Consider the following 57,671-nt stretch of genomic DNA (forward strand, 5'->3'; position numbering starts at 1 on the left):
TCTTATCGGATTTCAGTAACAGGTATCCACTTTCTTTCGAGGGATCGATCTCTTTAAGCCGGGGTAAAAATTCGTCAATTTGCTTCACATTAACCGAATAATTATAAATAGGTTCTGCACCTGGATGGTACAGGAACGGATCTCCCGAACCATTTGCTTTAAATTCAGATAAGGCGCTTCGCAGTGCTGCTATACCAAATTTAAGCACGACTCTCATATGTGCCTCACCAAACTCCGCTGAGTTCTCAGGATAGGACAATATCTCCATGAAATAATCCTCATTAGCATCGGAGTAGTATTGCCAAAAAGTATCTTTTGCGGGAAGCTCTTTGGGGAGCGCATTCAAGCTGGAGTTGCTTTTGATGACGATTTGGGTCTTCGGATAAACAACAGCGATCACGGCTTTCCAATCCCCATAACCGGCAAGCCGATTAATTTCTTCAGATACAGTTCGATTAATTCTATATTTACCTAAGACATCGTCCAGCAAATCAGGATAAGCCAAATTTCGTACATCCGTACTTTCGTACAGCATTTTCTTATAGGTATCCAGCCGAAAAAACAACTGATCCAATTGATTGGCGAACGTTTCAATCTGATATCGCTTTACCTTAATAATTTCGTCCGTTAATACATCCGTACTTGTGCGATTCGACACAGCAAATAGAAGTAGGATTGGGATAAGTAAAATTAACAAAGTAGCTATCAATTTGGTGAATATATTGAATCTGCTCATGATGGATTATCCTCTCCACTTCGGGCCTGGAGCTTAAATTCAGAGAATTGCTTTTTCAATTCAGCAAAAACAATGTCAAAGCCCGCTTTCTTAAGGGCTGCGAGGGCATCTTCATAATATTGATCGTAACTGGCCAGTCCAAAATTGATCGGCTCGAATTTCTCTTTATAGACCGCCATGACTTGCGCGATTTCATTCTTAACGGGGGCCTCGTTGAAATGAAAACCAAAAAGTTTCGATATGCGAGAGTTCTTGTCATTTTTCAGCATATCATCGATAATGTCGTCCTCTACACTAGCGGGCGCGATAAAATAGTCCTTGTTCCGCCACATCCATTCGTACATCAGCTGATCATTGGTCAATTGCTTAATTTTACCGTTTTCCAGTTCATAATCCTTGCCTTCTACCCCATAAATAATAAAATTGTAATTTTCTTTGCTATGCAAAATCCAATTCATAAACATCATCGCGCGTTCAGGATTTTTTGATGCGGAGGTAATCATAAAGGCTTCATTGCTTGGGGTCGTAATATACTTGGGTTTCGCCGTTGCAAGATAATACTCACGGAGTCTTGCATTTGGATCGGCATTCCGTGCTGTTTGCAGATTTTCCATAGCTCTAGAGACCGCACCTACACGGAAAAGAAGCTTACCGGCATTCTCCTGGTCGATCTTCGCTGCTGGATTACCTACTAGATTCTTATCAATAATCCCCTTATTCACCCATGACTCACGTAATTGAGCTACTTTTTTGAATAAATCAGATTCCACGTAGCTTAACATCTCTCCAGAATCTTCATCCACCATAAATAACATTCGCTCATCCAACGAAGAATAGTTGCGATCTGTTAATTCACGCCACAACATTTCATGCCCACGATCGGTTTCCAAATAACCGTAATAACTTGGATCTATCGCATGCATGCTTTGGTAAAATTGTTCTAAATCTGAGATCGTCTTAATATCTGTCATGCCAACCTTCTCCAGCAAATCCTGGCGGACCATGACAGAAGAGAATTTCCCGGCGGACGTAAAGGCTTGAGATGGTATCGCCCAAAGCTTCCCGTCAATCCGGTTCTGCTTGAAGTTTTCATCGGGGATATGTTGAATCAGATCCTGACCATATTGGTCAAGAAGCTCATCTAACGGTTGAATATAACCTTTCGTGGAGTAGACAGAGACAAATGGTGCACCGTACCAGAACAAATCGTAATCTTCTCCCGTTGATAAGGCGAGCTCCAGCTTTTGCTGGTAATTCGACCATGGGATATACGTCAATTCAAGATTCATATTCAAATCTTTCTTCAATCGCTCGTTTAATTCATTCTGGGCGAAGTCACCCATACGCGCCGACTGGTCGCCAGGCATAATCACTTTTAGCGTCACAAATGATTCTGGCGCGTCCTCCACTTCGTTATTCGCTAGATCAGTATTATGGGATCCTTGCGAAAGTGATTGGCCTGGGCTATTAGAATGGTTGAATAAGATGTACATAAGAAATAAGAAAAGTATCGCAACACTACCAATTACAGCAGCAGGCTTCATCTTATAATGCTTCCCCTTCAACATAGAGTCTCAATGCTAGTCTACACTAATTCTATTAAGGTGAATACGCTTACCATCATAGAACAGGAGCACATGATTACTAACGTCATGTGCTCCTTATTCACTTCAAAAATTAGTTTATAAATTGTACGAACTGCAAGAACCGTTTGATCATAACAGCGGCTTCCGCTCGGCTTGCAAACGCAGCAGGATCGATTGTCGTGTCTGATTTCCCTTTCATAATTTGAGAAGTGAGTAATTCAGCAATTGCAGGTTTAGCCCATGCACTAATGGAACCTTTATCCGTATATTTCTCAAGAGCATTTTCATTTACTTCGACGGTTTTGTTCACATAGCTCAGCGCTCTAACTAGCATAACAGCCATTTGTTCACGGGTGACTTGTTCATTTGGTTTGAATGAACCATCCGTATAGCCGTTAACGATTCCCGCATCAACCGCTGTTGCAATCACATCTGCGAACCAGTCACCTTTGGCTACGTCACTAAAAGTGGCTGCCTTATTCGAAACACTGAGTCCAAGGGAACGAACAAGTATAGCCGTGAACTCTGCACGAGTAATTGATTTGTCCGGTGAGAAGCGATTAGGTGCTTCACCGTTTATAATCCGCTTGGCAGCCAACAGTTCGATATCTGATTGAGCCCAATGGCCATCAAGGTCAGCGAACGTTTTGCCATCCGAGCTAGACACCACCGCATAAATGCTATTCCCATTTCGTTTGATGACAACTTCGGTATGTCCCCCATTATCTTGAAGGACCGATGGAACAAACGTAAATGTCCCTGTAGCCGGGTTGAATAGAAGTGCAGTCGTGTTCGCTTGATCATTGCTTCCCGGCACAATAACTATTCTCTCGAGGTAGGTGCTGCCAAAGCTAGTTATCTCGATTGACTGTCCTTTTGCTTGAGCAAAGATTTTGTAATCCAGAGCAGGCGTAAGCAAGTTCAGCCCTTCTTTACCAGCCTGTTCAGTCAATAGATCCGCCGTCTTGCCTGCAACTTTGTCGATGACAATACTTATCGTCATATCTCCAGTGCTCACGCCTAGCTTTTGTGCTAAAGCTGTGAGGCCTAACGATTGGACAGGAACCTTGTAGCTGCCAAAATCCGTCTGTACTAGGATTGATGCGTCTAACCCTGCATCTACAAGCGCTGATGACGGAATGTTGACCTTCACGCTTCCACCATTGTTTTTCAATTCGATAATCACCGAATTTGATTTAACACTAGTTGGTTTGTTATGAAGAGCTTGGAACGCATCCAGAAGCTTCTTCGAATCAATAGTTGCTTCAATTACGCCATTTGTTGATGGAATAATGGTTACCGCATTTTGTCCCAGCTTGATTCCGTTCTCCGTAAACACTGGAGCTGGCTCAGAAGATGTGCCGCCAGTGGATGGGTTCGAAGTTGAACCAGACGCAACCGTCACCTGGAATTGCTGTTCCAGATTACCGTCAGAAGACTTAGCCGTAATCACGGTGCTGCCAACGCCAACAGCCTTGACCAAGCCAGTAGCAGATACATAGGCGACCTTCGTGTTTGTCGAAGACCACACTACTCCTTTATTGCTAGCTTCTGCAGGTGCTACTGTCACACTAATTTGGGCACTGGAGTCCGGGGCCAATTGGATCTGGTTCGATGTATTCGCCGTTAAACCCGTAACCCTTATTGGTGCCGCGGCAGCACTATTCGATACGTCTACACGACCCAGATTCAGCCATCCATCACTATTCTGCTCCGCATTAGCGAAACGGAATTTCTTCGCGTCTGCATTGATCTGCTCTAATGGATTCACGTAACGCATCAATATTTGATAACTTCCATTACTTAATTCCGGATTGCTAGTGGATTCAAACAGCTTGTTGTTATCGAATCCATTCGTATTAGGAAGAACATCCTTCAGATCCCAGCCTGGTTCCCACACTTTCACAATTCCATCTTCTGATTGGGCAGCAAGCTCTACCTTCCAGTTGTAGTAGAACGGCGCTACTCCTTTGTTCTCAAGTTCTACTCCGACCTTCAAGCTTCCATCCGATGCGTCCAGATAAGTTGCGGGCACATAATATTCATAGCCCATGCTGCGTGATCCTTCTGTAGCTCTTGCTAGTGCCGCAGACTCCAGCGGAGTTTGGAATATTCCTTGCGCAATTAACCAGGATGCATGGGTCAAGTTTAGACTTGTGTAGTAGTCTTCACCTTGGGCACCTTCGATAGGCGTCGATGGTTCGTTGTACACTGGCGGATCATTGTCCCACATCTTCACTTGGATTTCCGGTCTCATCTCTCCGCCCATGCTGTTTGTTTTCCAGAAATCCGTTACCCCTGCGTCGTTAACTCTTCCCCAGAAGTGCCAGCCTTGCCCTCCAAGACTTGGCGGGAGTGTCTGGAACGCAAAGGAATCATCATGGTAGCCAACATCGAAATCTTTGGTTTTGAGTGTACTGTTATCCATCGGATATCTTAATACGAGCTGCGTTTCGTTAAAGGCGTCATCCATATCGGTAAGAACCCGCTTCAGATTGACATCAGTTGGCATTAAGTTTGGTGATTTGATATTCCCATCATAAGGGTACGTATGCCATTCACCCCAGAAGCCGATCAATCCGATCATCAAAGATCCGATACGAGGATCGCCGTCATAACGTGCTCCAAGCGCCCCAATGAAATTGTCCAAAGCTTCCATCAAATGTTCATCATTATAATCAGGCGCTAGACTCGTGGCGTCCTTACCATTGTTGTATTCCGAATAGGCATACGTCTCCAGCCCTTCATCTAACAGGAATTGCGGTATACCCGAAGGCTTATTCGGATAGTCCAGATAGACCCTAAATACGGCATGATTACCTCTGGACGCTACTGCATCAAGCCGTTTGTCCAGCTCCGTCCAATTAAAATCATTCAGGTTGTTCATCAGCTTATTAAGCGGCAAATAGAAGAACTCCATGCTGTAAGGCAGCTGTGTTGGCTGGTCTCTCCAATCATCGCCCTCCGTGAAATAAGATTCCTCCGCTGCATCATAGAAAGGAAGGAAGCCCTTGAGCGGATTGTCTACAGGTGCACTTTGATACGTAAGCGCATCTGTTCCTGCAGATGTTGCCCAAGCTGGCGGAGCCGGATGGTCAACAGGCTCTGTCGTTGAGCCTCCTCCTGATCCGCTGGTTCTGCCGGCTAACGCATAGAGGCTAATCTGGTCAATGCTGAGAACATTGTCAGATTGATTTTTTGGACCAAAGCCGAATTGAATTTGAAGAACCTTGCTCGCGTCAAACGCAGCGTCGCAAGCGTCGCAGCCTTGCCATGACGATTGGACGAATGCGCTCCAAGGAATTCGAACCATTCCTTTGTAACCTGCAGCGATGGATAGGGAGCCTCCACCAAGAGTGGTTGATTTCCATCCTTCGGCAGCTTGATAGAACTGTACGGTTCCTCCTTGTTTTAAGGAAAATTCGCCTTTAGGAGCATCTGTAACCAGCGAGATATTCAGGTCCATAGCTTTGCTGCTTGGCGACGTATTGTTGACCCAGAATGTGAGTCCGTCAAATGCAGACCAATCTGAATCCGTCCCATTAAATGCCACGCGTTTAATGTTTACCCAATCGGATGTCGTTTTGCCCGGAGGAGGAGAAACAGAAAACTTCATCGCTTGACTGCCATTCGAGACATTCACATGGTCAATCGCACGAAGGGTAGACGGCTCTCCGGATTCCCAGTCTATCTTCCAGATATTTTGCAACGCTGCATCATCTGTATAAGATTCGAAATCATCCAATATTTTATCTGCCCGGTAGAGCATGATGTCATCGATGGTGATGACGTTATGACTATAACCCGCTGGCGGGTATCCGAACTGAAGTCCGGTTACTTCGCTTGGATCAAGCGCGGCTGCGCAGTCTGCCTGAACACCGTCGCACTGCCATGCGGATTGAACGAATTGATCCCAAGCAATCTTCACGACACCTTTGAATCCTGCAGGAACATTAAGCGAGCTTCCATTAAATGCTGCTGGGTGCCAGCTTCCATCAGGTGAGATCGTTAAGGCATGCCCGCCTTCCTTCAAGCCAAACTCGCCTTTCGCAACAGGCGTTTGAAGCGCTACATTTAAGCTGAAATCCTTATTATCGTTGGTTGTATTGTCCACCCAGAAGCTTAGCCCGTCATACTTGGACCACTCTCTCTTGTCTGAAGGGATGGAATGAATGATATTCGACCACTCCGAATCAGCGATTGCGGTCGAAAGCTTTAAGCCCTTGCTTCCGCTCGACTCTCCAAGTGCTCTTGTAACAGAGCCCGGTTTGTCGGACCATGCTTCCGTCCATGCTTGCCCAAGAGCAGCGTTATCTGCATAGGATTCGAAATCGTCTATGAGCCCCGGTTTGTCAGAACCAGAACCTGGACCAGGATCGGTGCCTGGATCGGTGCCTGGATCCGTACCTGGATCGGTATCCGATTCGTACTTATCGGTAAAGTAGATTTCATCCACGTAGATTGTCCCTGTAGTATCCCAAGCAGCTTGTGAGATCGCAATGCTCCAGATCGTTTGCGATAGATTCACTCCTTGAGCAGGCAAGTCGATAACAAGGTCCTTATAGCTTGTTGTTATCGTATCGCCGCTGAATTGACCAAGTGTTTTCGTCACGCCGCCAATACTGACATTAACCTGATTCTCTTCGCCTCCAGCGGCCCCTTTCACACGGATGACCAGCTTACTTGTATCTGTAAGATTTCGTCCGATATTGGTCTCCATGCGTGACATATTCTGATATTGCAGCGTTAATGCGCCATTCTCAACAACACCAGCGCCATTCCCATTGGCAAAATGGCTAGATCCGGTCCATTGGTTCAGATCATTTGCAGTCTCTCCAGACCAGGCTGGCGTACCGTCATAATCATCTACGAGTAAGCGCTTTGGCGGCGCCGGCGGTGAAGTTGGAGGCTCCGAACAAGGTGAAGTGCAATCCCCTACTCGTACTGGCCCCAAATTCAGCCAACCTGCACTGTCTTGATTCGTATTCGCAAATCCTACCTTTTTCGCCTTATTGCTAATATCCTCTAATGGATTAACGACCTTCATCACTAAATAGTAGTAACCGTCATTTAAGTCTGGTTCAGCAATTATCGTATCAAAATAATAGGGCTCGCCAAATGAGACATATTTCGGATCGCCAGATACATTCCATTCGGGATACGTTCTGATCTCCGAAGGCATAACCTTTGTCATATCCCATGCTGTATCCCACTGTTTAACAAGCTTACCCGATGCACTCTTAACTCCCAGCTCTACTTTCCAAGGATAAGAGAACGGTGCAACACCATTATTCTGAATGGTTACGCCAACCTTAAGCGGGTCACCTTGAGCAACATCATTATAGTAGGAGCTCTTCACATTCAAGTCATAGCCCATCTTTCTCACGCCCGCGGCAACGGCTGCATTGTTAGTATCATAGTTGCTGATACCACCTTGGTTGATCATCCACGTCGCATGAGTAAGTTCAATATCATCCATAGCATCATCCACATTAGAGCCGCCAGCAAAGAAATTGCTCTGAATTTCTGGCCGCACTTCACCGCCAACCGATTCCGTTATCCATTTGTTCTCCGAACCAAATTCCAGCATCTTGGTTAAGAACGAATAATAGGCTCCGCCCATACTCTCAGGCTGCGTTACGCTTTGCAGCGGATCACCTTCCTTATATCCGAAGGAGTCGTCGTGATAGCCCATATTGTATTCCGATGCGCCAGGCAGGCCAGGATATCGGACCTCTAACTTCGTTTGATCGAAAGCCGTATCATATGCGGTGAAAAGTTCTTCGATTGTATCTGCACTTGGCATGTAGTTCGGCAGCCCGTCTGCATCATCCTCATCATAAGGGTAAGTATGCCACTCCCCCCATAAACCAACGAGGCCCATATGAATAAATCCAATACGCGGGTCACCATCATACTTTGCGCCAAAAGCTTTAATAAAGTTCGTCAAATACGTTACCATTAACGGATCGTCATAATCAGGTTCGTCCTGGTTAAAGGTGTCATTATGACGCATGGCAACACCGCTGTCGTGAATAAACGCCGGTATAGCATCCTCTTTACCCGGATACTCCAAATAGACTCTAATCGCTGCCTGATTCCCTCTTGCCGCAATGGCATTTAGCGCTGGCTCAAGCCCTGCATCAAAGGTATAGGAATCCGGGCCATTCATTACCGCCTTCAGCGGAATATAATACCATTCCAAGCTGTGGGGGAATGAGGTCTCCGTTTCCCACGGATAGAACGGGGCAAAGCCTTTTAACGGATTGTCCAGCGGGCTCGGGGCATAGGTCAGGTCATGCTTGGTTAGAGCACTATCCACCGCAGGGCTCGGATAGGGATTCGTTGGTACACTCGCCAGAGCCGGGGCTGGGTCCGCACTTACTCTGCTTGAACTATTCCCAAAGAACGTGCTCAATAGCAAGCTTACAATGAGCATCACTTTTAATGATGATTTCCTAAGTTCTTGCACGGATAATCGTTTCATCAAAATTCTCCTTTCAAATTTGAAAGCGCTGTCAATGCGCAGCAAGTTAATCCGGACTCACAGAAGTCCGGATACCTATTAACCTTTTGTCGCACTGAAGGCAATCCCTTCAATAAATTGCTTTTGGAATATAAAGAAGAGAATAATCATCGGAACTACCGCCATAAAGGCACCTGCCATTAACACCGGGTAATCTGTTCCAAACATAGACACCAACGTCGCTATGCCTGATGATAAGGTCATCTTCTCTGGAGAGCTGTTAATAATAAGCGGCCATTGCAGTTCATTCCAAGCCCACTGCAGTTGAATAATAACGATAGCTACCAAAGCCGACCTAACTAAAGGAAGCATGATATGCCAATAAATTTGGAACGGATTGCAGCCATCCAGAACGGAGGCTTCTTCCAACTCCTTCGATATGCCCATGAAAAATTGCCTTAGCAGAAAAGTAGCAAAAGGGCTGATCAATGAACAAATCCAAAGAGCAGTAACGGTATTGACGAGTCCTAAGTCACTCATCATCATGTATTGCGGCGTATAGAAAACAGGATTCGGCACCATCATGACCGAGAGAAGCAAAACAAAAAGAAAGGAACTTCCTGGAAACTTTATTCGAGCGAAGGCATACGCCGCCATTGAACTAAAAATAACCGGAAACACGGTCTTCATTACCGCTGAAATAATCGTATTGAGGTAATAATGCGGAAACTCCGATTGCTTGATTGCCTCAATATATCCTCTAAGGCTAGGAGCATCCGGAAAATAACGGATCGGAATTTGCGTAGCCTCCGTCGTTGTCTTCAGCGAAGTCAGTACCATCCATACAAATGGAACAAGCATAGCGATGGCGCTGATAATAAGAATGATATGAACAACCAGATTGATCTTCCTAGGCGATAAGCTGTGCATAGTTAGGTCTCCCCTCCCTTAGTCGTAGTAGACCCATTTTTTCTGGAATGCAAATTGAATGCCTGTCAGCGCAAGGTTAATCATCAGTAATACGTTGATAATGGAAGCGCCATAATTGCGATCATTATAAATGAAGCTGTTTTGGTAATAGGCATATACAAGCGAGCGAACCGACGGAAGCGCAACATTCGTCTTTCCGATAATCAGATAGATAGAGTCGAAGATTTGCGTCGCTCCAATTAATAGAATAATACTTGTGAAAAACAAGGTTGGCGTTAACATGGGAATCGTAATAAAGCGAAACTTGTTAAATCGCTTGGCGCCGTCAATATCTGCCGCTTCATAAAGGGATTTCGGTATTCCTTGCAAGCCTGCGAGAACGAGCAGCATATTCATGCCGATGGCCCCCCACACGCCAACGATAACGAGCACGATCATGGCATAATTGCCATTAGACAGCCATGCAACATGCGTCCCCAATAAATGGTTGATAAGTCCGAAGTCCTTAGCGAACAAGACTACCCATACCATCGCTGCCGCGGCAGGCATGGTCACTTGAGGCAAGAAAAAAATAACACGATAAAGGGAAACCCCTTTGACCTTCGTATTTAGCAGAACAGCAAACAAGGTAGAGAGCACGAGTGTAACGGGCACAAACATAGCCACATAAAGCAGGGTGTTACGTAAATTCTGCCAAAACTCTTTGTCATGAACTAACTTGACATAGTTATCAAATCCAACCCAATGGTTAACGGTTCCGAAATTTGAAGAATGCTGGAATCCCAGCAAAATCGATTGAACAACCGGCCAACCCCAGAAAACCAATGTGCCTATGAGAGTTGGCGCAATCATGAAATAGGCCCACACATATTTGCTTCTGGAATTCAAATTCACCACTCCCTATTCATTCGAGACGTTCCTAATCGCTAGGAACGTCTCCTGAATCACTGTCCTTTTGGTCAGTACTTACTTTGTATCCGCGATTGCTTGATTCATCATCTCAGCAACCTTCTTCGCAGCTTCTTCTACCGAGATCGCTCCGCCCCATGCTTGGGACATAATCTCAGGCTCTTTCGCGAACCATACCGGATACGCCATCGAACCACTCGGATAAGGGGTTGCATCTCCTACTTGCTCCGTGAATACTTTCAGATTCAAATATGGTCTCGAAGTCAGCCATGCATCTTGTGTACCGTTGAATGCCGGTATAGCTGCACCCATTTGAGCTGTAATTTCTGCTGCTTTTTGGGATCCCAGGAACTTAAGGAACTGCCAAGCCTCTTCTTTGTTTTTACCGCTTGCAGCCATAACGTTGCCAAGGCCGTTGATGATATTAGCTCTTTTCACTTTGCCCATAGGCAATTTCGCCCAATCCCATTTCCCCTTAATAATATCGCTGCTATCAATATCGCTGATCCGCCAGGATCCGTCGAAGATCATCGCCAATTTGCCGGATTTGAACATTTCAGTTGCTTCCATATCCGTCAGTTGTTGATGAGTTGGAGAAGCTCCGTCAACCGTCATTTGATAACGAGCTTGCAAAGCTTCGATTGCTGCCGGTTCATCGTACCCCGACTTGCTCATATCATCGGCAATAATTTTACCGCCATTAGCTAAAATATCGTTCCAATAGCCGGTTTGCGTGTCCATCTTCGCTCCGAAACCATAAATGCCTTTATCAGGCTGGCTCAGTTGTTTAGCAACCTCAGCTAGCTTTGCATATGTCCAAGTGTCGTCTGGATACGCAATGCCCGCTTGATCAAACAGTTCTTTGTTATAGGCCAAACCAATTGTGTCAAAATCCTTAGGAATACCATAGTTCTCGCCGTTCAGCGTATAAATGGAAGCAAGATTCGCAGCATAGTTATTCAGATCAATTTCTCCAGCCTCTACCTTACTTGTGATCGGCTCAAGGAATTTACCAGATGCATAGGTAGCGAATTGACCTCCGTGCATCCAGAAAACATCAGGCAATGTTCCTGCAGGAGCAGCAGCCGACATTTTTGTCCAATAATCGCCCCATGGGATGACTTCGACCTTCACCTTAATATTTGGATTTTGAGCTGTAAACTCTGTCGCAATGGCTTCCATCGCTGGCTGTTGAATTTTATCCCAAATCGCATAGGTAAGCGTGACGTTCTTTTTAGGAGCTTCAGTCGCTTCCCCGGCATTGTTGCTTGCACTGTTGCCTGGTTTGTTACTCGGTTTGTTGTTCGAGCTGTTGTTCGAGTTGTTGCCGCATGCTGCAGTGATTAAAGATAAAACCATCATCACAGCCACTAACATGAATGAAAATTTGTTTCTCTTCACCATTTGACATCCCCCTAATGAATTTGAGTGTTTAGGCAAAAATTTGCGTAAATGCAAATTGTTTTGCCTCTTTACATGTTTAGTGTAATCGATATGTATAACCGCTTTAAATGCCCCTTTTTTAAGATTACATGCCTAATTGTTAAGATGAAAAAAGGTTTGCATTCGATTACATATTCCTCCATAATATCAGTAAATAATTGCGCAAATTATTTCATAACACAGATTGGGAGTGTCTGCGATGACGATTACTGTATTGCAAAGAGAGCCAGGAGAATTCTGGTGGGGAGGCGTTATAAATGAAGGACATCTTATGCCGTTTGGCGACGGGCCGCATTCGCGAGACTTGCGTTTGACGGACGATAACCAAGCTTCCCCCTTATTACTTTCTAATCTAGGAAGATATATTTGGAGTGAAGAACCGTTTGCGTTCTCCTTTAATGAGGGAACCGTTACAATCGACCACAAACAGAAGATTAAGGTTGAGGAGGGTCATATTACTCTTCAAGGTGCATATCAGCATGCATGCATGAACCATTTCCCGCCTTCCGGCGTTACGCCTGACAAACTAGCCTTTATGGCACCGCAATACTGCACTTGGGTAGAAATGTTCTATGAACCAACACAGGACAAACTTCTTAATTACGCGAGATCTATTATTGAGCACGGCTTCCCTCCAGGTGTGTTAATCATTGACGATAACTGGATGCAAGACTACGGAACGTGGGACTTTGAGAAGCATCGATTCCCTGACCCTGCCGGGATGGTCCATTCCTTGCACGAATTGGGGTTCAAGATCATGCTTTGGGTATGCCCGTATGTAAGTCCCGACAGTATTACTTTCCGGCAATTACGCGACAAAGGCCTATTAATGAAGCATGCTGATGGCAAGCCTGTCCTAAGGAGATGGTGGAATGGGTACAGTGCGATCGTTGACTATACAACCACAGAAGGATCCGCATGGTTTAAGCGGCAGTTAGACAGGCTGATTGATGATTACGGGGTTGACGGCTTTAAGCTGGACGCAGGTGAGCCTGTGCTGCCAGGCCTATTGGATGACGTTTCCCAGGATGTCGAATGGTCACGTCCTATCCTTCCAATGGAGGATTGCGAATGCTATGCCCGGCTCGGAATCGGATATTCACTTAGCGAGCTGCGCATGTGCTGGAAACTCGGAGGGCAAGCACTCATTCAGCGGCAACGCGATAAAACGCACACATGGGATGCAACTGGACTTGGGGGATTAATCCCTAATGCCATCGCCCAAGGCTTGATGGGATATGCCTATAATTGTCCGGATATGATTGGCGGCGGGATGGATGGTGACATTAATTCACCAGATTTCCGTTTTGATTCTGAGCTCTTTATCCGTTTTGTTCAATGCTCGGCTTTATTCCCAGTGATGCAGTTCTCCATGGCGCCTTGGCGTGTACTAAATGGAGATGAATTATCCTGGTGTATGAACGCTGTACAGATTCGAACGAAGGTAGGTCCTCATCTCTTTGAGCTTGCGAGCCTAGCTGCTGAAGATGGATTTCCCATTCTGCGCAGTTTGGAATTTGTTTTCCCAGAGCAAGGCTATCATTCGATTCAAGATCAATTCATGGTTGGCGACTCCATTCTGGTAGCTCCGGTGTTAATGAAGGGACAGAGAACTCGAGTGATTCAATTCCCGGAAGGTCGATGGCTCGGTGACGACGAAAGCATAGTTGAAGGCCCTGCACAGATCGAAGTGAGTGCACCTCTTTCCCGGTTGCCATGGTATCGAAAAATATAAATCGTTACTTTGAGGAGATCAGCTTATGAAAACAATCAAACTAGCTGTAATAGGAGCAGGAGCACGAGGTTTCTTGTCCTATATGCCGTATGTTCAGAGGTTTCCCCGCGAGGTAGAGGTGGTCGCCGTTGCCGAACCAAACGAAGAGAGAAGAATGAGATTTGCGGAAGCCCTAAACCTAACTTCAGAGAAGCTTTATTCCACATGGGAAGAGCTTTTGAATGAGCCCAAACTCTGCGATGCGCTCCTTATCTGTACGCAGGATCAGATGCATTTCGAACCTACGGTTGCCGCTCTTAGAAAGGGCTATCATGTCCTTCTAGAAAAGCCCATGTCCAACAATCCGAATGAGTGCGTCGAAATGGAGGCCGTCGCCCGTGAAGAGGGGCGCTTACTCTCGATCTGTCATGTTTCGAGATATACACCTTTCTGGCAAAAAATGAAGCAGCTCATCAGTGATGGCTCGATCGGAGACGTCATGTCCATTCAACATAACGAAAACGTCGGCTACCTCCACTACGCACATAGCTTTGTACGAGGCAATTGGCGGAACGACACTCTTTCAAGTCCAATGGTATTGGCCAAGTCTTGCCACGACATGGATCTGATTCGCTGGATTGTTGATGCAGACTGTACGAAGGTTAGTTCCTTTGGTTCGTTAAGCCACTTCCGGATCGACAATGCGCCGGAGGGCTCGACTGACCGATGTACAGATGGCTGTGAAGTAGAATCTACCTGTCCCTATTCGGCATTAAGATTTTATATGCAAGACATTGAAACTAACCCTTTTGCAGCACTCATAGCCGATCCGCCTACCGAAGCAAATAGAATGAACGCCATACTGGGAGGTCCCTATGGCAAATGTGTCTATCGGACGGATAATAATGTCGTCGACCATCAAACGGTAAACATGGAATTCGAGAATGGCGTTACCGTTATGTTCAGCATGAGCGGATTTACGCGTGATATGAATCGGATCGTCCAAGTGATGGGAACCAAAGGAGAAATTCGCGGCGATTTACTAAGCGGCACTATCGATCTATTTGAGTTTTCAACCGGCATGCAGTCTGTCACTCAAATCCCAGTCAGCAAAAGCGGTCATCAAGGAGGCGACGACGGGATCATGCGGCAATTTGTGTCCGACCTGCGTAATGAGCGATATATCGATACCTTGACCTCAGCACAAGCCTCACTGGAAAGTCATCTCATGGCCTTTGCTGCAGAGGATTCCAGGCTGAATGGCGGCGCCGTTGTAGACATGAAGCTGTTCCGACAATCTTTTGCACCATCCTCCCTAAGCGATACTGCAGTATAAAAAAGGGTCTGCTCAAAGTCATAAAATGACGATGGGCAGACCCTTTTTTATTTGGGTTAGACAACAGCCTGCGCATTTAAATGTTCTTCCGATCGCCATTGCTCAGGGATTCCTTTGAATCAACGAGGTAAGGTTGGAATCCCTTCACAAAAGCGAACGCTGACGCTTCTCCAGAATCATTTAAATGCTCCGTCTGCCTTTAACCTTTTCGTTAAATTAGTAACCCAAAGTCGCTAACTTAATCCCCTCGCGATTAGAACGTTACTTATTCGAAACGAATCTCGTCTATCCAGACGGTACTGTTGCCTCCGTGCCAAAATGTCATCGTCAATTGTCCAGGGGTGGTGCGATCTACACCTTTTGACACCAAATTAATAGCAATATCCTTGTAGCTCGTTGTAACCGTATCCCCGCTGAAATCCGCCAGTGTCTGAGTTACTCCGCCAAGCGTGAGCTGCATATGACTTTGCTCGCCGCCATTTGCACCTTTGATGCGAATGATCATCTTGGTGTAACTGCCGATGTTTTGAGTAATATCCGTGCCAAACCATCCGTTATTGTTATACTCAAGCTTTAATGCCCCTGAGTCAATAACGCCTGCATTATTTAAGAAACTGTTTGCGCCTGCCCATTTGCCGAGGTCATTGCTTCCCGGCCAACTCGGCGAGTTGTCAAAGTTATCTACCAGCAATGTTCCTCCGGATGCGGCATTGGTCGTTACATTAATTCCTGCACTAGCAGCCGATAGATTGCCAGCTGCGTCCTTCGCTTTTACCGTATACGTATATGTCGTATTGGCACTCAAACCGGTGTCCGTAAAGCTAGTCGCCGTAGACGTGCTGACTTGAACTCCGTTTCTGTAGATGACATACTGTGACACGCCGACATTGTCCGTTGAAGCGGTCCATGCCAAGCTCACGCTGCTCGTTGTTTTAGCAGATACGCCCAGATTGGTTGGCGCAGTTGGTGCTTGCGTATCTCCGGTGCTACCGCCGCCGCTGATCTGAATGCGGTCAAAATCAGGCGTCCATCCTGTTGGATTAGAGAAATGGATGGTATTATTGCCTGCATTCAACTGTACTTGCGTCGTAACGGTGCCAATTGCTGTCCAACTTCCTGTGCTCGGCATATTGAGTGTTGTAGCTGAACCGCCGTTCACACGTATTTGAGCGGAACGCGCCTCGCCGCTGAGGTAAGAAACGGTCATTGTATACATTCCTGCTGCTGACGCACTCACTCCGTTGAATTGTAAAGTACCGTCATTATTGCCGACATACCCGACTTTCGAGCTTCCTGAACAGGTGCTGCAAGTGGAAATAACCGCCGCTCCAGTCCGTGTATTAGCAGCAGCCTCTGCTTCATAGGCCGTTGATGTACCTCCTACTCCGGAAGCGCTAGTGGTCGCACTTACAGAGCTGCTTGCACTGGATGTGTTCCCCGCCCCATCCTTGGCTTTGACGGTGTAGCTGTAATTTGTACTAGGGCTAAGTCCCGTATCCGTAAAGGCAGTGCCTGTCGCAGAGCCTGCCAATACGCCTCCACGGTAAATATCATAACCGGTCACGCCTACGTTATCGGTTGAAGCCGACCATGTCAGACTGACACTACTCGAAGTCGTGCCGCTTACTGCCAGATTCCCCGGAACACTTGGTGCCTGAGTATCTGTGCTTCCGCCGCCACTATAGCCGCCATCATATGCTGTTTGGGTCAGGTTATACGAGAGCGTATTATCTGGCTTCAACAGATTGAATGGCCCGATATTTTGATCAGCGGGATCCATACCGATTCCCACTTTACCAAGCGGAGTTCTGCCGCCTGTATAGTAGTTCGTATTGGCAAATCTAGCGCTTGGCTTATAGCCAAATGGGTCAAGAATGGAAAGTGCCAAGGTATATGTTCCCGCAGGCATATTAGATGGGATGGTAAATGCACCGGAAACTTGTTGAACGGCTGGCGCTTGATTGTATTGACGGGTCGTGCTGTTCCAGTCGTCACCTGGCATCCAGTTCCGAATGTCAGCACCATTGAATATGCCTTTCCAAGCTACTGTACGATCGCTTCTCAGCAAGCTTGCTTCCAAAGGCCAGTTATAGTAGAACGGTGCCGACCCTTTGTTCACAACGGAGAAGGAAACATTCATCGACCCGCCTGGCTGCACGCTACCGGAATATGTAGCCTGGTTGATGACGAATTGATAACCAAATTCCTTCTGCATCAATGTAGCACCTTGGGCGACAGCGGCATTGCCTGCATCGTACAGATCAATCCATCCCAGACTTGTTGTATGTGTTTTTTTGATCCAGTCGATGACGTAGTTCCGATGGTTCGGATCGCTTAACGTGTCATTGGGAGAATCACCCGGCTGAATTTGCTTTTGCCCCCAATCATAGGCAACCTCGCCGCCGTTAACTTGCGTTCTCCAAACATTTCTTGCAACAATGCCTTCTCCTCCTGACAGATCATCGATTAATGCGAATGAATCCCATAGGAAGCCGAAATTATAATTTGTGAAGGTATCGGGATAACGCACTTGAACTTTTTTGTTCTGAAAAGCTTGCGTAGCAGCGTCACCTAACGCGGTCTGGAAGGTGAGCGGCATCCGGTCAGTCCCGTCGGCAAGCTTATCTGGCCAAATATGATGCTCTCCCCAATTCCCCCATAAACCTAACTCGACATAGGCGACTCTCGGATCATTATCCCAAGCTTGACCAAGCTTCTGGATAAAAGCTGTCAGACGATTCTTCAAGGTTTCCGTCGTCCATTGTGTAGTCACATCTCCATGAGGGACGCCTTCCGGCCAATATTCTCCTCCGTTCGGATAGACGATAAACACGCGAGGGATGACCTTTTTATTTTGATTTTCAATCCCTGTCCAGGCCGTATTGCTCCAATCCTTAATCTTCTGGACGGAGTCGGATGCCGCATTCTCCAGATCGGTGTATTTGATATAGTGCTTAAACACAGTCCCGTACTCTTGATCTGAAAAACTAGTGTCATTCATGAACCGGGTTGGCCTAAATCCCTTTAATGGATTTTTGAACGCCTCTTGCGTTTCCGTTAAATTAACCGTAATTGGACCAACCGCTGCTGACGCTTTATCAGGAAACGGCAACACAAAACCTCCTGTCAGTAGCACAAATGATAGCAAAACAGAAAACGCTTTCAAAACTGACCTTGAATAAATACCTTTCATCAATCATCCCTCCTAGATTAGTGGAATTTACGCAAATTAGTTGCGCAACTAATTTGCGCTCTTAGTATATTCTACCTTCGTTTGCTTCGTCAATGAGAATCATTCTGAAAAGAAAAAATAGCCGTCCTCCGATCATCATATGATCGGAGGACGGCTATTCGGATCCATTCGCGAGAGAGCTTTTTACAGCTTAGCCACTACTTTTGAGCATGATTCCCGCTCAATGAACTCGGTCTTAAGACTAATGAAAACTTCTGAGATGTTCTTGTTTGTTATCAATTCAGTCAGTACTTTTACGATAATAGAGCTGATATCATATCTAAACCTTCGAACGGTCGTTAATGGCGGAACCATGAACTCCGAGAGCTTTAGATCATCAAAACCAACCAAGGAGACATCCTTAGGGATACGGAGATTCATCTCCGCCAAAGCCTTCATAGCCCCATATGCAATGATATCGTTAAATGCGAAAATCGCCGTTATAGACGGCTGATCACTCATCAATTGTTTCACTGCCTCATAACCATGTGCAGGATCAAATGATCCCATCACAACATTGGTGTCGGTCCATGGCATTTCTAAATCACGAAAAGCGTCTTTGCATCCATCCAGCCGGTTTGAGTTCACTAGATGATTCTTAGGCCCTGCGATCATCCCTATTTTCCGATGACCCAATCCATGCAAATATCGAATGACCTCATACGCACCTTTTCGGTTATCGTAATCAATATAGTTTTGACCGGACTTATAGATTCTTCCATTCGTAAACAAATACGGAATTCCGAGTTTGTTAAATTCCTCAAACATCTTATCGCCCACAACAGGGTCAAATATGATGGCTGCATCCACTTTTTCCTCACTCAAAAGCTTATAGGCTGGAGAAGAATGCATGTCCGTGTAATGCTTCACAATATGAATCTGATGACCGTATGCTTCAAATTCATCCTTTAAGTGATTCAAGTCCGCAGAGGTAGACGGGTCATTATCAAAGAAGTCATTATCGCCTGGTACGATTACGACGATATTATAGGATATACCTACGAGCTTGGAGGGAGCGGTCCCTGGCTTTAAATGCTCATTCGCAATATCCAATACTTTTCTGCGAGTTTCCTCGCTGAAGTTGCCCTGGTTGTTTATGATTCTGGAGACTGTACTAATTGAAACATTTGCTTTTTTTGCAATCTCTTTGAGTTTGATACGAGCTCCCTCCAATTCTTACGAAAATTTTTGCACAATAAGGAAATTATAGCGTTTAATAATGTGTCCAGTCAATTAAAGCGCAAATTTTTGTGTAAACTTAGGAGACTGCGAATTAAAAGAAGATGACTCCTGAAAACATTCAGAAGTCATCTTCTTTTATGACGTTATTAATTCCGATTCTAGCAGGTATCCGCTGCCGCGCACCGCACTGATTAGGAAAGTATCTTTTCCGTATTTTTTACGTACCCGGTAGATCAAGGCGTTTAATTCATCAAGCGTTACATCTGGGATACCTCCTGCCCCAGGCAAACGTTCCGGCCATACCCTTACTTTGATTTCTTCAAGCGGGACAAGCCGGTTCGCATTCTCATATAGAATGCGAATAAGTAAAAATTCCTTCTCAGACATCGGGATTCGCTTGCCTTCCACCACACATTCCCTCTTCTCCCAATGAAACGAAAATGACGATTCCGGGACTTCTGGCTTCCTCGTTGTACTGAACGGTTCAATCTCGATCGTTTGATCGGCAAACAGATACGAAAAGTGGATGACCGTCATCCCTTTGGCGAGCTTAATGATATCAAAGTTTTTCAGTGGATATGGCGTATATGAGGTTAACCGTACTCCGTTAATTTCCGTACCATGACGGCTTCCCAGATCATAAAGCACTGCCTTATCCTTCTCTTTTCTAATTACGAGATGCTTTCGGGAAAGAAAAGGGTTCGTAAAAGCGATATCCGGCGTCATCTGATTAGATAACCGGCCGACCAGCGTTTCATCCTCGTTCAGATTAATGCAGGTGCCCGATCGGTATGGCTCACCGCGAATGACATATAGGCATGCAAAGCCTTCCATTGTTGCACCTCCGTTTTTCTATGACAGATTCCCACCAATTATAGGAAAAACTCTACCATTATCGTATCTCAAACGAAGGTTGATTATAATCGCATTCGACTGACGGAACACTCACGTTTCAATAACAATATGGTAAACTTTACCTCTATCTAATTTGACCAACATGCTTATTTCGCAGCACGTCCTCATCCGAGGGCGAGCTGCTTTTGTTCTATCTGCAACTAAAGTTACTTACCATTCGTTTAGTAACTTGTATGTAAAATATGACAATATGTTTACATACTGTAATGTTTCGCGTTTAAGGTTCATTTTCACCTTTCAAATGCCGTAATCAATAAAGAGTAGAAACATTTTCCAAGGAAAGGGAAGGGATGTAGTGAAAGAGAACAGCAAGAGAATTCTGTCGTTCAAGTTAGCCCGCAGATGGCTGGCAGCCGCATTAGTCATGACGCTAGTCATGAGCAATCTGGCTGGAGCCGCCTATGCGGCGGAGGATACGGTGACCGGCATTGAATGGAGCTACGAGGACTCCGATTACAACACCGGCACGTCGTCACTGGAAATGTTCGTGGAGGACGGCACCGTCGGGCTCAACGTACTGGCTACTATATCGGGCGCGACATCTAAAAAATCGGTAACAACAGACGCAACCTGGAAATCATCCAACAGTTCTATCGTCAAAGTCGACAAAGGCGTGTTAAGTGGTGTAGGTAAAGGAACAGCCACGATCACCGCTACCTATAAAGGCTTCTCCATAACCATTAAAGCGACTTCGGATTACGTGTACGACCAAGTCACAATTATGCAGAACGGTCTATCCGCCCCTGCGGCTTTAACGGATGTTCTTCTCGGGCAATCACTTGTCTTCACGCTTGATGGAGACGGCGAGAACATTAGCGATGACGCGACGTGGAACACGTCAAGCTCATCCGTTGCCACCGTCGACAAAGGTGTCATAACGCTAGTTGGCGTTGGCACGGCTACCATTACGGCCAAATATAAAGGCAAATCAGACTCGATTAAACTGACCGTCTCATCGCCTTACAAGTCTATCTCAATCAGTCCTGAACCAACTAATAATCTTCTGGAGCTCGAGGTTGGCGGTGATGATTACCTACTGAAAGCAACCGCGGCACCTAACTCAGGCGGAACGCTGGATGTGACGAGCGACGCCAAATGGACAAGCGCCAATACGAAGGTGCTGACTGTGGACAAAGGTGTCATTACCGCAGTTGGCGCAGGAAAAACAATCGTTGCGGTGTCTCATCTGGGAGTAACCGATACACTCACTGTTGTTGTTCGGACGCCTTACCAATCTATCAAAATCTCTCCCGACAAGGAGTACCATTTGCAATTGCAGGACGCGCCTCTGCAGATTAAAGCCGAGGTGCTTAGCAATTCGAATGTTACATCGGACATAACGACTGTAGGCGACTGGACATCGTCCGACGTTACCGTCGCTACCGTCTCACAGGGCAAAGTGACGCCAAAGGCAGTTGGTACAACGAAGATCACGGTATCTTACCGGGGCGTAAGCCGCAGCATGGATGTAACGGTATATCCGAGCATTACCAAGCTGAAAGCAGAAAAAACGACAATTGACAGCTTTAAAGGGATTGAGGATGAGCTGCCGAAAGTAACGGCAACTACGTTCGACGGCTCCAGCATCGATGTCTCGAAGCTAGTGAAATGGACGGTTTCAGATGATGAAATCGCCGATCTGAAGGACGGTGTCTGGACGGCTAAGCAGCTTGGTGAGACGACCTTCACGGGAACCGTGCAGGATTTGAAAGTTGAAGTTAAGCTTATCGTTCATTTGAAGCCGATTAAGCTATTGACCGAAACGAAGGATCTGAGCATTATTTTGGGCAAAGAGACCGACTTCCCGATAGTAACCGTCGTGTATGAAGATGGCAAGGAAGCCGATATTTCGGAAGCGATCGAATGGAACACGACCTCCGACAATATCGTGCTATTGGAGAAAACGATGAAAGGTCTGGAGGCGTCAAACGTTACGCTGACGGGCACTTACCTGAGTAAAACAGTCTCTGTTCGCGTCAAGATCGAAGAAGAGATTGTAAAGTTAGTCGTCGAACCAACAAAGCTTGAACTGAATCCAGGACGATCCAAGTCGATCAAGGTCACAGGTTACTACAAAAGCGGCAAGAAGGTATCCATCGGCACGAAGATGAATTGGGTCGTTGGAAGCGAGAAGATCGCAACGATCAGCGGCTCCTCATCCGTTAAAGCACTCAATGTGGGGACGACTACAGTGAAGGGTACTTATCAAGGCAAGACGGTTAAAGTCCCTGTCACCGTAACTCCAAAGCTGAAATCGCTGCAGCTCTCCAGCAAATCCGCACAGTTGTCGATTGGCGATACGCTAACGGTCAACTTGCAGGCCATCTACTATACCGGCAGTCCGGTGGCAGCGACGGATAGCGCCGTATGGACTTCCTCCAATACGTCGATCGCAACCGTCAAGGAGGGTAAAATTACTGCGGTCCGCAAAGGCAGCACCACGATCAAAGCAGCCTTCGGCGGCAAGACCACTTCGGTACGAATTACGGTGAAATAACATGTCTTACGGATAAATAAACAGCCCTGCTCGCAACGTCTTTGACGTATGGGCAGGGCTGTTTTTCATAGCATATGCTTATCATAACCGACAACTATTGAATCTCAACAGCAGTTACAAAAGTGACTTCTTGTATGAGAGGCAGGAGCTGCCAGCCAATTAGTCTTGCTATGCAGCAGCTTTTGCGCTGTCAGAATAAGAATAGTTGTACCAATCCCCACAATATAAAGATCAGCACCAATTGCCATACCTATCCCCGCAGTCAACCATACCCCCGCAGCCGTTGTCAGTCCCTTAACCGTCTGCCGTTGCATGAAAATCATTCCTGCTCCAAGAAATCCAACCCCGCTAACTACTTGAGCTGCAATCCGTGACGTATCAAGAGCAATACCGCTCTTACCTATCATGTCTTCAAAGCCATATTTAGAAATTAACATCATGAGTGCCGCTCCGGCAGCTACTACAAAGTGAGTTCGAATACCTGCTTCTTTCATTCTGTTCTTACGCTCATACCCAATAAGTGCGCCACACACGCCAGCCAAGACAACACGTAATAAAAACCAATACTCTATGGCAGATCCTCCTCCTTCCTTGCTTTATTTTCACTTACCCAAGATTTTAAATCTTTTTTCACCTTACTTCAAAGTTTCTTAGCGCGCCTCTTTAATGAAACGGCCAGCAGGATAAGCAATGTAAGAAAAGCTGCTAAAGCTATTATGATTATGATGAATGAGCTATCTGTTCCTTTGTTATCCGAGGAAGTGTCTGAAGGAACCTTTTGAGGGAGTGTGATCTTGGCTGGTTCATAGCCTGCTCCCAGAACTTTAAGATCCTCTTGTGCGGCTGCAAGAGTCTTATTCCCTTCACATATTCCAGTTTCAAGATGATCAGGTTCCCCGTAAGCAAACACGATAAACTCTTCATTCACGTCGAAATTTTCATATCCGCAACTCGCTGAACTCCTTGCTGTGTAAACAGTCGTCTGAGAGTTTACCTCTCCCTTCCAGACTGTTTTCACTTCGAATTGAACCTTTACAGAATCTGCAGTGGATACTAGGTTTCTTTTAGCAGATTCGGTTATACTCACTACTTTCCCCGTAAAAATAGCGGTTTTTCGGTTCAACTGATCTTCTATGTTAGGGGTTGCTGCACAAGAGCATGCATGGACAGTTTCATGCTCAACCATAAACCATGTGCCAAACACGACTAAATAAATTAGAAAGAATTTAGGTAACACCTTCCACATTTTATCACTCCATTCGAATTCCAACATTTACCTAATAGACGGAGTTAGCCTAGTTTTGTTGCAGCACCAATACTATCATCCTGCTATCGAATCAATTGGTATACAAAAATAAAGAAGCCGCACTTTATGCGGCCTCTGTTGTACGAATGCTTCGTATTATTCTCGCGGCAGTTCTGCTTGCAGGCGAATTGTCACCGTCGTCCCGGCCCCTAGCTCCGAAGTAATGGAGAGCCCGTAGTGATCTCCCGCATACAGCTTGATGCGCTCGTTCACATTAAACAGCCCATAGGAACTGCCGATTCCGTCCATTTTCTCTTCTGGCAGCGGTGCTGCCCGCAGCAGCTGCTGACTGCGTTCCTCATCCATTCCGATACCGTTATCGGATATCGTAATAATCAAATCGCCGCTCTCCTCTTTGACGATAATGGAGATCAGGCCACGTTTATGCTTCATTTTCCGGATACCATGCAGCAGTGCGTTTTCAACGATTGGCTGTAAAATCAACTTCGGAATCTGACAGCTTGCAATATGCGGATCTACCTCGAACTGGACATCAAACGTATTCGGGAACCGGCTTTGCTGGATATTAAGGTACACCTCTGCCAGTCGAACTTCGTCTTCTACGCTGACGATACTCTTGCCCTTGTTTAGACTTAAACGGAAATATTTTGCCAAGCTGTCAATCATCTGACTAATATCCGACGCGCCTTTACCGATGGCAATCCAATTAATCATATCCAGTGTATTATACAGAAAATGAGGATTAATCTGCGCTTGAAGCGCCTGCAGCTGGGCCTCACGTTCATGAATTTCGGCCAAATATTTCTCTTCGACAAGCGTACGTACACGCAGGATCAGGTGATCCACACTTCGTTCCAGCACGAGAAAATCACTATTCGATACAACTGCCAGCTCTTCTAGACTATCAGTCCCTTCCCTGCGGATAACCGTAATCACCTTCCTCACCCTCTGGTTCATTCCCCGTACGATAATGGCGAGCAGAACAAAAGGCAGCAGTGTGAACAATGCGAAATATTCCAAAAGGGAAGTCAGACTAGACCGCTGAGTCAGTTTTACCGCCTGCGGCGACAGTTGGCCCCCGTTGCTTTGCGCTACCAGCTTCCAGTTCGTAGGGGAAACAGTTGTAAACATGACTTCATCCGAATTCTTGTGCAGCCGGAAGGCATGGCCGTCACTGTCACGGCTCGCATTAAGCCGATCTCTTATCTCGCTGTCAATCTGGGTCCCAATCCGTGCCCGGTCAGGGTGATCAATAATGGTACCTGCCGCATCCACCAGGTAGACCTGCGTTCCAGATGAGAATTCGAGTTTGGATAATAAGTCGTTGACCATCTTCTCCTTCACATCAATCATCATAACTCCCGAAATTCTATCGTAATGATCAGGATCACGCAGCATCCGTGCTGACGAGAGCACATCCACATTACCCGCTTCCAGGAAGGTTTGCTCATAAATGCCGCTCCAAACAATACTTCCATTGGCTGCAATAATATCGTTATACCAAGGTTTGTCCATTAAGCTTTCAAGTGAGAAAAAGTTCACCTTCTCCCCCGCGTACAGCTTCGACTTATCCACGAACAGCCTTACACGGAATACATCTGAATTCGATTGAACGGATTCAACCAAGTTCCGCAGATCCTTGACTACCTCAAGCTGGGTATCAATGAGGCTGTCGGTATCACTCACGGATAAATATTGGTGCAATTTATTATTCATGAAAGCCGCATCGCTAATCTCCTCGATATGCTCCAGCCTGTAGGACAAATTACTTCCCGCCTGTTCGAGCGTCAGCTGCATCGTCCGCATGACCTCGTTCTTCAGAATCGTAGCGGAGCGTTCATAGTAACCGTATAAGATTACAGCAGCTGGAATCACGATGAGTATGAAATAAGCGATCAGCCACTGGCGAGGGATCGCAATACGGCGAAGAAGGCGACGGATCCATCCGCCACCTTCATTCTTAGATGAGCGCTTCTTCGGGCGCGCCTCCCCTGCCTGCCTATACATATTTCTCCCTGTAGCCGCTTGGGGTTAAACCTGTCATCTTCTTGAACAGTTTGGTGAAGTAGCTCGGATCTGTATAGCCGATCGCATAACATATATCGTAAAACTTGTATTGCGGATCACGCAGCATCTCCTTCGCTTTCTCCACACGTACTTGCGTCATATATTCGCCTACCGTCTGTCCTGATTCTTGTTTGAATAACAGGCTGACATAAGTAGGAGTCAGAAATACCTCTTTGCCGATATCCGTTACCGTCAAGTTGCCATTCGCATAATTGCGATCAATAATAGCCCGGACACGCTCGACGAGATTAGCTACCTTGCCCGTGCGCTTCTCGCGGATACGCTCACAGACAGCAAGCAGATAAGCTTCAAGAATCTGCCTGATCTCTACAAGCGTCTCCCGCTCGAACAAAGACTCCCATACCGAGGATTCCACCGTTTCCAGCTCTTCGGACTGCATATTTAATTCCAGCAGCAGCTGACCTGCGGCCAGAAAAATTTGCATACAGACATTGCGTCCATACTTTAATCCGTCAGGACGGTTACGATTCAAATCAACAAAGATCGAATCCAGCACTTCGTGCAGTTTCTCTGAATCCGCTGCTTTTAGCGCGGAGGTAAGCTCTTCGTTATAAACAAATTCGTACCGGCTGGAGCTCCCGCTATGCTGCTCCGGTGTTTCTAGACTATCCATCGTAATGATACGATTCTTCCCCAAGTACCACTTATGATTAACCGCTTCGCGCGCTTGCTTGTAGCAATTGGTCAAGTTGCCGAGACCCGTTACACGGTCGCTGATTCCGATAGTCACACTAATCTTCAGCCAGCGCTCGAGATTGTCACGGATCTTACCGGCCAGCTCAAGCAAAACTTCCGCGGCATCTCTTACTTCTTCGCCATCCATGTTCAATCGCAAAATTCCAGCAAACTCACCTGTATGATGTTCAAAAACATAGCCGTCCATATGAGTGTCTATCAACTCCTGGCAAATGTTATTGATCGAATACCAAAGCAGCTGCCGGTCTCTCTCGCTCCTGACGCTTTCGACAGTAGCCAAATCATCAATCGAGATGACTATCGCCCAATAGGAAGCATCCTCAGGCAAGTTTAGCTCAAGAAAATGGATCCTCTCCCGAATGTCTTGTTTCTGAACACCGCTGTTGATCAGCGACAACAGGAACTTTTCCCGCAGCAGCGGCATTCCTTCCTTCAGCCTTACCTGAAGCTCTTCCTTCCTCTGTTGCTCGGTACGCGCTTCATCCAGATCGCTTACTACACGTTTCAGGACAGAGCCTAACTCCTCCAGATTTACTGGCTTGAAGATATAGTCGACTGCACTGACTTTCATCGCGGATTTCAAATAATCAGCGTCATCATACCCGCTGACAAATATAATTTTCACCTGAGGATAATGTTCGTTAATCAGGCGTGACAACGTAATCCCGTCCATATTCGGCATGCGGACGTCCGTCAGGACAAGGTCGGGTGTTTCCTGTTCAATCATTTCGTAGGCTACATCCCCGTCGTCCGCCTCTCTCATAATTTCAATGCCGAAAGAGGACCAGTTGAAGTAAGATTGCAAGCCCGTTCTGACCGTTATCTCATCATCAACAATGAGCAGCTTATACATGATCATGTCCTCCTTCTTAAGCGGTTCCATCTATTTCATGAACTTAACACCTTGATCTTCCAATATGTTATGCAGTTTGTCCATGGATACCTCTTCCATTCTGACAGCGTTGTCAATTGAGAGAGAAGCAGCGATACCAGCAGCCTGCCCAAGTGCATAACAAGTTGCCTGCACACGCATCGAAGACATGGCTACATGAGTTGCAGAAATCGAGCGTCCTGCTACGAGAAGATTATCGAAAGCTTCCGGCACCATGCAGCGATAAGGAATATCGTAGCCGTCGATTTTGCGCTCGTCGGTTGTTTTCTTCGCATCTGGGCTATGAATATCGATCTCATAATTCGTTTGTGCAACAACGTCCGAGAATCTTGCGCCACTGGTCAAATCCTGCTCGGTTAACGTATAGAGACCGACGATCTGGTTGGTCTCCCGGGTACCGGTTTGAGGTGCGATATGGGTCAGAGCATAATTCTCAAAGCCGGTCTTCTGGAGATAGTAAGCAATTGAGAACACCTGTCTGAGCGCTTCCGTCTCTGCGTAATTAATGTCTTCGATCTTGGCTCCATTCGCTTTAACACGCGACATGTTGACGAGCAGCGAGCCGTCATTGTTCTGCTCCCAGTACAATCTTCTGCCTTGTGGCAGATCGGATAACTCTTTGTATTCATAACAGCCTTCCGGCAAAATTGGCGTTACCGGCTTGCCCGTATTTTGCATCATAAACATAAGAGTCATCGGCTGCGTCAGCCCATCGCTTTCGCGACCTGTTGTATATGGTACTCCTGCATCTATCGCTACACGAGCATCACCCGTACAATCGATAAACGTTTCTCCTTCAAATGCTCTTAGACCCTCCCGGGTCGACACGATAACGGCTTTGATCATACTGCCTTCCTGAACCGTACCGATAAATTCACAGTGGAAGTAGACATCCACCTTTTCTTTCTTCATCTTCTCATTCATATATTGGCGCATCAGGAAAGGCGAATATTGCGGTGCTATCGATTCATCGTGACCTGCCGGAAGTGACTCAGCCAGCATCTCGGCAATCAGCTCGCGGTAAATGCCTGTCACGTTGCCGATCGGCATAAAAACACTAACGTTAGCGATAGTCCCCATACCGCCAAGCTGTGCTGTTTTCTCCAGCAGAACAACTTTTTTGCCACTGCGGGATGCGCTGATAGCAGCGGCTGTTCCCGCTGGGCCTCCTCCGATAATGACAACATCAGCATGCTTGTAAGTCTCAATTTCCCGCGAGAAAGAATAGCTAGTCATATCAATTTCTCCTCCAATTAGAACGCAGTAGAGGGCTTTTGAATAAGCCCTCCCTGCTGAATTTTTAATTCATTATTTCGAAGTGTACCAAGCGTTAACTTCTTTGGCGCTTGCTTCTCCGCCTTCGGCATTAAACTTCTTCTGGAAATCAGCTAGACCATCGATTTTTTCTCCGCCAGCAATAAGCTTGACCGTATAGTCACCGGACATCGTCTCGAGCTTCAGGTTATTTTTAGAGTAGTTTTCCAAGTATGGTGCAACACTGAGCTCATTCAGAATTTTATCCGAATCGGCTGTCTTGTTGTTGAGTGTGTCAAATGCTTCGAACATAACCGGATTTTTGTGTACACGTGCCTGCCAATATTGCGGATAGTTGGCTTCGTCCGTTCCAACCATATAGTTGTTCGCGAGGTTGCGTTCGTCGTTAAAGATCGGAAGAATTGGCATGTACGCGCCATTGTCAACCGTATAATGCATGCCTTCTACACCAATAGCAAGTTCTTTGAAGGTATTTGATTCAAGAATTGCATTAATCCATTTGATAGCGTCCTCTGGATTCTTTGCGGATTTCGGAATAAAGCTCAGACGGTCAAAGCCTTTGTTCGCTCCAAAGCCGGATTTGCCATTAGGACCTTTAAGGGCAGGCAAGTATGTGAATTTAGCATCAGGAACCGCTTTCGTGAGTGCGTCGGATACGCCTGGAATGTCCGCCCAGTGGATAGCAATAGCTCCTGCTTTGCCGCTGGAGAATTTCTCTTTGGCAGTTGCATCTTTGTTCACGACAAACTCTTTATCAAGCAGTCCGCCTGCATAGAGACCAGCAACATAATTCGCATAGTCAGGGAAGGACGGGTCAAGAACACGAGGAACAAGCTGTCCGTCAACATCATTCCATGGGTTAGGCATACCGAAAGCGCCTACAAGATCATCAATCATTGGCAAGTCACCTTTGATGGTAAAAGGAACGTCCTGGCTGCCATTGCCGCCTGGATCCTTGTCTTTGAATGCCTGCAGGACAGCTTGGAATTCATCTGTTGTTGTTGGCATCTTCATGCCAACCTTGTCGAGCCAGTCTGTACGAATAAGAATGCCTGTACCTACAGGATAGGTAATGATGTTCGGAATGCCATACAGTTTACCGTCAACCTTAAGAGCATCCATCGATTGTTGAGAGATCGCGGTTTTAATATTTGGACCAAATTGATCAATTAGAGGTGTCAGATCGATAAGTGCACCTTTTTTCGCATAATCCGAGTACAATGCCATATCGATGTACGAAGTAACGATATCGTAAGGCTCGCCGGATGCCATAAGCAGATTCAGCTTTTGCGCCGGGTTATCCTGCGGAAGCATATCGTATTGCACTTTGTAGCCCGTCTTTTCTTCAAGCAGCTTCGCTACCGGATAATTGGCATAATCTTCGCCTTGGAAGACATCGAGGCGCTTCAGCGTTGGAAGATTGGCATTGGAGTCTGTAGCTGCAGCGTTGTCTGTGGTTTCTGCCGGTGCATTAGATACCGCCGCGTTATTAGCATTGTTATTCGAATTCGATGAACAAGCGGCCAAGGAGCTAGCCAGAACAACCGTTGATGCAGCAATTGAAAGCACTTTTGTCATTTGTTTCATTTGTGACCCTCCATTTAGATATAATTTATCATCAAACCGCAATTATTGAAGTGATATTCTTCAATAATTGTCGGTAAAACGCAAGAATTGAATAAGAAGTTAGGTTTGACTCAACCTTTTACGGAGCCAATGAGTACACCTTTAATGAAATACTTTTGAAGGAACGGATAGACAAGCAGAATTGGGACGGTAGAAGCAATAACGGTAGCAGCCCTTACTCCTTCGGCTGGGACATTCATCATATCTTCCGCGCTCATCTTGAAGCTTGAGGAATCGGCGTTCATCACAATATCCTGCAAGTACAGCTGCAGCGGCTTTAGCGAAGTGCTGTTGATATACAGCATCGGGTTAAAGTAGTCATTCCAGTAATAGACCGCGTAGAAAAGTCCGATTGTCGCGAGCACTGGACCGCTGAGCGGCAGAATAATGCGGAACAGAATCGTATAATTGCGTGCACCGTCAATCTTTGCAGACTCTTCCAGGCTTGGCGGAAGACTTTCGAAATAGCTCTTAATGACAAGCATATTGAAGACGCTGATTAATGCCGGCAGAACGAGAGAACCAAGGTTATCAATCAAGTCCAGCTGACGGATAAGCAGATAGTTCGGTATGATGCCGCCGTTAAACATCATCGTAAAGACAAACAATATAATGATGATGCCGACACCGGGCAGCTCTCGCTTGGAGAGCGGGTAAGCCGTCATTGCCGTAATTAGCAATGAAGCTAGTGTGCCTGCAACAGCCACGAGAGCTGAGATCAACAGGGCATGCAGAAATTGATGGTTCGTTACGACGTATTGCAGCGTATCAAGCTGGAAGCCGACGGGGAATAGATTAACTTTCCCGGATGTGATCGCCCATTCTTCACTGACCGACTTCGATAACACCGTGATAAAAGGAAGAAGCGTCGATAAGCCCATCGCAATTAAAATCACATAAATGACGGTATCGAGTACATAATCACTGAATTTTTTACTGTGCATGGTATTGCCCTCCCTACCAGATACTTCTCTTTAAGAACTTCTTGCTAAGCATGTTGCCGCTAATAATCAGAATAAAACCAACCAAGGAGTTAAACAGGCCAACCGCTGTGCTGAAGCTGTAGTCCTGCTGACCAAGACCCATCCGGTAGACATAGGTTCCGATGACATCTCCGGAATCGTAGACTAGCGGGTTGTACATCGTTAGAATCTGTTCAGTACCGGCTTCGAGCAAGCTGCCGATCCGAAGAATTAACATCAGTACTATGGTTGGCATAATGCCTGGAAGCGTTATCGAAATCATCTTGCGAATGCGTCCAGCTCCGTCAATCGAAGCTGCTTCATATTGTTCCTGATCAATCCCTGCGATTGCAGCGATGAAGATGATGGCGTTCCAGCCGATTTCCTTCCATCCAGCTGTGAATACAACAACACTTCGGAAGAACGAATTATCTTGGAGGAATGAGATCGGCTTACCTCCAAAGGCTATGATGATCTGGTTAACCAGGCCGTCTGTCGGAGAGAGAAGAGTAACGAACAAGCCGGAAATAACCACCCACGACAGAAAGTGGGGCAAATAAATAATCGTTTGGATCGAGCGCTTGAACAGCATTTTGCGAACCTCGTTGAGCAAGAGCGCCACGACTATCGGAATCGGAAATAGGAGCACGATTTTGTACATGCTAATGAGCAGCGTGTTCGTCAGTACCTGGAAGAAATCATCCGAGTGTATTAGCTTCTGAAAATGCTCGAGGCCAACCCATTCGCTGTCTCCGATCCCGCTGAAGATGTTGAAATCCTGAAATGCAATGACAACGCCGTACATCGGCGTATATTTGAATAAGAGTAAGAAGATTAATCCTGGTACAAGCAGGAAATACATGTCCCAATTGCTGAGCGCCAGTTTCCAGCGGCTGTTTCTATTCAATTTTCCTCACCTGCTTTTCTCTAAATGTTATATCTGTATTGTAAGAGATGAGGTGGGTTGGTTCGTAGAATGTAATCCTTTGATTTCTGGTTGTTTTCTATAAAAAAATTAGGGTAAAACGCAAACTGCGCATTCAAATGCTCTTCCGATCGCCATTGCTCGAGGATTCCACTCCTTTGAACAATGTTCAAAGTGATGGAATCCTCAGAGCAAAAGCGAGCGCTGCGCTTCTACAGAGCATTTGAATTCTCCGTTTGGGTTTACCCTATAGAAAAAGACCAGGGATCAAAGGATTTGAGGGCAAAAAAAAGCGGTGCAGAATGTACTCTGCACCGCTTTTGGTAATTAAGTTATTTTAGCCCCGTGGGAAGCCTAATTGGTATTGTCTTGGAAGCTCGATTTCTTTGTGGAGCACGGTTGCTGCTTCAAGAGTCCAATAAGGATTACGAAGCATTCCTCTGCCTACTGCTACAAGATCGGCGTCTTCGTTGCCGATAACGGAGTTGGCGAGAGTTGGCTCATCCAGTCTGCCTACTGCAATGACCGGAACGTTCAGAGCTTCTCTAATTGCTCGTGCGAGAGGTACTTGATAAGCGGCATGTGTTCCTGGTCTGCCCGCTGCGGCGATTGGTCCTTCTCCGCCTGCACTAATATGGAACAGATCAACGCCAGCTGCTTGATATTCTTTGGCGAATGCAATACTTTCGTTGATGCCGTATCCGCCTTCCACATATTCTTTGGCAGAAATCCTCATAATTAAAGGCATATCTGCGGGCATTTCGCTTTTCGCAGCTTGAATGACTTCTTTACCAAACAACGTCAACTCTTGACCATATTTATCCGTTCTCTTATTCGTCAGCGGGGAATGGAATTGATGAATCAAGTAACCATGGGCACCATGAAGTTCAATTGTATCTACGCCCGCTTGAACAGCTCTGCGTACAGCCAGACGGAATTTCTGGGCCATCTCTTCGACTTCTTGCGTAGACAGAGCTCTTGGGGTTTTGGACTTCTCATCAAAAGGAATCGCGGATGGCGCTACAGGTACTTCCGCATCTTCAGCTTTACGTCCCGCATGTGCGATTTGTATACCTACTTTTGCACCGTGCTGATGGCTGGCTTCAATAATACGGGCTAATGCCGGAATCTGCTCATCAGACCATAACCCGAGATCGAAATCCGAAATACGGCCATCCGGTTCAACATCGGTCATTTCTATAATAATTAAACCTGTGCCGCCTACGGCGCGGCTTACATAATGCGTATAATGCCAGTCGTTTGCAATACCGTCTTTTTCGGCTACCGAGTATTGGCACATCGGCGGCATAACAACACGATTTTTAAGGGACAAGCCCTTGATCTCATATGGGGTAAATAAGTGCTTCAAATTCAATCTCTCCTCTATTCATTCATTCCATGAATTCCATGCCAACTACAATAATAATGTACCCAGCATTGGACAACTCATGATATGGCTTTATGAAATGGATGATACTGAGCCATTATACATCCACCATGACAATAAAACGAATTATATAAATTGTAATGATCCATAAATATATTTATAATTCGATTATGGATAAAACGCAGGGGATGAACAAATGAATGGTAGATTTTGAATGGTACCGAAGCTTTATTGCAATCTACAAGCACCACTCCGTTTCCGAAGCGGCCAAGACCAGGATGATGACACAACCAGCTATGAGTCAGCACCTCGCTGCCTTGGAAGCGGAAGTAGGCGAGGCTTTATTCGCACGGGTGTCCAGAAGGCTTATCGCAACTGAACGGGGAAAAGAGCTCTATTCCAGGCTAGCTCCACTTGTTGAATCGCTGGAGGAAGCAACCGCCGGGCTTAAATCCGCCTCTCTGCCAAATAACAAGGTGTTCCGAATCGGCTTGTCCCTGGAGTATTTCCAGGAGCGTCTTCTTCCCAAGCTTACGGATGCCGGCATTTGCAGCGTGTCTTACTTTGGAACAGCTGATCAACTAATCGAGCTTTTGAAGGAAGATCAGGTCGAGCTGATTATTACGCCCAAGAAATTCGCCGTTCCCGGCATTGAGTATGAATGGCTTATGGAAGAAACGTTCACGATTATCACTCCAGCTGCTTTTACCGTGCCCGAGCTTCACAATTTGAAGGAAATAGAAGAATGGCTGTCCGCGCAAAAGTGGATTTCATACGGGCTGGAGCTCCCCATAATTAGACGTCTCTGGAGAGAGCATTTCAAGAGAAGGCCTCTTATTAAGCCAAAGCATGTGATTCCCAATATGCATGCTGTTATCAAAGCCGTCGAGACCGGAGCAGGAATCAGTGTTGCCCCTACCTATCTGTTCGAGAATTCGAGTACCAACATTCAAACTTGCTTCGATAGTTTAACGGTTAATAACGAGCTGTTTATCGGTTATAAGAGCAAGCACAAGCATATGCATGAGCTGCAGGAGATTATTTCGATTATTCGGAAATAGGTGACAGAAATAAATTTGTTTACCGATGGCCTAGTAAAAACAAGGGTTTTCGAGGGATAAAATCTACACAAATTAATTGCAAGCAAAATGTCCGGATTGAAAATAAAGTTGTTAACTTCTACGCGGCCTCTTTGTTTTGTCCTTTCGGCGGTAGCCCGCTTTTGTACGGGGACAAGGCTCTGAGGCGCTCTACTTATCAAAAAGTCGACTACCATCATAATTTCCTATACAATAACGCAAAACGTCCCCGCACCGAAGCTCCTTCGGTACAGGGACGTTCTTATTAGTTAGACGCCTCTTGGCATGGGCATTGTCGGCTACTTGCCCAGATTTTCGCTCCACACGTCAATGAGTGCGTTAACGCTCCGATTAAGCGTTGTCTTTGCTTGATCGGAAACCTCTTCCTGCTTCTTCTCTTTATTCAGCTGACTCAGCAAATTCTCCAGATGCTTGATCCCCTGCTTCCAGTCCGGCTTCTTCTTGCTGACCGCATCAGTTGCATGCTCAAGCTCCTTATCCAGTTTCTTCCAGATTTTCTCATCTAACTGTCCGGCTGAGCCAAACAAATCCAGCAACTGACCGATTGCAGGAGCGTTAATGGAGGCAGGGAGAACCGTGAAATTATCGTAGCTTGTTTCATTCATGAATGTCCGCATGCCGACCTTGCCGTGTGTGAATGGACTGCCGCTAGTGTCTGTATAGTCGATAACCGGCTTGCTCATATCATCGACATACACTTGGATGCGTGCACCCTGCGCAACGACTTTTACATGCTTCCATTCGCCTGTCTTCACCTCGAGCGGCGCCCCTGTCAAATAGGTCCAGCTGTAATTCAGCTTGCCGAGATGAACGCCCTGATTGTTTAGGTACGCGACATATCCTTGCACGAAGTTCGCATTGTTCTGATTCAGCTCCTTGCCGTGAGCCGGGTTGCTCGCACGGAACAGAATGCCCCCGTCACCGGAATCGCTAATCAGCTTGATATCGGACTCCACGCTGTAATCCGACCAATTGGCATCCCCGATCGTCGTCTTCGCGAAGCTGCCGACCGCTGCCTGATATTCGCCGGTATGAGCAGCCTTCGGTTCGACTGGATTCTGATGAATCCGTATTCCTTGGAAGTCGAATTCACCTTTAACGGTTTCGACCTTCAAGGTATGTGTGCCCGCCGGGAGATAGATGCCTTGCTTCGTTGTTGTCGCCCAGTTCTCCCAGGTGACGGAATTCGGAATATCGACTTCACCGGTTAGATCGGTTGCATCGTCGAGCCACAGCCGGACCTTCGCACCGTCCATCGATGTAGTGGTCACGAAATCGACGTTGTACACGCCGGCCTCGGCAATATCTACGTTGTAGGCCAGCCATTCGCCGGTAGCGTTCCACCCCACATTGTAGCTGCCACCCGCATTTCGGCGGATGTCGACCGCTTCATTCCGGTATTCCGTACCGATGTTAGAGGGAGTCAGATCATGGTAACCCGTACCTTCGCCTCCGGCTTTATAATCAGCAGCCTGGATAAATCCGGGCAGCACGTGCGGCTTATCGAATTGGGTGAGCGACAGTCTCGTCATGTCAAACTCGCCTTTGACAATTTCGACCTTCAGTTCATGATCGCCGGCCGGCAGCAGGATACCGGATTTCGTTACCGACTTCCACTTATTCCAGTCGCCGGAAGCAGGAACGCCTAGTACGCCTGTCAAATCAGTCGTGTCATCCAGCCATAGCCGGACTTGTGCATCCGTAAACGTCGTAGCTGTCCACAAGTCGAGATCGTACAATCCCTCTTCCGCGACGCGGATGTTGTACTTCAGCCATTCCCCTGTTTGATTCCAGCCTACGATCTGATCGCCGGATGCAGCGGATCGAATGTCTACCTTATCGCTGCGGTATTTGCCCCCAATGTTCGCAGGAGTCAAATCATGGTAGCCTACGCCTTCACCGCCTGGCTTGTAATGCTCGGCTTCGATAACGCCGGGTACTGGTATCGGCTGATCCATCCTCGTCAGGGCTATACCTGCAAAATCAAATTCCCCGCGGACCGTCTCGGCTTTCAGCGTATGCTTGCCTGCCGGGAGTGTAACACCGGATTTTTGCACCACATTCCAGATGTTCCAGTCACCGGTCTTCGGAATATCCACGATGCCGGTAAGATCCGTCGTATCGTCCAGCCAAAGCCGGATCTGACCTCCATCCAGCGTAGTAGCCACTTTGAATTCTGCGTTATAGGATCCGGCTTCCTCTACGTCAATGTTATACTTCAGCCATTCGCCCGTCTGGTTCCAGCCGACGTTGTAACCGCCGTCGACCGGATTGGATCGTATGTCGACCGAATCTCCCCGGTACTCGCCGCCAATGTTTTCGAGTGTATTTTCATGATAACCGACACCTTCGCCACCGGAGATATAGTGGACCGTACCAATCGCACCCGGGATCGGATGATAAGCGTCGTAAGCCTGCTCCTCCTCGGCAATGTCGCTCTTCACGCTCCAGAAACCTTCATATCGCTTCCAGCCGTCATCCTGGCCATCATCGAAGTTATCATAGAGAACCGGAACGTCCACGTGCCGGTGGAACATCAGCTTATCCAGCGAGATAGTTCCCGATACGGCAGTGACCTTCAAGGTATGAACCCCTGCCGGCAGTTCTACCCCATTCAGCTGTGCGGTTTGCCATCCTGCACCAGCTGGGTCAGTGTCTCCTGCCAGCTCAAACTCGCCCAGCGGCTGTCCACCATCCAGAGTGAGCTGTAACTTGCTGCCCGGGGCTGCATCCGCATAAGAAAGATCGATATCGTATTTGCCTGCTTCCGCGATGTTCAGCCGGTATTGCAGCCATTCGCCTTTCTCAAAAGCGGTGATATGTGAGGTGGCGTCATCTGCTTTGCCCGTATCCACGCCTTCTCCGCGGTAATCGCCGATTGTACTGGGCGTCTGGTCGTGATACCCGACCCCTTCGCCGCCTGACAGGTAATGAACGGCCTCGACTTGACCCGGAACCGGTTTCGCGGCATCAAAATCGCTGCTGCCGTTCACGTCGTTGCTGAAAGCAGCGTAACCGAAATTAGCCTTTGCATTCTCCGTGACATAACCGATGCTGCCGCCGTCAAGCATCACGCTGCGCGTCTGCTTCAGCATACCGTCGACGTAGATCTTGAACGTATCTCCTGCTTTCTCAACCCGGATATTGTGCAGCTTCGTATAATCGTACCCTTCCGGAAGCGTGCTCGCCACCCATCCCAGATCGGCGCCGTTCACCCGGAACTGCGTCTGCAACGAATTGCTCGCCGGATCTAACAGCGCTGTGCCGAAATCGTTATCGCCCTTGTAGGAGAATACGACCCCAAGCCGCGGGCTGACGGTATCGCTGGACTCAGCCAGCTGCAGGTTAAATTCTGCCGTATAGCTGCTTCCGGTCGTAGCAGTGGTCACCAGTCTGCTAGTACCGGCGGTTTGCTGCCGCAGATGGCCGGAATCAACACTCCAGCTGCCACTGTCCGGATTCGTCCACGCCGGGCTGAGTTCCGCGCCATTGAACCGGTCCTCGAAATCTGGCATCTCCGGATCCGGCTGCTCGGTTGTCGTTGGCCCGAGCACCGACATTTTATCCCCGTTGAACACGATCCGGTCCATCCCCATATGGCGAAGAGGTCCGACAATGCCCGGTCCTTCGAGATTATGGTAGATGATATAGCGGGCATCCAGGTTCGGGCCAACGACGACCGTATTATGGCCGAGACCGACTGTCGGACCTTCCGTACTGATCAGAATCGGGTTATCCGTATCACGCACGAATCCCGTGAGCGGGTTTGTGCTGACCGCGTAGTCGACCCGATAGCCATTGCTGAATACATGATTGCCAGTATAAGTCATATAGTATTTGCCGTTGCGCTTGAACAATGTAGAACCTTCCGTCCAACCGTTCATGCTGGCACCTGTATTGACGCTGTTGCCGATCGTCGTCGGCGTAGGCATCGTAGCCGCGAGAATTCCCGCTCCGTTCGCATGATAGAAATACCACTTGCCATCATCGTCAATAAAGACGTTGCCATCGATCGAATGGCCCAAATTGCCCGTCTGCACTGTAAACGGACCGGTCGGGCTCTCGCTGCGCAGCACGTAGTGACCTTTGCCGGCAGGAGAGGTATACATGTAGAAATATCCGTTCCAATAAACGACCTCAGGAGCGTAGGCTCCCTTCGTGACCGGATCGGTTGCGGCCAATCCTCCATAGCTCCAGTTGACAAGGTCTGGCGAGCTCCACACTTTGACCCCGATATCAGTATCTCTCGTGCTCACATACAAATAATAGGTACCATTAAACTTCAGCACATAAGGGTCGCCAAGTCCATATTGTCCCCATTCGTCTGGCAGCGATGCCGGATTCTTATAGGCGAATGCTGCCTGCGGGGCAATCAAGAGCAGCACACACAGAATAGCCACTAAACTTCGTTTCAACATCAAACTTATCACCTCATCGAATTAATTAAAGCGCTTTCATCAATGACTGCTCGTGTTGATTTTCCCCTTACACCACCGTTGTCTCATCACCTCATTTTATCCAATTAATCTAATATATCGAGAGTATATCGGCATTTTCCAGGCAAAGTCAACAGTTTGTTTCAAATATATTGTATTATTCAATTAAATTTTCTCGTTTTCAGTTTTTAATACAATATTATTGTAACAAAAGGGATAACTAAAGGAGCTGTCCACGACAGCTCCTTCAAGATCGTTAGTCAAGCAACATCATCAACCTGACTTCCTGCTTGAGCAGCAGTCAGTCAGGACTCAGCCTCAGATTTAGCGACTGAGATTAACCAACTTTATTTTCCGTTAAACAACTTTATTACGAGCTAAAGAACTTAATTTTCTCACACCATTTTTAACATTCGTATAGTCAGAATGAATTTTGTAACGCTCCTGTAATATTCCACTCAGGTTCATTTCATGATTGGCTCCTATAATAAAGGACAAGACCCCCCTTTATTTATATATTTCTCTTTTATAGCCTGTGGCCCCCGTGCTACAGGCTCTTTTGTTTCTTAACTACAGCAAGCCCCCGTGGGATAATCCCGCGGGGGCTTGCTCTTTATTATTAAAGTTCCAGAATCATAACGCCGTACGCCGGCATCTTAACCTCATTCTCAATTGTTGCTCCTGTTAGAAGTTCTTTTGTTGCCCGCTTCACTTGAAGAGTAGCGGGCTGATCCGAGTAGTTCAATAAGAAAGCATATGAAGCAACCTCCGAAGAACGAATGCCAAGCTCTACTGCGGCAGGAACTTCTAACCAGTCTGCGATTGGAGTGGAGATGCTCAGCTCATCCAAGATAGCATCTACAACCGGCTCGCTGTAAGCTGCGCCATAATACCATACCTCACCTTTACCAACAGCACGGCGGGTTAAAGCTGGCTCGCCTTTGTAATATTCCGACGCATAATGAGCTACTACCTCCGCTTCCGGATTTTGAACGTTCAGTACCTCATTAAAAGCAACGGCTTTTGTTCCTGAAGGAACACGCCCCTCCCAATTCAACTCTGCTGGTTGAATCGTTCCTTTGATTAAAGTGAAGTCCTCAACCGTTATGCCGCACAGTTCTGCAACTGGACCTGGAAACGGCCGCATGTAGCATTGTCCCGCCGGATTCTTATAGCCTGTACGTGCGCCAAAGAACAACTTGCCGCCTTGCTCCACATATCTCGTAAGGAGTTCAGCCGTCTCATCTGTCATAATCGCCGCATGCGGGTAAACAATCACTTTATATTTCGATAACTCCTCTAAAGTTGTGTTTGACCGTAAGGTAAGGAGATCGGCTGGGATATGACGGTATTGCAGCTGCTTGTACCAGGAGCCCTTACTTTGCCATTGCAGCGGGCCATGCCATTTGTCCATCTCTCCATCCCAGAGATTATCATAATCCTGCATGATGGCGACTTCCGCTTGGTATTTCGTCCCGGCAATTAAGGCACCAATCTTCTCGAATTCCCCGCCAACCTGTGCAACTTCTCTAACCCGTCTGTTTGGCTGATTGTGGTAATCATTGATTCCATGCCAATAAATTTCTGTCCCCATCGTTGCTGTACGCCAGCGGAAGTAGACCAGCAGATCCGTACCATGCAGAACGGATTGATAAGACCATAACCGGATTTGACCCGGCCTTGGGGATCCCATCTCGATCCGGTCTACCCAGCCGCCAGGACCAGATTGCTGCTCCATCACGCAGAAGTTTGGCGAGATCGAACGAACGTTAGACAAACTCATGCTCCAGCCACGATCTTTGAGTGAGTTCTCATCATTTCCCGGGAAAATCGTCGAAAACTGCGGGTACGAATCGTAAGAGAAGAAATCGAGCAATTCATCGGTCAACTCATGACTGTCCAGATGTCCGAATAACCCGTTTGTTGTCACCCAATGCTGAGGTGCAAGCTCACGGATTATGTCCGCTTGAAGCTTAGCAAATGAGATGACATTATCCGAGATAAAACGCTTCTCATCTAACGCCAGATGTGGATTCGGCGACTCAGTCTGCGACAGGTGCAGCTGCTCCCAAGCCGTATAAGTCTGACTCCAGAAGACAGTTCCCCACGCTTTATTCAAATTGTCCAAAGTCTCATACTTCTGTCTGAGCCACACCCGAAATGCAGCATGATCAGCCTCAGCATAAAACACGTTCTTCTCGCAGTTGAACTCGTTATCGATCTGCCAGCCAATAACCGCAGGGTGTTCCTTGTAAGCGCTGACCATGTTACGTACGATAAGCTCACAAAGCTCACGGTATTTCGGACTGGAGTAATTATAATGACGTCTCATGCCGTGCTTGATGAGCTCACCACTCTGATGAGCGTTTAATACTTCCGGATATTTATGCGTCAGCCATGCCGGCGGCGTCGCCGTTGGCGTACCTAAGATAACCTTCAGCCCATATTGATGTGCCAAATCCATCACCCGTGTGAAAAAACTAAAGTCAAATACGCCTTCCTCCGGCTCCAGCATCGCCCATGCAAATTCCGCCATCCGAATGACCGAAATATTCATCTCCCGCATCCGGCGGAAGTCATCTTCCCACAATTCCTCCGGCCAGTGCTCAGGATAATAACAAACGCCTAACGTTAACTCGTCCATTTGGATCGATTTTGCCATTTCGAGTCAGCCTCCCAACATCTCTTGTACTACCCTCTATTTTAGTTGAAGCCCGATCAGTTAGGATATGACAAAAACATGCGATGTTTATTAATATATTGTCATAATCATTAATCAACGACTTTGTTAAAAGCCATTAAAAAGAATTATTTATGAAAATATTGCGTTATGAGGTGCTTGATGAAAGAACATATTTTTCTGCCTAAGCCCATCTTCCAAAGACATAGCTGCTTCCCGGATTTTATCGGAGGCTACAGTGATTTTCCCGAGCATGACGTCAATCGTGAATATGCCACTACCGAAAATAATTTAGACCGCTACTATAATCTGCATATTGTTCTTGGAGGCAAGGGTTATCTGCATACAGACAGCATGACGTATGAATTGACTGAGGGACAAGGCTTCCTGTATGGTCCCGGTCTCCGGCAAACGTATCATGCTGATTCCCGAGATCCATGGAATATTCGTTGGGTCCATTTTTTCGGCGTTCGCCTAGAGGAATTATTGGACGGGAAAGGGCTGGATGAGCCATGGCTGTTTCAATTATCTGATCCCTCTCCTGTAGGGTCGTTGATAGATAGACTGCTTCAGCTAGGCAGAGGCTATGAAGTAGATGATGAATATGCGGCTGCCGCCACACTGTACGAGCTGCTCACCAGAATTCAAGCCACCGCTGCCCAGCTTAATGTGTCTGTGAATCAAGCTGCTGACAAAATACGTGCAGCGGCCAACTATATACGCGCCAATTGCAGCGATCCCTTCACACTGGAACAGGCCGCAGCCATTGCCGGGTTCAGCCCGCATTATTTCAGCCGCAGGTTTAATAAAACGTTTGGCAAATCATTTTCCGATTTTCTGATGGAGTCCCGTATCCTACAGGCAAAACGCCTGCTTGCTTCTACCAGCTTGTCCATTAAGCTTATTGCACTCGAAACCGGCTTCTCTCAGACCAGCTATTTCAGCAAATGCTTTAAGAGCCTCGAGGGAATGACCCCTCTGCAGTTCCGGGAATTGCATAAAACCTAATATTTTTAAATACCACTTGACGTATCGGAATTATGGAGTTAATATCAATCCATAATCCTTCAACGTTCATTCTTTTAACGTTGAACTAATTTCATACAGCCGATTGGATAACCAAAGGCCCAACTCACGTACCTGAACACAGGACGTCTGTTGCGGCCTTTTTTGTTTTCTTAGAGGAGGGAATCAACTAGTTATCATGACAGATCTTATATCTCAAATGGAAGAAAATGATTGGCTGTTCAGGCGGATGGTTCGAAGATTCGTGAAGGAACGGGACAAAATCTCAATTGAGGACATCGCACTGCCCGGCTTTCTTATTCTTAGGACCATACAGCAAAGCGGCTTGCAAAAGCTTGGGGACCTTGCGGAGCAGCTGGATCTAACCTCCGGTGCAATTACCGCGTTATGCGACAAGCTTGAAGCAAAAGGCTTCGCTGAGCGGCGTCGTATGCAAGGTGATCGAAGAAATGTATGGCTGGACATTACAGAAGAAGGACGACAGCTGTTAGAACGGTACCCCCATCTAGGTCAGAGAGGCGTAAAGCTGTTATTTGGCGGCTTTAACGAGGATGAATTAGCACGTCAGAAAGAGATTTTCGAGAAGATTTACGCCAATCTGGAAAGCTTCTCCGAGGATTACATGGCACTCATTAAAGAATACGAGCAGCAGGAAAAGCCGGCAGTACGGCCGCCGGCGGCGCCAAACAAGAATTTTTTGAACTATTAATTCATTTGAGTTAATGCTTTCGAGGTATGAATCATCACGAACAGCCATCCGGCTGTTTGGATCACAATTCATTTAAGGAGTGTTGAACATGGGACATCCCACTATTTATCCAACTGGAGCAACTGTTTATTTGCCTGAGAAAGCATGGAGCGGCTATACAATCTTCCAAGCTGCTAATGTAGGTGCACTGCTGATTGATATGAATGGTAAAGAGGTTCATCTGTGGAAAGGACTTCGCGGCTTCCCGAACAAAATCTTGCCAGGTGGTTATGTGGTAGGCAGCACGAAAGAACGTGATCCGAAATATGGCTTCCAGGACGAAGCCGATCTTGTCCAAGTGAATTGGGAGGGCGAGATTGTATGGAAATTCAACCGTCTGGAGTACATAGAGGATCCAGGCTATGAGCCGCAATGGATGGCACGCGCGCATCATGATTATCAGCGCGAAGGCAATCCAGTCGGCTATTATGCACCAGGACAGGAGCCGCAGACAAATGGCGGACGTACCCTCATCCTCGCCCACCGTAACGTGACAAAACCTGAAATCTCGGACAAATTGCTGCTGGACGACGTCATTATTGAAGTCGATTGGGAAGGCAATATCCTGTGGCAATGGGCGGTAAGTGATCATTTTGAAGAGCTGGGCTTTGATGAGGCTGCCAAAAATGTTCTGTTTAACGATCCAAACGGCCGTCACTTCGGCAACGACACTGGCGGCGACTGGATGCATATCAACTCCGCTTCCTGGGTTGGCCCAAATAAGTTCTACGAGGCTGGCGACGAGCGCTTCCACCCGGACAACATTATCTGGGATGCGCGGGAATCCAACATTATCGCCATTACAGACCGTCAAACCGGCAAGATTGTATGGCAGCTTGGTCCGGACTACTCCAAGCCGGAAGTGAAGCATCTTGGCTGGATCATCGGTCAGCATCATGCCCACATTATTCCGCAAGGTCTGCCGGGAGAAGGCAATCTGCTCGTATTTGATAACGGCGGTTGGGGCGGCTACGGCGATCCGAATCCAGCATCACCAGATGGATTAAAAAATGCAGTACGAGACCACTCGCGTATTCTTGAGATTAATCCTGTAACGCTGGAAATCGAATGGCAGTATACGCCAACTGAAGCTGGATTTACGGCTCCACTCGATTCCTATCGTTTCTACAGTCCATATATCAGCTCAGCGCAAAGGCTGCCTAACGGCAACACGCTTATTACGGAAGGCTCCGACGGTCGGATCTTTGAAGTGACACGCGAGCATGAACTAGTCTGGGAGTATATCTCCCCTTACAAAAATCCATTTATTAAATCCAATATGGTCTACCGGGCTTACCGTGTTCCTTATGAATGGGTACCTCAGCTCGAAAAACCAGCAGAAGAAGCGATCATTCCGCTTGATGTTGCGGATTACCGCGTACCAGGCGCCGCAGCAAAAGGAACTAACTCGGTTGTAGAAGTGGTCGGAACTCTATCTTTCGAAGAGGGTGCGTTCTGCGTAGCAACCAATGAGGAAAAACCAAATCAATCTCAAGAGGAAAGCTGAGGGGAAATTCCATGAAAAAGTTTGGAATCCTTGCTACGGCCCTAGCCATCACTTTCACCCTTGCCGCATGCGGCGGCAAGGACAATAAGCCCAGCCAGGCGGCGGCTGACCCAACTAACAATCAGCAGGCAACAGCTGCCGCAGATCCTATTAAAATCAAGATTGCCGACACCTCAACCAATCCGGTCTTCCGTGTTGCGAAGAACAAAGGCTTCCTCGAGAAATACGGCATAGATGCAGATATTATTACCTTCGCTACTCCTGCTGAAGGCATTAACTCCTTATTCATCAAGCAGGCCGATATCGGCTGGGGCGCAGATTTCCCGTCACTAAATGCTGTAAGTAAAGGTGAATTCTCCATTATCGGAGCAACAGGCACGGATACTGAACAAGCGGCAGCACAATGGAAATTGTTCGTCCGTGACGATATTACATCTGCAGCAGATCTGAAGGGCAAGAAGCTCAGCACGCTGCGCGGCACTTTCCTTCCTTATCTGTGGGAGGTGTATCTGAAGGATAATGGTGTAGCCATTGATGATACCAAACAGATTGGCCAAGGCGGCTTTGACGAGTCTTATGTCGCTCTCAAAAAGGGCGAAATCGACGCCAGCTGGGTTATAGGTGCGACGCTTGTTGATAAATTCAAGGCGATTGAAGGTGTTCACGAGTTGACCGATATGTCCAAGACATCGGTTCGGATAGGCGGTACCCTTATTGCCCCTAATTCCTTGATTAAGGATCATCCTCAGGCGATTGCAAACTTCCTGAAGGCACTTGATGAAACCTCGAAGTTCATTGCGGCTAACCCTGATGAAACGGCTGATATCCTGTTCAAAGAAACAAAACAGCCGAAAGAAGCAACCATTCGGGATTTGGCGACCAACAACTGGACAGTTGGCTTCACCCAGCAATCATTCGACAGCTTGACGAATCAGAAAAACTATATGGTTGGAGCAGGCATCATCCAGAACGACTTCAACTTAGCCGATAAGCTGAGCCTGGACGGTATCAAACAGGCCCTTCCTGATTCATTCACCTACAAAGAATAGGAGGGATTACAGATGCTGAATACAAATCCAAATCCATCTCCAAATACGATTACGATTGAACGGCTGAATAAGAGCTATTCCGAGCTGAAGCCGGGCACGAGTGGATCAGTACACTATATCATTAAGGATATTGATCTAGTTGTGAAGGGCGGAGAGTTCTTCGTTCTGCTTGGCCCAAGCGGCTGCGGAAAATCTACGCTGCTTAATATGATTGCAGGCTTTGTCTCCAAGACCGGAGGCAGCCTGCGCGTTGGGAACGACGAGGTCGACAAGCCCGGCAAGGAAAGAGCGGTTGTTTTCCAGCAGGCGGACTCCTCCCTCTTCCCTTGGCTGAACGTACGGCAAAACGTAGAATTTGGCCTAAAAATGAAAAAGATGCCTAAAGAGCAGCGGAAAGAGATTTCGGATCGGTATATTCGGCTGGTCGGATTGTTTGGCCACGAGAACAAATTCCCTCGCGAATTATCCGGCGGCATGAAGCAGCGCGTTCAGCTTGCCCGTGTACTAGCCAATGATCCAGCCATCCTCTTGATGGATGAACCGTTTGGCGCACTTGATGCAATGACTAGAAGAATCATGCAGAAGGAACTCAGCCAGATTTGGCGGGAAACCGGCAAGACTGTTATTTTCGTCACCCACGATATTCAAGAAGCGCTGCTGCTTGGCGAACGGATCGCCGTGATGTCTACCGGTCCTAATGCGCGTATTTCAAGTATCTATCAGGTTCCGCTCGAGTATCCGCGTGACCCAGCCTCACCTGCGCTAAACGAGCTGCATCGCCGGATTCAATCTCACTTTGATGCCGAGCTGGAAGGAGGACTGTATCCGTGAAGATTTTGCAGAAAAAATGGGTTACCATTCCTCTGCTCTGGCTGTTGACGTTTATCGTCTGGCAGATTGGTGCATGGATTTATGGTCCAGAGATTATTCCCGGCCCAGTCGCCACTTGGCAAGGTGCGCAGGAACTGATGAGCGACGGCTCCTTGATGCGATATATCGGTATTAGTTTTTACCGGGTGTTTGCCGGATGGGCACTGGGCAGCCTTATTGCTATTCCGATTGGACTGACCATTGGCAAAGTAACCGCGATCCGCGTATTCGCGGAGCCTTTCCTTAATTTCGTCCGGTTTATCCCTCCAATTGCTTTTATCACCTTATTCCTGGTGTGGTTCGGTATTGGAGAGCAGTCGAAGATCGCTTTGATTATGTACGCGACTTTATTTATCGTCATTATTAATACCTTAACGGGTGTACTCGCGATCGAGGAAGACCGGATTCGTTCGGCAAGAAGTATGGGTGCATCCGAATGGCAGATATTGCTCCATGTTGTTATTCCTGCTACAACGCCGTATATCTTTACCGGTATTCGGCTCGCGATGGGTACCTCCTATATGGCGATTATCGGTGCTGAGATGATTGCCGCGAATGAAGGTGTTGGCTTCCTGATCTGGAACTCCAGACTTTACTTCCGAACAGATTGGATCTTTGTCGGCTTAATCAGTCTTGGCCTGATGGGCTTCCTAACAGACCGTGTTGTCGGCTGGCTCGGCAGCAAGCTGCTGTTCCGGTATGGTGTTATCTACTCTACCGCTGTTCGCCGGCGTTAGAATATGGCTGTAACAAACAAAAGGAGCTGTTCCCTAAGCCAAAACAATGGCCTGGAGAACAGCTCTTTTCTTATTCTATGAGCCACAGATTTACCGTAATACCAGCTCAGGGGCAACCATCACCGAGCGCTATGGGCGGAAACATAAAAATCTACCTTTTGCCTATCAAATTCTATTTCAATTTTGCAAGGAATGTACTAAACTCTGCTTGAAAACGCTTTCCAAATTCCAAGAATTGAAGGGAGAGACAGGTTAGTGAGCTTACGCCTCCGATTTCAAGCAACAGCAACGCTTCTGCTTTGTTTCGTATTATCGGTATCGGGCTGGTTTACCTTTGCACCAACTACCGCCCACGCGGCAACAAGCGTATACACCATGTCTGCATTCACGAACACCAGCGAGTCCAATCTCTACATGTACCAATCCTACAACGGCACAAACTATGGGCTTTTGAAAGGACCTGCTTACACGCCACCAACCGGGCTGATTCGGGATCCTAGCATTATGAAGCATACGGACGGCAAATACTACATCTGCTACACCACTGACTGGTCAGGAAATACAATCGGAATTGCTAGCAGCACCGACAAGATCAACTGGACATTCGTCCGTAATGTTACTCTCTCCGTATCGACCGGGGTTGGCCACAGCTGGGCACCGGAATGGTTCAAGGATACGGACGGCAGCTTGAATATTATTGTCTCAATCTCTCCAGGCAACTACGCGAACTTCCTCCCTTACAAAATAACCGCTCAAACCTCCAACCTGGCTACGACTACCTTCTCAGCACCAACAGCTTTATCTGGAATCGGCCCCAACTACATCGATACCTTCATCGTTAAGATCGGCTCCACCTACCACGCCTTCACCAAGAATGAAACAACCAAGTATATCGAGTACGCAACAGCTTCTAACCTGACTGGACCTTATACGTTCCAGAAGACAGGCGACTGGGCAGGCTGGGGCTCTGGACTAGAAGGACCTGCTCTTGTCCAGCTGGATAACGGATCATGGCGAATCTACTTCGACTCCTATGGGGATGCCAAATACTATTACAGTGATTCCTCTAACAGCTTCCAATCCTGGACATCTAAGACGTTACTGCCTACGTTGTCGGGTACAGTTCGGCACTTGACCGTTCTGAAAGAAACGGGCCAACCGGGGGACATCAAGCGAATCGAGTCTTATAATAACGCAGGTTATTACTTCCGCCATTACAATTACACCGCACGCATCGATCAAAATGTCAGCCCAGCACTCGATTCCAATTTCCGGATTGTACCTGGTCTCGCCAACTCTTCAGGTGTATCGTTTGAGTCAGTCAACTTCCCGGGCTATTATCTGCGGCATAAAAACTATGTGCTGGTGTTAGAGAAGTCCGACGGAACAAGCACATTCAACAGCGATGCCACCTTCCTAAGGGTAACTGGTCTGGCATCCACCGCAACCGGATGGTACTCGTATCAGTCGTACAACAATCCTACCCGCTACATCCGTCACTACAATTACGTGCTGAGGATCGACCCGATCTCGACGACACAGGAGAAAGCCGATGCGACTTTCCGTGAAGTGACTTAACTAGTTGTAAAAGAGCAGCCCTCTCTTCTTCCTAATTGGAAGTGGAGAGGGCTGCTCTTTTAAGTATGCAAAGCTGTAAGACCGATCTCGGACTTACACTACCGTTAAATGCTGCACCAACTGTAGTCGCAGCTAGTACTCTCATTTTAGATCAAATATTTCCGGATGAAATACGTAGGTGTACAGCTCCATGCGTGGCAGTAGCTGTTGATCAGGTTGCTGCCGTATGGGGACAGCTTCTTGTCCTCCGGATTATACAGCTCCCAGAACGTATCCGCTCCGTCCTTGATCATCTCTCCCCAATAGGCTTGCATCTGCTCGGCAGCTTTCTCGCTGCTGCCTACCGAGAATAAAGCTTCAATGAGATGATGGTACATATAAGGTGTGGTCATCCCGATTGCCGGCTGCTCCTCGAACAAACGGTTGAGTAACGCGGCATTCTCTTCCACAGGCAGCACTTCAGCGAGCACTAGCCAGATTTGCGAAGCCCACGAGATTTGCCGTATGTCGCCGCTAACAAAGAAGCCTTTCTTGTCATCCCATAGCTCCGTTACTGCCGCTTTGGTTGCCCGTTCAATCTGGCCCTCAATATATTGCTGCTTGTCCGTCAGACCAAGGATACGTGCCAGCCCCAAGCCCCGCTTCAGACAATAAATAAGAACGCCTTGCGTTGGAGCCTGCTTGTTCAGATCCGGATGCCAGTCGATAAAGCTCCACCAGGTCTCGTCGTCACGTACAATTCCTTGTTCATCCAGCCGCTGCTCAGCTATCTCAATCTGCTCCAGCGCAATTGGCCACAACTCCTGCAGCGTTTCCATATCTTCGGATGCTACATAATAGTCATACAGACAAGCTACGAAGAACAGTGAGTAATCATACAGCCTTGTATCATCCACATGAGCATGCGGCTTTTCAAATACACATGCCCCAACTGCCCCGTCTTCAAGTCTCATCCCAGCAAATAGATACAAACACCGCTTCACCAAATCGAAGTTATTGAAGGTAAGATAGTTCGCCTGTGCCTGCAGCCTTAAATCGCCAATCCATAGGCGCCGGTCCCGCTTCGGACCATCCTCAAACACCGATTGCATACAGTCCTGCAACGTCTTGATTGCGATTCGGTCCATCAGAGCGAGCTCATCAGACAGCTTTTCCGGCAATGGGGCAATGTTAGACGGATCACCGGAAGTAACTGCTGTACATGCCACTTGCTCGAATGACACGTTATATTTCTTTGATGTATCAAGAACATCAATCTTAATAAACCGGAAGGTGTACCGTCTAGGGAGCTTAATCTCAGCCGGCAGTACATCAATAAAGATCGTTTCCTCCTGCAGCCACGAGCTGCTCAGCCAGCCATCATAGCTGTCGAAAGGCTCTGCGATTTCACATGGCATTTCACCAAGCGTCAGCTTTAGCTTCAGCGGTGCATCAGGTGGACTGCCTACAGCTTTTACTTTAAAGCTCACAAACCCGACAAGATGATCTTCGAAGTCCAGAACAAAGCTGTCACCCTTCCCAAGCACCTGCTCCTGCCAGTTCTGCTTCTCCGCCTGATCAACTCTCCAGCCTTGAAAAGCCATCTCATCAGCAACAATCTCAACTACTGCTTTTGGCTCTGCCAGTGAAGTAACTAGTTCAGGTATTAAGGCCTCTGCCTTATCAACCATGGTTTGATTAATTAGCATGGATAAATCCCCTTCCGAAATTCCTGCTGTTAACACTATATTCAATATTCCTTACGATCATCGTATGCGCTTACAAACCATAACACAATAGTCTTACTTTTTGGATAAACATCCGATTTTTTTAGATGATTAAGCAAGGCAATGTCTGCTATTTTTAGGTGCGGTGTACGATTAATTTGGGCCGCCTCCTCAAACCCCGCGTAACTGCGCGGTGACCTAAAAAAAGCAGACACATCTAAAAAATGCGGCGCTTAACAGTAAAAATGAAAGCCTTTACACTTAGGTTCACAGGGCTCCGGAACCCCAAACATCCAACCTAATCAACAATTTCTTGAACCGTAGTTTACGCTCGAACATTACAAGGAGGGTATATCTTAATGGCTCAATCTAAAAAGAAAACTATTCTCGCTCTGACAGGAGCAGTACTTCTCACTTCCGCTTTAACAGCATGCGGCAGCAACAACAATAATAACAACGCAGCAGCAAACGCTAATGCGAGCAAATCTCCTGAAGCAAGCCAGAACGCAGCGGCCGAATCTCCGGCTGCATCAAATGACACTGCCTCGGAGCGTTACGAAAAGCCGGTCACTCTGAAGCTGATGATCGACAACCAGACTTCGACGGACGGCATTAAAGCAGTTGCTGACGAAATTGAGAAGCGCTACAACATCAAGACTGAATTTGACCTTCGTCCGGGTGGAGATGAAGGCGACAACCTGGTGAAGACCAGACTCGCTACCGGTGAAATGGACGACCTGAGCTTCTACAACTCCGGCTCCTTGTTCAAGGCGCTGCAGCCTGAGAAATATTTCATAGATTTGACTAGTGAACCGTTCATGCAAAATGTACTGGATTCCTTCCTGCCGACAGTAAGCGTTGACGGTAAAACCTATGCGGCTCCAAGCGGCGCATCGCAAGCTGGCGCTTGGCTCTACAACAAAAAGGTGTATGCGGAGCTTGGCTTGAGCGTTCCGAAAACATGGGATGAGCTGAAAGCAAACAGCGATAAAATCAAGGCTGCTGGTAAAACAGCCGTCATTGGTTCCTACAAGGACAGCTGGACATCGCAATTAATTTTCTTGGCTGACTACGCAAACGTACAGGCAGATGCCCCAACGTTTGCCGATGATTTCACGAACAATAAAGCAAAATTCGCTGATACACCAGCAGCACTGCGCAGCTTCCAGAAGCTTTCCGAAATGAAAGATTATATGAACAAAGATTACCTTGCAACAACTTATGACCAAGCGCTCAAAATGCTCGTTGACGGTACTGGCGTACAATATCCGATGCTGACTTTTGCACTCACTAATATCTTTACAACTTACCCGGATAAAATCGACGACATCGGCGTATTCGCACAACCGGCTGACAGCGCGGACAAAACCGCTCTGACGGTATGGATGCCTGCTGGAATCGCAATCTACAAAGACGGCAAGAACATCGAAGCTGCGAAAAAATGGATCAACTTCTTCGCTTCACCGGATGGCATGGCACTTCTGGCAAGCAAAGCGAAGCCGGAAGGTCCTTATGTAATCAAAGGTGCTACACTGCCGGATGATGCTTACGCAGGCGTTAAAGAAATGATGCCTTACTTCGATAACGGCAATAACGCGCCGGCACTCGAATTCCTGTCTCCGCTTAAAGGACCAAGCCTGCCGCAGTTGACTGTTGAAGTCGGCGCAGGCATGAAGTCCGCAGAAGATAATGCAAAAGCTTATGACAAAGATGTTGAGAAACAAGCGAAGCAGCTCGGTATCTCCGGCTGGTGAGTTAGCATAAACAAGCAGCCCTGCCCTGCTCATCAGGCAGGTCAGGGCTTTTGTAAAGAAAGTAAGATGGGAGAGATTCACCATGCAGAAGGCTTCCATAACAAAGACTTCCAAAAAGTTTTATACGTATAAGTTTTTGTTGCCCGCCGGCATTATCTATTTCGTACTATTCCTGCTGCCTACCATCATGTCCTTCTTCTTCAGTATGACGAGATGGGATCTTGTGGATTGGGATTATATCGGCTTTGATAACTATAAGACGTTCTTCTCGGAATCATCGCTTAACATCGGGTTTCGCAATACACTGATTTACGCAGTTGTTACCTGCGGCCTTAAAGTCGTCCTGGGACTCATACTTGGGGTTGCACTGACATCCGGCCTCCGGATTAAAGGATATTTGCGCTCTGTCGTCTTCTTCCCAACTCTGTTATCTACGATTGCCGTTGGTATTGCCTTCAGCAGCATGATGCATCCAACGCAAGGTCTGATTAATAAAAGCCTGTCTCTGGCAGGCATCGTTGGTCCTGACTGGCTTGGCGACACAAGCATTGCCTTGTTATCCGTCGCTATCGTTGATGTGTGGAAAGGCGTCGGCATGGCTACCGTTATTTTTATCGCGGGCATTATGTCCATTCCCGAAGAATATTACGAAGCGCTTCAGATCGACGGCGGCAACTCATGGGACAGATTCAAGCATATTACGAATCCGCTTGTTGCTCCCGCGATGAACTCTGTCATAATTCTCGCCTTTATCGGAGGCTTGCGTTCCTTCGACCTCGTATGGGCGATGACCAAAGGCGGACCGGGCTTCAGTACGGACTTGATCGCTTCTATCATTTATAAACAATATCAAGGCGGTTTCTACGGCCTCTCTACAGCGGGCAACGTGATTCTCTTTATCGGCGTATCTCTGCTGGCCTTCCCTCTGCTTAAGCTGCTGTCGAAAAGGGAGGTTGATTTGTAATGAAGATGAAAGGTACCAAACGACTTATTTTCGAAATCATTGCCGTTCTCTTATCCATCGTCATCTTCTGGGTACCGTTCCTATTTGTTATTATTAACTCGCTCAAAAACAAAACGGATGCCTCGCTTCTTGATCTGAGCTGGCCAACTTCCATCCATTGGTCGAACTATAAGGAAGTTCTTACGGCCCAAGATCATATGGTTCTGCGCTCGTTCATGAACAGTACGCTCATTACGCTGCTGTCCATCGTTGTTCTAATCGTGGTCAGCGCCATGACCGGCTATGTTCTGCAGCGCCGCAATGACCGCTGGTCTGGCATTATCCAGTTTCTTGTCATGGCCGGGCTTATGATTCCGCCTGCTGTTGTACCAACCATATGGGTGCTTGATTCTATCCATCTGTTCAAGACGATGACCGGGATCGTAATGGTTGAAGTTGCACTTGGCATCTCCTTTGCCGTCATGCTGTACCGCAGCTTTATGGCAACCATTCCAAGAGAAATTGATGAAGCGGCTGTCGTCGACGGCTGTGGCAGCATGAGGATGTTCTTCCAGATGATCCTCCCGCTCCTTATGCCGGTAACGTCAACGGTTGTCGTCCTGTCTTCCGTTGGCATTTACAATGACTTTGTTAACCCGCTCTACTTCTTCCCGGGAGCGAAGAATGCCACCATTCAGCTGACGCTGTACAATTTCACCAGCATGTACAATACATCCTGGAACCTGCTGTTCGCAGATATTATCCTGATCTCGCTTCCGCCGCTCATCCTCTTTATCTTCTTCAACAAACGGATCGTTGCCGGCATGACAGCCGGTGCAGTCAAAGGTTAGACGAACAAGAAGATCCCGCAACCTGCGACGGCTGCGGGATCTTCTCTACTTATTATTGCTGTTTATCCAATGCCGCCTGTAAATCCTGCATATACATCTCCGGCGTATAGTCTTTGCTTGCAATCAGCAGCTGGGCGTTATTCCAGGCGATCGTCTGCGTATCGGGATCAAATAAAGCCTCAAACCATAAGGCGCCATTCTTTACGCTATCGATCGTCTCCTGTGCCAGCTGCGTAAGCCTCGGCACATCGGCCGGCATATTTTGTACATTAAAGCCTGATATAACGCCATATTCCTTCATCGCTTTATCCCCGTAACCCGTAAATACCGCTTTCAGCCATTCCTTCATGGTATCGTCATAAGAAGCTGCCGATAACGTAGTGGCAAGACCCGCATTCATCAGCCAGTCGTCCTTGCTCCCCACACCGCCGTTCACCAGGGGAATATTGAACAATCCAATAGCATCCGTCCCGATCTGGTTTTTGAGCGAGCTGTTGAAATCCCTGAGGCTCCAGCTTCCGGTATAAAACATAGCCACTTTCCCCTTGAGGAATAACGTTGAGGCTTCATCCGTCTCCGTTGTATTCACATACTTGCCGAAATATCCTTGCTGCGCCATCTGCTGAACAATAGCCGCCGCTTCGACAAATCCAGGCTCTGTCACCTTCAGTTCCTTACGGGCTACACGCTGCATCGCATCATAACCATATTTCCGGATGACGTAACCGTTTATGAGCCGGGTAATCGGCCATTTATTCGCACCAGCCAGCGCAAACGGCTGAATACCTTGTGACTTGAACACCTCCGCCACATGAAGCAGATCATCCCAAGTCTCTGGTACAGCTAGTCCATATTCGGCAAACAAATCCTTGTTATACCAAAAGCCCTCGATATTAATCTCGAGCGGAAGGGCATACAGCCCTTTGTCCCGAACCATCGATTTCAGCAGCTTCACGGCCGCCGGATTTAATTCATTTTGCAGGCCAAGCTCACGAAATACTTTCTCGATATCCAGAATAAATCCGTTATCGGCCAGCTGCTCCAGCGGTCTGCCGGATTCATAGGAGAAAATCTCCGGCAAATCATTGCTTGCCGCAAGCAGCTGGATTTTTTGCACAAGATCCGAGGTATTGACGCTCTCGAATTCATATTTGATATTCGGATGCTTCTTCTCATATTCACGTGCCTGCTCGCTAATGATCCGAGGCTGCTGCTCCTCAAGATCGGACGATACATAATGAATAACCCGCGTCGGATCAGAGATTTGTTCATCGGATCCATAAGAGCCGCCAGAGCAGGATACCAGAAGCAGACATATTGCTGTTAATACGCCTATAGCAGCAGCCGGCTTACTCATGATCGCCCACCTGCTGTACCGGCTCATGCGATTTGCTAATGCCATGCCCTTCCCTGAACTGCCCTGGCGTTACGCCTGTATATTTCTTGAATAGCTCCGTAAAATGCCTGTAATTATAGTAACCAACCCTCTTGCTGACATCATTAACAAGCATACCTCTCAGCAGCATAATCTTCGCTTGCTCCATCCGCAGCTTGGTTACATATTTAATATAGGAGGTTCCTACCTTCTCCTTGAACAGCAGGCTTAAGTACGTCGCATTCATGCCGACATGCTCTGCCACCTCCTGCAGCGTGAACGACTCCAGGTAATGTTTCTCAATAAAAGCAAGGGCTTTCTCCACCGCATTATGCTTGGATGCATGCTTATCTTCCCGCATAAAATTATGAAGCAACTCCATCTGCTCCCGAAGCCACTCAAACATCCGGTCTCTTGACGACATTCCGCCAAGCTCCCAATGCGGTACAAGTGTCCGGACCTCCCCGCCTGCTTCCATCGCAACCTGATACCCGATATAGGCAAGCTTCATAACCTCTTGTTCCACCAGCTCCGGACTTAGTCTCTCAGCTTCCATCCAACGCTTATAATCATCCAATTGGCGAAGAAGCCCTTCCTTATTGCCTGTTCTCATGCAAAAGACGATTTCTTCCTCACGTTCGCTGAGACCCTTCGGCAGACTTTCCTCAGCAGGCTCGAAACGGGTCCAGCCCTTCTCCTCCAGAAATACCGCGTAACGTAAAGCTCGGACAGCTTCCTTGAGGCTTGCTCCTGCTTCCGCCAGATCCATATAGGTTTGGCCGGAACCAACGGTTTCCTGCATCTGGGGAGACAAGATCGTGAGCTGCTCCCATAATTCCTCCGCCGGGAGCGTGTAATGAAATACCGCCATGATCCATTCCTTCCCATACGAAAAGGAAACGATGCGGTAAGAAGGATGCTCATCCAGGAGATCCAGCCTGCCTGTTGAAGCAAGTACAGTAACTCCCGTCACCCGCTCCGCCTCCGCTTTGCCAAAGGCAGCCCTCCAAGCAGGAATGGCTTCTGTGCCAAGCAGCAGCAAATCAAGAGTCGCCTTCTCCAGCAAAGCTTCTTTATTAGCCGACACCTGCGTCTTTAATTGGGTATGCTCCTGCTGATGGCCAATTCTCTCGATGGTTCGTACAATGGCCTCATCGATTTTCTCCAGTGTAATCGGCTTATCCAAATAATCAATGACCCCAAGCTTTAATGCCTTACGGATATATTCGAATTCATTAAACCCGCTG

At 47.3% G+C, this 57,671-nt stretch carries 36 protein-coding genes and 1 pseudogene (2 of these 37 only partly in view); 14 read left to right on the forward strand and 23 right to left on the reverse strand.

The genetic code is table 11. From position 1 onward, the window contains the following. The 6 genes from AC0YNT_RS03035 to AC0YNT_RS03060 form a co-directional block, all read right to left on the reverse strand. Window positions 1–736, reverse strand: the 5' end (the start) of a protein-coding gene (locus AC0YNT_RS03035) for a sensor histidine kinase (RefSeq protein ID WP_475803262.1). Its footprint begins 977 nt before the window's first position; the window shows 736 of its 1,713 coding nt (coding positions 1–736); the start codon lies at window positions 734–736; its stop codon lies beyond the left edge, outside the window. Next, complete coding sequence (locus AC0YNT_RS03040; protein WP_475803263.1) at window positions 733–2,280, reverse strand: ABC transporter substrate-binding protein; 1,548 nt, start codon at window positions 2,278–2,280, stop codon at window positions 733–735. Before AC0YNT_RS03040 ends, AC0YNT_RS03035 begins: the two co-directional genes overlap by 4 nt. Before the next feature lie 133 nt (window positions 2,281–2,413). After that, window positions 2,414–8,809 (reverse strand): S-layer homology domain-containing protein, encoded by a 6,396-nt coding sequence (locus tag AC0YNT_RS03045; protein WP_475803264.1) that lies wholly within the window; start codon window positions 8,807–8,809, stop codon window positions 2,414–2,416. A 78-nt stretch (window positions 8,810–8,887) separates the two neighbouring features. Next, the gene (locus tag AC0YNT_RS03050) at window positions 8,888–9,718 is read right to left on the reverse strand and encodes a carbohydrate ABC transporter permease (RefSeq protein ID WP_475803265.1); all 831 of its coding nucleotides are present in this window, start codon (window positions 9,716–9,718) and stop codon (window positions 8,888–8,890) included. Between the two features lie 18 nt (window positions 9,719–9,736). Continuing rightward, window positions 9,737–10,612, reverse strand: coding sequence for a carbohydrate ABC transporter permease (locus AC0YNT_RS03055; protein ID WP_475803266.1), 876 nt, complete (start codon window positions 10,610–10,612; stop codon window positions 9,737–9,739). A gap of 72 nt (window positions 10,613–10,684) precedes the next feature. Next, window positions 10,685–12,031, reverse strand: coding sequence for an ABC transporter substrate-binding protein (locus tag AC0YNT_RS03060; protein ID WP_475803267.1), 1,347 nt, complete (start codon window positions 12,029–12,031; stop codon window positions 10,685–10,687). Between the two features lie 238 nt (window positions 12,032–12,269). Between AC0YNT_RS03060 and AC0YNT_RS03065 the strand changes: the two genes are divergently transcribed. Both AC0YNT_RS03065 and AC0YNT_RS03070 read left to right on the forward strand, forming a co-directional pair. Then, entirely contained in the window at window positions 12,270–13,805 is a 1,536-nt protein-coding gene (locus AC0YNT_RS03065; RefSeq protein WP_475803268.1) for a glycoside hydrolase family 31 protein, read from the forward strand. A gap of 25 nt (window positions 13,806–13,830) precedes the next feature. Then, window positions 13,831–15,120: a Gfo/Idh/MocA family protein gene (locus AC0YNT_RS03070; RefSeq protein ID WP_475803269.1), complete on the forward strand. Its 1,290-nt coding sequence runs from the start codon at window positions 13,831–13,833 to the stop codon at window positions 15,118–15,120. 265 nt (window positions 15,121–15,385) lie between these two features. Here the strand turns inward: AC0YNT_RS03070 and AC0YNT_RS03075 are convergent, their stop codons facing one another. From AC0YNT_RS03075 to AC0YNT_RS03085, 3 genes are all read right to left on the reverse strand, one after another. Further along, on the reverse strand, window positions 15,386–18,232 hold the full coding sequence (locus AC0YNT_RS03075) for a fibronectin type III domain-containing protein (RefSeq protein ID WP_475803270.1): 2,847 nt from the start codon (window positions 18,230–18,232) through the stop codon (window positions 15,386–15,388). A gap of 264 nt (window positions 18,233–18,496) precedes the next feature. Next, entirely contained in the window at window positions 18,497–19,525 is a 1,029-nt protein-coding gene (locus tag AC0YNT_RS03080) for a LacI family DNA-binding transcriptional regulator (protein WP_475803271.1), read from the reverse strand. A gap of 144 nt (window positions 19,526–19,669) precedes the next feature. Beyond that, window positions 19,670–20,368 (reverse strand): FHA domain-containing protein, encoded by a 699-nt coding sequence (locus tag AC0YNT_RS03085; protein WP_475803272.1) that lies wholly within the window; start codon window positions 20,366–20,368, stop codon window positions 19,670–19,672. Between the two features lie 376 nt (window positions 20,369–20,744). Between AC0YNT_RS03085 and AC0YNT_RS03090 the strand changes: the two genes are divergently transcribed. Next, window positions 20,745–22,946, forward strand: a complete 2,202-nt coding sequence (locus AC0YNT_RS03090; protein ID WP_475803273.1) for an Ig-like domain-containing protein — start codon at window positions 20,745–20,747, stop codon at window positions 22,944–22,946. A 137-nt stretch (window positions 22,947–23,083) separates the two neighbouring features. On the opposite strand, the pseudogene AC0YNT_RS03095 reads toward AC0YNT_RS03090, so the two are convergent. From AC0YNT_RS03095 to AC0YNT_RS03135, 9 genes and pseudogenes are all read right to left on the reverse strand, one after another. Further along, window positions 23,084–23,518: pseudogene (locus AC0YNT_RS03095) on the reverse strand (MgtC/SapB family protein); the annotation flags it as partial. A 68-nt stretch (window positions 23,519–23,586) separates the two neighbouring features. Next, window positions 23,587–24,192, reverse strand: a complete 606-nt coding sequence (locus AC0YNT_RS03100; protein WP_475803274.1) for a hypothetical protein — start codon at window positions 24,190–24,192, stop codon at window positions 23,587–23,589. A gap of 156 nt (window positions 24,193–24,348) precedes the next feature. Continuing rightward, window positions 24,349–26,220 (reverse strand): cache domain-containing sensor histidine kinase, encoded by a 1,872-nt coding sequence (locus AC0YNT_RS03105; RefSeq protein ID WP_475803275.1) that lies wholly within the window; start codon window positions 26,218–26,220, stop codon window positions 24,349–24,351. Then, a complete protein-coding gene (locus tag AC0YNT_RS03110) occupies window positions 26,213–27,850 on the reverse strand; it encodes a response regulator (protein WP_475803276.1) in 1,638 nt (545 codons plus the stop codon). The genes AC0YNT_RS03105 and AC0YNT_RS03110 overlap by 8 nt, the downstream gene beginning before the upstream one ends. Window positions 27,851–27,880: 30 nt before the next feature. Next, window positions 27,881–29,125 carry an FAD-dependent oxidoreductase gene (locus tag AC0YNT_RS03115; RefSeq protein WP_475803277.1) on the reverse strand — a complete coding sequence of 415 codons (1,245 nt, stop codon included), beginning with the start codon at window positions 29,123–29,125 and terminating at the stop codon, window positions 27,881–27,883. Between the two features lie 72 nt (window positions 29,126–29,197). Further along, the gene (locus AC0YNT_RS03120; protein WP_475803278.1) at window positions 29,198–30,751 is read right to left on the reverse strand and encodes an extracellular solute-binding protein; all 1,554 of its coding nucleotides are present in this window, start codon (window positions 30,749–30,751) and stop codon (window positions 29,198–29,200) included. A 110-nt stretch (window positions 30,752–30,861) separates the two neighbouring features. Further along, window positions 30,862–31,734: a carbohydrate ABC transporter permease gene (locus AC0YNT_RS03125; protein ID WP_475803279.1), complete on the reverse strand. Its 873-nt coding sequence runs from the start codon at window positions 31,732–31,734 to the stop codon at window positions 30,862–30,864. A gap of 13 nt (window positions 31,735–31,747) precedes the next feature. After that, on the reverse strand, window positions 31,748–32,659 hold the full coding sequence (locus tag AC0YNT_RS03130) for an ABC transporter permease (protein ID WP_475803280.1): 912 nt from the start codon (window positions 32,657–32,659) through the stop codon (window positions 31,748–31,750). Window positions 32,660–33,014: 355 nt separating this feature from the next. Beyond that, window positions 33,015–34,046: an NADH:flavin oxidoreductase/NADH oxidase gene (locus tag AC0YNT_RS03135; RefSeq protein WP_475803281.1), complete on the reverse strand. Its 1,032-nt coding sequence runs from the start codon at window positions 34,044–34,046 to the stop codon at window positions 33,015–33,017. A gap of 218 nt (window positions 34,047–34,264) precedes the next feature. On the opposite strand from AC0YNT_RS03135, the gene AC0YNT_RS03140 reads away from it, so the two are divergent. Next, entirely contained in the window at window positions 34,265–35,125 is an 861-nt protein-coding gene (locus AC0YNT_RS03140; protein ID WP_475803282.1) for a LysR family transcriptional regulator, read from the forward strand. Between the two features lie 317 nt (window positions 35,126–35,442). Here the strand turns inward: AC0YNT_RS03140 and AC0YNT_RS03145 are convergent, their stop codons facing one another. Then, window positions 35,443–39,582 (reverse strand): carbohydrate-binding protein, encoded by a 4,140-nt coding sequence (locus AC0YNT_RS03145; RefSeq protein ID WP_475803283.1) that lies wholly within the window; start codon window positions 39,580–39,582, stop codon window positions 35,443–35,445. 637 nt (window positions 39,583–40,219) lie between these two features. Next, a complete protein-coding gene (locus tag AC0YNT_RS03150; protein ID WP_475803284.1) occupies window positions 40,220–42,262 on the reverse strand; it encodes a beta-galactosidase in 2,043 nt (680 codons plus the stop codon). A 180-nt stretch (window positions 42,263–42,442) separates the two neighbouring features. Between AC0YNT_RS03150 and AC0YNT_RS03155 the strand changes: the two genes are divergently transcribed. The 7 genes from AC0YNT_RS03155 to AC0YNT_RS03185 all read left to right on the forward strand — a co-directional run bounded on the left by AC0YNT_RS03155 (window position 42,443) and on the right by AC0YNT_RS03185 (window position 49,795). After that, window positions 42,443–43,288 (forward strand): helix-turn-helix domain-containing protein, encoded by an 846-nt coding sequence (locus tag AC0YNT_RS03155; RefSeq protein ID WP_475803285.1) that lies wholly within the window; start codon window positions 42,443–42,445, stop codon window positions 43,286–43,288. A 196-nt stretch (window positions 43,289–43,484) separates the two neighbouring features. Continuing rightward, window positions 43,485–44,015 (forward strand): MarR family winged helix-turn-helix transcriptional regulator, encoded by a 531-nt coding sequence (locus tag AC0YNT_RS03160; protein WP_475803286.1) that lies wholly within the window; start codon window positions 43,485–43,487, stop codon window positions 44,013–44,015. Between the two features lie 88 nt (window positions 44,016–44,103). After that, window positions 44,104–45,561 carry an aryl-sulfate sulfotransferase gene (locus tag AC0YNT_RS03165; protein ID WP_475803287.1) on the forward strand — a complete coding sequence of 486 codons (1,458 nt, stop codon included), beginning with the start codon at window positions 44,104–44,106 and terminating at the stop codon, window positions 45,559–45,561. Window positions 45,562–45,572: 11 nt separating this feature from the next. Continuing rightward, window positions 45,573–46,610 (forward strand): ABC transporter substrate-binding protein, encoded by a 1,038-nt coding sequence (locus tag AC0YNT_RS03170; protein WP_475803288.1) that lies wholly within the window; start codon window positions 45,573–45,575, stop codon window positions 46,608–46,610. Between the two features lie 12 nt (window positions 46,611–46,622). Beyond that, window positions 46,623–47,441 carry an ABC transporter ATP-binding protein gene (locus AC0YNT_RS03175; RefSeq protein WP_475803289.1) on the forward strand — a complete coding sequence of 273 codons (819 nt, stop codon included), beginning with the start codon at window positions 46,623–46,625 and terminating at the stop codon, window positions 47,439–47,441. Beyond that, window positions 47,438–48,217, forward strand: a complete 780-nt coding sequence (locus AC0YNT_RS03180; RefSeq protein WP_167279344.1) for an ABC transporter permease subunit — start codon at window positions 47,438–47,440, stop codon at window positions 48,215–48,217. The genes AC0YNT_RS03175 and AC0YNT_RS03180 overlap by 4 nt, the downstream gene beginning before the upstream one ends. Before the next feature lie 255 nt (window positions 48,218–48,472). Next, window positions 48,473–49,795 carry an AbfB domain-containing protein gene (locus AC0YNT_RS03185; RefSeq protein ID WP_475803290.1) on the forward strand — a complete coding sequence of 441 codons (1,323 nt, stop codon included), beginning with the start codon at window positions 48,473–48,475 and terminating at the stop codon, window positions 49,793–49,795. Window positions 49,796–49,941: 146 nt separating this feature from the next. Here AC0YNT_RS03185 and AC0YNT_RS03190 read toward each other — a convergent pair whose 3' ends face one another. Beyond that, window positions 49,942–51,483 carry an alpha-L-rhamnosidase-related protein gene (locus AC0YNT_RS03190; protein ID WP_475803291.1) on the reverse strand — a complete coding sequence of 514 codons (1,542 nt, stop codon included), beginning with the start codon at window positions 51,481–51,483 and terminating at the stop codon, window positions 49,942–49,944. A 377-nt stretch (window positions 51,484–51,860) separates the two neighbouring features. Between AC0YNT_RS03190 and AC0YNT_RS03195 the strand changes: the two genes are divergently transcribed. The 3 genes from AC0YNT_RS03195 to AC0YNT_RS03205 all read left to right on the forward strand — a co-directional run bounded on the left by AC0YNT_RS03195 (window position 51,861) and on the right by AC0YNT_RS03205 (window position 55,049). Beyond that, window positions 51,861–53,255, forward strand: a complete 1,395-nt coding sequence (locus AC0YNT_RS03195; protein ID WP_475803292.1) for an ABC transporter substrate-binding protein — start codon at window positions 51,861–51,863, stop codon at window positions 53,253–53,255. Window positions 53,256–53,337: 82 nt separating this feature from the next. Further along, entirely contained in the window at window positions 53,338–54,219 is an 882-nt protein-coding gene (locus AC0YNT_RS03200) for a carbohydrate ABC transporter permease (protein ID WP_208420398.1), read from the forward strand. Further along, on the forward strand, window positions 54,219–55,049 hold the full coding sequence (locus tag AC0YNT_RS03205) for a carbohydrate ABC transporter permease (protein WP_475803293.1): 831 nt from the start codon (window positions 54,219–54,221) through the stop codon (window positions 55,047–55,049). The genes AC0YNT_RS03200 and AC0YNT_RS03205 overlap by 1 nt, the downstream gene beginning before the upstream one ends. A gap of 52 nt (window positions 55,050–55,101) precedes the next feature. Here AC0YNT_RS03205 and AC0YNT_RS03210 read toward each other — a convergent pair whose 3' ends face one another. Then, window positions 55,102–56,406 (reverse strand): ABC transporter substrate-binding protein, encoded by a 1,305-nt coding sequence (locus AC0YNT_RS03210; RefSeq protein ID WP_475803294.1) that lies wholly within the window; start codon window positions 56,404–56,406, stop codon window positions 55,102–55,104. Beyond that, a protein-coding gene (locus tag AC0YNT_RS03215) for a response regulator transcription factor (protein ID WP_475803295.1) crosses the window boundary here: on the reverse strand, window positions 56,399–57,671 show its 3' portion. Its footprint extends 245 nt past the window's final position; the window shows 1,273 of its 1,518 coding nt (coding positions 246–1,518); its start codon lies off the right edge, out of view — the gene reads right to left on this strand; it ends in the stop codon at window positions 56,399–56,401. Before AC0YNT_RS03215 ends, AC0YNT_RS03210 begins: the two co-directional genes overlap by 8 nt.

The sequence above is a fragment of the Paenibacillus sp. J22R56 genome, from assembly GCF_056269375.1.

What these genes read in the sequence shown, in the direction of transcription:
- AC0YNT_RS03110 (WP_475803276.1), bottom strand. Translation starts at nt 27,850, where the DNA reads ATGTATAAGCTGCTCATTGTTGATGATGAGATAACGGTCAGAACGGGC.
- AC0YNT_RS03165 (WP_475803287.1), top strand. Translation starts at nt 44,104, where the DNA reads ATGGGACATCCCACTATTTATCCAACTGGAGCAACTGTTTATTTGCCT.
- AC0YNT_RS03125 (WP_475803279.1), bottom strand. Translation starts at nt 31,734, where the DNA reads ATGCACAGTAAAAAATTCAGTGATTATGTACTCGATACCGTCATTTAT.
- AC0YNT_RS03115 (WP_475803277.1), bottom strand. Translation starts at nt 29,125, where the DNA reads ATGACTAGCTATTCTTTCTCGCGGGAAATTGAGACTTACAAGCATGCT.
- AC0YNT_RS03100 (WP_475803274.1), bottom strand. Translation starts at nt 24,192, where the DNA reads ATGTGGAAGGTGTTACCTAAATTCTTTCTAATTTATTTAGTCGTGTTT.
- AC0YNT_RS03150 (WP_475803284.1), bottom strand. Translation starts at nt 42,262, where the DNA reads ATGGCAAAATCGATCCAAATGGACGAGTTAACGTTAGGCGTTTGTTAT.
- AC0YNT_RS03050 (WP_475803265.1), bottom strand. Translation starts at nt 9,718, where the DNA reads ATGCACAGCTTATCGCCTAGGAAGATCAATCTGGTTGTTCATATCATT.
- AC0YNT_RS03145 (WP_475803283.1), bottom strand. Translation starts at nt 39,582, where the DNA reads ATGTTGAAACGAAGTTTAGTGGCTATTCTGTGTGTGCTGCTCTTGATT.
- AC0YNT_RS03040 (WP_475803263.1), bottom strand. Translation starts at nt 2,280, where the DNA reads ATGAAGCCTGCTGCTGTAATTGGTAGTGTTGCGATACTTTTCTTATTT.
- AC0YNT_RS03070 (WP_475803269.1), top strand. Translation starts at nt 13,831, where the DNA reads ATGAAAACAATCAAACTAGCTGTAATAGGAGCAGGAGCACGAGGTTTC.
- AC0YNT_RS03170 (WP_475803288.1), top strand. Translation starts at nt 45,573, where the DNA reads ATGAAAAAGTTTGGAATCCTTGCTACGGCCCTAGCCATCACTTTCACC.
- AC0YNT_RS03105 (WP_475803275.1), bottom strand. Translation starts at nt 26,220, where the DNA reads ATGTATAGGCAGGCAGGGGAGGCGCGCCCGAAGAAGCGCTCATCTAAG.
- AC0YNT_RS03175 (WP_475803289.1), top strand. Translation starts at nt 46,623, where the DNA reads ATGCTGAATACAAATCCAAATCCATCTCCAAATACGATTACGATTGAA.
- AC0YNT_RS03205 (WP_475803293.1), top strand. Translation starts at nt 54,219, where the DNA reads ATGAAGATGAAAGGTACCAAACGACTTATTTTCGAAATCATTGCCGTT.
- AC0YNT_RS03160 (WP_475803286.1), top strand. Translation starts at nt 43,485, where the DNA reads ATGACAGATCTTATATCTCAAATGGAAGAAAATGATTGGCTGTTCAGG.
- AC0YNT_RS03065 (WP_475803268.1), top strand. Translation starts at nt 12,270, where the DNA reads ATGACGATTACTGTATTGCAAAGAGAGCCAGGAGAATTCTGGTGGGGA.
- AC0YNT_RS03140 (WP_475803282.1), top strand. Translation starts at nt 34,265, where the DNA reads ATGGTAGATTTTGAATGGTACCGAAGCTTTATTGCAATCTACAAGCAC.
- AC0YNT_RS03200 (WP_208420398.1), top strand. Translation starts at nt 53,338, where the DNA reads ATGCAGAAGGCTTCCATAACAAAGACTTCCAAAAAGTTTTATACGTAT.
- AC0YNT_RS03210 (WP_475803294.1), bottom strand. Translation starts at nt 56,406, where the DNA reads ATGAGTAAGCCGGCTGCTGCTATAGGCGTATTAACAGCAATATGTCTG.
- AC0YNT_RS03060 (WP_475803267.1), bottom strand. Translation starts at nt 12,031, where the DNA reads ATGGTGAAGAGAAACAAATTTTCATTCATGTTAGTGGCTGTGATGATG.
- AC0YNT_RS03045 (WP_475803264.1), bottom strand. Translation starts at nt 8,809, where the DNA reads ATGAAACGATTATCCGTGCAAGAACTTAGGAAATCATCATTAAAAGTG.
- AC0YNT_RS03195 (WP_475803292.1), top strand. Translation starts at nt 51,861, where the DNA reads ATGGCTCAATCTAAAAAGAAAACTATTCTCGCTCTGACAGGAGCAGTA.
- AC0YNT_RS03190 (WP_475803291.1), bottom strand. Translation starts at nt 51,483, where the DNA reads ATGCTAATTAATCAAACCATGGTTGATAAGGCAGAGGCCTTAATACCT.
- AC0YNT_RS03085 (WP_475803272.1), bottom strand. Translation starts at nt 20,368, where the DNA reads ATGGAAGGCTTTGCATGCCTATATGTCATTCGCGGTGAGCCATACCGA.
- AC0YNT_RS03155 (WP_475803285.1), top strand. Translation starts at nt 42,443, where the DNA reads ATGAAAGAACATATTTTTCTGCCTAAGCCCATCTTCCAAAGACATAGC.
- AC0YNT_RS03120 (WP_475803278.1), bottom strand. Translation starts at nt 30,751, where the DNA reads ATGAAACAAATGACAAAAGTGCTTTCAATTGCTGCATCAACGGTTGTT.